This is a genomic window from Microbacterium sp. 4-7 (assembly GCF_014332665.1).
Classification (GTDB): domain Bacteria; phylum Actinomycetota; class Actinomycetes; order Actinomycetales; family Microbacteriaceae; genus Microbacterium.
The window spans coordinates 56,487-112,120 of record NZ_MCRH01000008.1; the positions used below are offsets into that span (position 1 = coordinate 56,487).

Annotated in this window: 55 protein-coding genes and 1 riboswitch (2 of these 56 cut by a window edge); of the genes, 34 read left to right on the forward strand and 21 right to left on the reverse strand. The window is 68.8% G+C overall.

Annotated features, from left to right (window positions below):
- The 11 genes from BEP68_RS16725 to BEP68_RS16775 all read left to right on the forward strand — a co-directional run.
- Nucleotides 1-181, forward strand: partial view of a metalloregulator ArsR/SmtB family transcription factor gene (locus BEP68_RS16725; RefSeq protein ID WP_053097999.1) — the 3' portion only. Its footprint begins 158 nt before the window's first position; the window shows 181 of its 339 coding nt (coding positions 159-339); its start codon lies off the left edge, out of view; the stop codon is at nt 179-181.
- A gap of 58 nt (nt 182-239) precedes the next feature.
- Nucleotides 240-1,802 carry a protoporphyrinogen/coproporphyrinogen oxidase gene (locus BEP68_RS16730; protein ID WP_187250634.1) on the forward strand — a complete coding sequence of 521 codons (1,563 nt, stop codon included), beginning with the start codon at nt 240-242 and terminating at the stop codon, nt 1,800-1,802.
- A 153-nt stretch (nt 1,803-1,955) separates the two neighbouring features.
- Nucleotides 1,956-2,378 (forward strand): hypothetical protein, encoded by a 423-nt coding sequence (locus BEP68_RS16735; protein WP_072592007.1) that lies wholly within the window; start codon nt 1,956-1,958, stop codon nt 2,376-2,378.
- Nucleotide 2,379: 1 nt separating this feature from the next.
- Nucleotides 2,380-2,787: a phage holin family protein gene (locus tag BEP68_RS16740; protein ID WP_053097996.1), complete on the forward strand. Its 408-nt coding sequence runs from the start codon at nt 2,380-2,382 to the stop codon at nt 2,785-2,787.
- Nucleotides 2,774-3,055 (forward strand): hypothetical protein, encoded by a 282-nt coding sequence (locus BEP68_RS16745; protein WP_072592006.1) that lies wholly within the window; start codon nt 2,774-2,776, stop codon nt 3,053-3,055. The genes BEP68_RS16740 and BEP68_RS16745 overlap by 14 nt, the downstream gene beginning before the upstream one ends.
- A 69-nt stretch (nt 3,056-3,124) precedes the next feature.
- On the forward strand, nt 3,125-3,802 hold the full coding sequence (gene hemQ / locus BEP68_RS16750; protein ID WP_053097994.1) for a hydrogen peroxide-dependent heme synthase: 678 nt from the start codon (nt 3,125-3,127) through the stop codon (nt 3,800-3,802).
- Between the two features lie 7 nt (nt 3,803-3,809).
- Complete coding sequence (gene hemC, locus BEP68_RS16755; protein WP_056280459.1) at nt 3,810-4,826, forward strand: hydroxymethylbilane synthase; 1,017 nt, start codon at nt 3,810-3,812, stop codon at nt 4,824-4,826.
- A complete protein-coding gene (locus BEP68_RS16760) occupies nt 4,823-5,614 on the forward strand; it encodes a uroporphyrinogen-III synthase (RefSeq protein ID WP_053097992.1) in 792 nt (263 codons plus the stop codon). The genes hemC and BEP68_RS16760 overlap by 4 nt, the downstream gene beginning before the upstream one ends.
- Nucleotides 5,611-6,588 carry a porphobilinogen synthase gene (gene hemB, locus BEP68_RS16765; RefSeq protein WP_187250635.1) on the forward strand — a complete coding sequence of 326 codons (978 nt, stop codon included), beginning with the start codon at nt 5,611-5,613 and terminating at the stop codon, nt 6,586-6,588. Before BEP68_RS16760 ends, hemB begins: the two co-directional genes overlap by 4 nt.
- 111 nt (nt 6,589-6,699) lie before the next feature.
- Nucleotides 6,700-8,028, forward strand: a complete 1,329-nt coding sequence (locus tag BEP68_RS16770; protein ID WP_187250636.1) for a glutamate-1-semialdehyde 2,1-aminomutase — start codon at nt 6,700-6,702, stop codon at nt 8,026-8,028.
- 376 nt (nt 8,029-8,404) lie between these two features.
- Nucleotides 8,405-8,854 carry a hypothetical protein gene (locus BEP68_RS16775; protein WP_053097989.1) on the forward strand — a complete coding sequence of 150 codons (450 nt, stop codon included), beginning with the start codon at nt 8,405-8,407 and terminating at the stop codon, nt 8,852-8,854.
- Between the two features lie 69 nt (nt 8,855-8,923).
- Here the strand turns inward: BEP68_RS16775 and BEP68_RS16780 are convergent, their stop codons facing one another.
- Nucleotides 8,924-10,672, reverse strand: a complete 1,749-nt coding sequence (locus BEP68_RS16780; RefSeq protein ID WP_187250637.1) for an ATP-binding cassette domain-containing protein — start codon at nt 10,670-10,672, stop codon at nt 8,924-8,926.
- A gap of 121 nt (nt 10,673-10,793) precedes the next feature.
- Between BEP68_RS16780 and BEP68_RS16785 the strand changes: the two genes are divergently transcribed.
- From BEP68_RS16785 to BEP68_RS16795, 3 genes are all read left to right on the forward strand, one after another.
- The gene (locus tag BEP68_RS16785; RefSeq protein ID WP_187250638.1) at nt 10,794-11,855 is read left to right on the forward strand and encodes an enoyl-CoA hydratase/isomerase family protein; all 1,062 of its coding nucleotides are present in this window, start codon (nt 10,794-10,796) and stop codon (nt 11,853-11,855) included.
- A 200-nt stretch (nt 11,856-12,055) separates the two neighbouring features.
- A complete protein-coding gene (locus tag BEP68_RS16790) occupies nt 12,056-13,783 on the forward strand; it encodes an ABC transporter ATP-binding protein (protein WP_056280467.1) in 1,728 nt (575 codons plus the stop codon).
- Complete coding sequence (locus BEP68_RS16795) at nt 13,780-16,026, forward strand: ABC transporter ATP-binding protein (RefSeq protein WP_187250639.1); 2,247 nt, start codon at nt 13,780-13,782, stop codon at nt 16,024-16,026. The genes BEP68_RS16790 and BEP68_RS16795 overlap by 4 nt, the downstream gene beginning before the upstream one ends.
- A 115-nt stretch (nt 16,027-16,141) precedes the next feature.
- Here the strand turns inward: BEP68_RS16795 and BEP68_RS16800 are convergent, their stop codons facing one another.
- Nucleotides 16,142-17,605: a D-alanyl-D-alanine carboxypeptidase family protein gene (locus BEP68_RS16800; RefSeq protein WP_187250640.1), complete on the reverse strand. Its 1,464-nt coding sequence runs from the start codon at nt 17,603-17,605 to the stop codon at nt 16,142-16,144.
- An 83-nt stretch (nt 17,606-17,688) separates the two neighbouring features.
- Nucleotides 17,689-17,798, forward strand: a riboswitch (TPP riboswitch).
- Between BEP68_RS16800 and BEP68_RS18310 the strand changes: the two genes are divergently transcribed.
- The 5 genes from BEP68_RS18310 (at nt 17,792) to BEP68_RS16825 (ending at nt 23,355) form a co-directional block, all read left to right on the forward strand.
- Nucleotides 17,792-18,448, forward strand: coding sequence for an ECF transporter S component (locus BEP68_RS18310; RefSeq protein WP_053097984.1), 657 nt, complete (start codon nt 17,792-17,794; stop codon nt 18,446-18,448). (Overlaps the previous riboswitch by 7 nt.)
- Entirely contained in the window at nt 18,445-19,905 is a 1,461-nt protein-coding gene (locus BEP68_RS16810; protein WP_315985325.1) for an ABC transporter ATP-binding protein, read from the forward strand. The genes BEP68_RS18310 and BEP68_RS16810 overlap by 4 nt, the downstream gene beginning before the upstream one ends.
- A complete protein-coding gene (locus tag BEP68_RS16815; RefSeq protein WP_187250641.1) occupies nt 19,902-20,699 on the forward strand; it encodes an energy-coupling factor transporter transmembrane component T family protein in 798 nt (265 codons plus the stop codon). The genes BEP68_RS16810 and BEP68_RS16815 overlap by 4 nt, the downstream gene beginning before the upstream one ends.
- Nucleotides 20,700-20,936: 237 nt before the next feature.
- Nucleotides 20,937-21,977 carry a TerC family protein gene (locus BEP68_RS16820; protein WP_187250642.1) on the forward strand — a complete coding sequence of 347 codons (1,041 nt, stop codon included), beginning with the start codon at nt 20,937-20,939 and terminating at the stop codon, nt 21,975-21,977.
- 94 nt (nt 21,978-22,071) lie between these two features.
- On the forward strand, nt 22,072-23,355 hold the full coding sequence (locus tag BEP68_RS16825) for a hemolysin family protein (protein ID WP_056280479.1): 1,284 nt from the start codon (nt 22,072-22,074) through the stop codon (nt 23,353-23,355).
- Between the two features lie 8 nt (nt 23,356-23,363).
- Here BEP68_RS16825 and BEP68_RS16830 read toward each other — a convergent pair whose 3' ends face one another.
- Nucleotides 23,364-24,089, reverse strand: a complete 726-nt coding sequence (locus BEP68_RS16830; RefSeq protein ID WP_187250643.1) for an aminoglycoside 3'-phosphotransferase — start codon at nt 24,087-24,089, stop codon at nt 23,364-23,366.
- A gap of 139 nt (nt 24,090-24,228) precedes the next feature.
- Here BEP68_RS16830 and BEP68_RS16835 point away from each other — a divergent pair, with 139 nt between their 5' ends.
- The 3 genes from BEP68_RS16835 (at nt 24,229) to BEP68_RS16845 (ending at nt 26,697) form a co-directional block, all read left to right on the forward strand.
- A complete protein-coding gene (locus tag BEP68_RS16835; RefSeq protein WP_315985326.1) occupies nt 24,229-24,891 on the forward strand; it encodes a hypothetical protein in 663 nt (220 codons plus the stop codon).
- A gap of 167 nt (nt 24,892-25,058) precedes the next feature.
- Nucleotides 25,059-25,820 (forward strand): SDR family NAD(P)-dependent oxidoreductase, encoded by a 762-nt coding sequence (locus BEP68_RS16840; RefSeq protein ID WP_187250644.1) that lies wholly within the window; start codon nt 25,059-25,061, stop codon nt 25,818-25,820.
- A 46-nt stretch (nt 25,821-25,866) separates the two neighbouring features.
- Nucleotides 25,867-26,697 carry an SDR family oxidoreductase gene (locus BEP68_RS16845; RefSeq protein ID WP_053097980.1) on the forward strand — a complete coding sequence of 277 codons (831 nt, stop codon included), beginning with the start codon at nt 25,867-25,869 and terminating at the stop codon, nt 26,695-26,697.
- 27 nt (nt 26,698-26,724) lie between these two features.
- Here BEP68_RS16845 and BEP68_RS16850 read toward each other — a convergent pair whose 3' ends face one another.
- Genes BEP68_RS16850 through BEP68_RS16860 form a run of 3 tightly spaced genes read right to left on the reverse strand, consistent with a single transcriptional unit; the run spans nt 26,725 to nt 28,740 of the window.
- Complete coding sequence (locus BEP68_RS16850) at nt 26,725-27,474, reverse strand: sulfite exporter TauE/SafE family protein (protein ID WP_187250645.1); 750 nt, start codon at nt 27,472-27,474, stop codon at nt 26,725-26,727.
- Between the two features lie 16 nt (nt 27,475-27,490).
- The gene (locus BEP68_RS16855) at nt 27,491-28,129 is read right to left on the reverse strand and encodes a bifunctional 4-hydroxy-2-oxoglutarate aldolase/2-dehydro-3-deoxy-phosphogluconate aldolase (protein ID WP_187250646.1); all 639 of its coding nucleotides are present in this window, start codon (nt 28,127-28,129) and stop codon (nt 27,491-27,493) included.
- A 56-nt stretch (nt 28,130-28,185) separates the two neighbouring features.
- Entirely contained in the window at nt 28,186-28,740 is a 555-nt protein-coding gene (locus BEP68_RS16860) for a ribosomal protein L7/L12 (protein ID WP_053097977.1), read from the reverse strand.
- Nucleotides 28,741-28,810: 70 nt separating this feature from the next.
- Between BEP68_RS16860 and rlmN the strand changes: the two genes are divergently transcribed.
- A complete protein-coding gene (rlmN, locus tag BEP68_RS16865; RefSeq protein WP_187250647.1) occupies nt 28,811-30,100 on the forward strand; it encodes a 23S rRNA (adenine(2503)-C(2))-methyltransferase RlmN in 1,290 nt (429 codons plus the stop codon).
- Here the strand turns inward: rlmN and BEP68_RS16870 are convergent.
- On the reverse strand, nt 30,049-30,681 hold the full coding sequence (locus tag BEP68_RS16870; protein WP_187250648.1) for an NAD(P)H-dependent oxidoreductase: 633 nt from the start codon (nt 30,679-30,681) through the stop codon (nt 30,049-30,051). The genes rlmN and BEP68_RS16870 overlap by 52 nt on opposite strands.
- A gap of 66 nt (nt 30,682-30,747) precedes the next feature.
- On the opposite strand from BEP68_RS16870, the gene BEP68_RS16875 reads away from it, so the two are divergent.
- The 3 genes from BEP68_RS16875 to BEP68_RS16885 all read left to right on the forward strand — a co-directional run bounded on the left by BEP68_RS16875 (nt 30,748) and on the right by BEP68_RS16885 (nt 34,073).
- A complete protein-coding gene (locus BEP68_RS16875; protein ID WP_187250649.1) occupies nt 30,748-31,314 on the forward strand; it encodes a TetR/AcrR family transcriptional regulator in 567 nt (188 codons plus the stop codon).
- A 77-nt stretch (nt 31,315-31,391) separates the two neighbouring features.
- Complete coding sequence (locus BEP68_RS16880) at nt 31,392-33,020, forward strand: DUF4407 domain-containing protein (protein WP_187250650.1); 1,629 nt, start codon at nt 31,392-31,394, stop codon at nt 33,018-33,020.
- Between the two features lie 39 nt (nt 33,021-33,059).
- Nucleotides 33,060-34,073: an aldo/keto reductase family protein gene (locus BEP68_RS16885; protein ID WP_053097972.1), complete on the forward strand. Its 1,014-nt coding sequence runs from the start codon at nt 33,060-33,062 to the stop codon at nt 34,071-34,073.
- A gap of 62 nt (nt 34,074-34,135) precedes the next feature.
- Here the strand turns inward: BEP68_RS16885 and BEP68_RS16890 are convergent, their stop codons facing one another.
- The 4 genes from BEP68_RS16890 to BEP68_RS16905 are packed head-to-tail and all read right to left on the reverse strand — an operon-like array spanning nt 34,136 to nt 38,601.
- Nucleotides 34,136-35,041 (reverse strand): carbohydrate ABC transporter permease, encoded by a 906-nt coding sequence (locus BEP68_RS16890; protein ID WP_222839501.1) that lies wholly within the window; start codon nt 35,039-35,041, stop codon nt 34,136-34,138.
- On the reverse strand, nt 35,038-35,988 hold the full coding sequence (locus BEP68_RS16895; RefSeq protein ID WP_053097971.1) for a carbohydrate ABC transporter permease: 951 nt from the start codon (nt 35,986-35,988) through the stop codon (nt 35,038-35,040). Before BEP68_RS16895 ends, BEP68_RS16890 begins: the two co-directional genes overlap by 4 nt.
- Before the next feature lie 3 nt (nt 35,989-35,991).
- Nucleotides 35,992-37,305: an ABC transporter substrate-binding protein gene (locus tag BEP68_RS16900; RefSeq protein WP_053097970.1), complete on the reverse strand. Its 1,314-nt coding sequence runs from the start codon at nt 37,303-37,305 to the stop codon at nt 35,992-35,994.
- A 60-nt stretch (nt 37,306-37,365) separates the two neighbouring features.
- Entirely contained in the window at nt 37,366-38,601 is a 1,236-nt protein-coding gene (locus BEP68_RS16905; RefSeq protein WP_053097969.1) for an aminotransferase class V-fold PLP-dependent enzyme, read from the reverse strand.
- Nucleotides 38,602-38,766: 165 nt separating this feature from the next.
- Between BEP68_RS16905 and BEP68_RS16910 the strand changes: the two genes are divergently transcribed.
- A complete protein-coding gene (locus BEP68_RS16910) occupies nt 38,767-39,480 on the forward strand; it encodes a FadR/GntR family transcriptional regulator (protein WP_187250651.1) in 714 nt (237 codons plus the stop codon).
- Nucleotides 39,481-39,604: 124 nt separating this feature from the next.
- Here BEP68_RS16910 and BEP68_RS16915 read toward each other — a convergent pair whose 3' ends face one another.
- From BEP68_RS16915 to BEP68_RS16940, 6 genes are all read right to left on the reverse strand, one after another.
- On the reverse strand, nt 39,605-40,120 hold the full coding sequence (locus tag BEP68_RS16915) for a glycine cleavage system protein R (RefSeq protein ID WP_053097968.1): 516 nt from the start codon (nt 40,118-40,120) through the stop codon (nt 39,605-39,607).
- A 134-nt stretch (nt 40,121-40,254) separates the two neighbouring features.
- Nucleotides 40,255-41,313 carry a PLP-dependent cysteine synthase family protein gene (locus BEP68_RS16920; protein ID WP_187250652.1) on the reverse strand — a complete coding sequence of 353 codons (1,059 nt, stop codon included), beginning with the start codon at nt 41,311-41,313 and terminating at the stop codon, nt 40,255-40,257.
- 20 nt (nt 41,314-41,333) lie between these two features.
- Nucleotides 41,334-42,152, reverse strand: coding sequence for a hypothetical protein (locus BEP68_RS16925; protein ID WP_187250653.1), 819 nt, complete (start codon nt 42,150-42,152; stop codon nt 41,334-41,336).
- 113 nt (nt 42,153-42,265) lie between these two features.
- Entirely contained in the window at nt 42,266-43,069 is an 804-nt protein-coding gene (locus BEP68_RS16930) for a GntR family transcriptional regulator (protein ID WP_053097965.1), read from the reverse strand.
- A gap of 1 nt (nt 43,070) precedes the next feature.
- Complete coding sequence (gene rbsD / locus BEP68_RS16935) at nt 43,071-43,475, reverse strand: D-ribose pyranase (RefSeq protein WP_053097964.1); 405 nt, start codon at nt 43,473-43,475, stop codon at nt 43,071-43,073.
- A gap of 18 nt (nt 43,476-43,493) precedes the next feature.
- The gene (locus tag BEP68_RS16940) at nt 43,494-44,444 is read right to left on the reverse strand and encodes a ribokinase (protein ID WP_187250654.1); all 951 of its coding nucleotides are present in this window, start codon (nt 44,442-44,444) and stop codon (nt 43,494-43,496) included.
- Nucleotides 44,445-44,551: 107 nt separating this feature from the next.
- Between BEP68_RS16940 and BEP68_RS16945 the strand changes: the two genes are divergently transcribed.
- The gene (locus tag BEP68_RS16945) at nt 44,552-45,214 is read left to right on the forward strand and encodes a transaldolase family protein (protein ID WP_187250655.1); all 663 of its coding nucleotides are present in this window, start codon (nt 44,552-44,554) and stop codon (nt 45,212-45,214) included.
- A gap of 170 nt (nt 45,215-45,384) precedes the next feature.
- On the opposite strand, the gene BEP68_RS16950 is transcribed toward BEP68_RS16945, so the two are convergent.
- The gene (locus tag BEP68_RS16950; RefSeq protein WP_053097960.1) at nt 45,385-46,062 is read right to left on the reverse strand and encodes a FadR/GntR family transcriptional regulator; all 678 of its coding nucleotides are present in this window, start codon (nt 46,060-46,062) and stop codon (nt 45,385-45,387) included.
- Nucleotides 46,063-46,108: 46 nt separating this feature from the next.
- On the opposite strand from BEP68_RS16950, the gene BEP68_RS16955 reads away from it, so the two are divergent.
- Nucleotides 46,109-47,089 (forward strand): amidohydrolase family protein, encoded by a 981-nt coding sequence (locus BEP68_RS16955; protein ID WP_187250656.1) that lies wholly within the window; start codon nt 46,109-46,111, stop codon nt 47,087-47,089.
- A gap of 46 nt (nt 47,090-47,135) precedes the next feature.
- Here the strand turns inward: BEP68_RS16955 and BEP68_RS16960 are convergent, their stop codons facing one another.
- Both BEP68_RS16960 and BEP68_RS16965 read right to left on the reverse strand, forming a co-directional pair.
- On the reverse strand, nt 47,136-47,894 hold the full coding sequence (locus tag BEP68_RS16960; protein ID WP_056280518.1) for an SDR family NAD(P)-dependent oxidoreductase: 759 nt from the start codon (nt 47,892-47,894) through the stop codon (nt 47,136-47,138).
- Nucleotides 47,891-48,751: a fumarylacetoacetate hydrolase family protein gene (locus tag BEP68_RS16965; RefSeq protein WP_187250657.1), complete on the reverse strand. Its 861-nt coding sequence runs from the start codon at nt 48,749-48,751 to the stop codon at nt 47,891-47,893. The genes BEP68_RS16960 and BEP68_RS16965 overlap by 4 nt, the downstream gene beginning before the upstream one ends.
- A 135-nt stretch (nt 48,752-48,886) precedes the next feature.
- Between BEP68_RS16965 and BEP68_RS16970 the strand changes: the two genes are divergently transcribed.
- Both BEP68_RS16970 and BEP68_RS16975 read left to right on the forward strand, forming a co-directional pair.
- The gene (locus BEP68_RS16970; RefSeq protein ID WP_187250658.1) at nt 48,887-50,182 is read left to right on the forward strand and encodes an L-fuconate dehydratase; all 1,296 of its coding nucleotides are present in this window, start codon (nt 48,887-48,889) and stop codon (nt 50,180-50,182) included.
- Complete coding sequence (locus BEP68_RS16975; protein WP_187250659.1) at nt 50,169-51,134, forward strand: aldo/keto reductase; 966 nt, start codon at nt 50,169-50,171, stop codon at nt 51,132-51,134. The genes BEP68_RS16970 and BEP68_RS16975 overlap by 14 nt, the downstream gene beginning before the upstream one ends.
- A 333-nt stretch (nt 51,135-51,467) precedes the next feature.
- Here the strand turns inward: BEP68_RS16975 and BEP68_RS16980 are convergent, their stop codons facing one another.
- The gene (locus tag BEP68_RS16980) at nt 51,468-52,469 is read right to left on the reverse strand and encodes a LacI family DNA-binding transcriptional regulator (protein WP_072591984.1); all 1,002 of its coding nucleotides are present in this window, start codon (nt 52,467-52,469) and stop codon (nt 51,468-51,470) included.
- A gap of 190 nt (nt 52,470-52,659) precedes the next feature.
- On the opposite strand from BEP68_RS16980, the gene BEP68_RS16985 reads away from it, so the two are divergent.
- From BEP68_RS16985 to BEP68_RS16995, 3 genes are all read left to right on the forward strand, one after another.
- Nucleotides 52,660-53,529, forward strand: coding sequence for a sugar phosphate isomerase/epimerase family protein (locus BEP68_RS16985; RefSeq protein ID WP_187250660.1), 870 nt, complete (start codon nt 52,660-52,662; stop codon nt 53,527-53,529).
- Nucleotides 53,530-53,716: 187 nt separating this feature from the next.
- Nucleotides 53,717-55,219, forward strand: a complete 1,503-nt coding sequence (locus BEP68_RS16990) for a sugar ABC transporter ATP-binding protein (protein WP_187250661.1) — start codon at nt 53,717-53,719, stop codon at nt 55,217-55,219.
- A protein-coding gene (locus BEP68_RS16995; protein WP_171821947.1) for an ABC transporter permease crosses the window boundary here: on the forward strand, nt 55,219-55,634 show its start. Its footprint extends 619 nt past the window's final position; 416 of the gene's 1,035 nt are visible here — the first part of the coding sequence; the start codon lies at nt 55,219-55,221; the stop codon falls past the right edge of the window. Before BEP68_RS16990 ends, BEP68_RS16995 begins: the two co-directional genes overlap by 1 nt.

The window sequence follows — 55,634 nt, forward strand, 5'->3', positions numbered from 1 at the left end:
TCAGGCCGGTCTCGTGAGCGAGCGTCGTGATGCCAACCGCATCCTGTACTCCCTCGTCGGCGAGCGGCTGGCCCTCTCCGTTGGTGACTTCCTGTCGACCGTGTGCCCCGAGCAGATCGTGCTCCGTGAGGTGCGCAAGCGCGGCACCGGGCGGGAATCCGCGGTGCAGACCGAGGCGTGACGGGTTTGTCCGGCCGAATGCTGGACGCCGTTTCCCCGGCGGATGGAAGGATTGACGCATGACGTCGAAGCCAGCGAACAGTGAGACGCCCCGCGCCGAACCGGCCGACCTCGCCGCGAGGGCGGCGGAGAGGCACATCGTCGTCATCGGCGGGGGCATCGGCGGCCTGATCGCTGCCCGGGAGTGCGTCAAGGTCGGCATGCGCGTCACCCTGCTCGAGGCGACGGATGCCATCGGCGGCGCCATTCGTCGCGCTGAGCTCGACGGAGTGGTGGTGGATGCCGGCGCGGAGAGCTACGCGACGAGGGGCGGCCGTGTGCGCGCTCTGATCGAGGAGCTCGGCCTCGCCGACCGCATCGTCGCGCCCGCGGCAGGAAGCGCCTGGCTCGCTGGCATCCCCGGCATCGGCGCGGCACCGCTGCCCGTCGGTGGGATCCTCGGAATCCCCGGCAATCCGTTCCAGGAGGACGTCCGCCGCATCATCGGGTGGTCGGGCGCATGGCGTGCGTACCTGGATCGCGTTCGCCCGCCGCTGACGATCGGCCACAGTCAGAGCCTTGGCAGACTGGTGTCGTCGCGCATGGGAGCCAGGGTGCGCGATCGTCTCGTCGCCCCGGTCACGACCGGTGTGTACTCAGCCTCGCCTGACGACGTCGACGTCGACATCGCGGCCCCCGGACTCAACGCCGCCCTCACCCGCGTCGGATCGCTCTCGGGGGCGGTGCAGACGATGCGGCAGGAAAGCGCGGACAGAGCTGCGAAGGCGCGCGGAGCCGCGATTCGCGAAGGTGCCGCGCTCGCGCCCGGCGCGGCCGTGGAAGGGCTCGACGGCGGTATGACGGTGCTGATCGAGGCGCTGGTCGCGGATATCGAGAAGCTGGGTGGCGTCGTGCACACCGGCGCGCGGGTGACGCAGCTGACGCGCACCGCCGAGGCGTGGATGGTGAAGGCTCACGCCGACGTCGCTCCCGAGGCAGACGCCGTTCTCGGCGACGCTCACGCGGAGGAGATCGAGTTCGCCGCAGATGGCGTGGTGGTCGCGACCTCCGAGGCCGCCGCGAGGCGACTTCTCGAGAAGAGCGTGCCCGCACTGGCGGAGACCGCGCCGGCGGATGCTCCGGAGATCGAGATCGTCACACTGCTGCTGGAGCCGTCGGCACTGGCGGGTGCTCCACGGGGCACCGGCGTGCTGACCGTCCCCGGCAGTCACACAGCGAAGGCGCTCACCCACTCCAGTGCGAAGTGGGACTGGGTGCGCGCCGCGGCCGGCCCCCGGCACGTCGTGCGGGTCTCGTTCGGAGCCCAGGGCGAACCCGCCGCCACCACCGCGCTCGACGACGACGCCGCGGCTCGACTGGCGCTGAGCGAAGCATCGGCTCTCCTCGGCGTGCCGCTCGCGGAGGGCGACCTCGTGGCGTCTCACCGCGCGAGGTACGTGCAGTCGCAGCCTGCATCGATCATCGGCTCCGGTGCGCGCCGAGAGGCCGCGAGGTCGGCTGTGCAGGGCGTGCACGGGCTCGCCGCCGTCGGCGCGTGGCTGGCCGGCACGGGTCTCGCCCAGGTGATCCCCGACGCGCGCGAAGAGGCGGACCGGCTTCGTCGGGCGCTGCTCTGGGACTGACGCCGTCGCACGAACCCGAAAGTCGCTCCGCTGTCAACCCTCTGCGTGACAGATGCCGAAATCGGCATACGGGGCTACGCTGGACACCTGCAGGCGGCTCCGAGTCGTCGGTTCGCCCCAGGCGTTCACACCGGAACAACGTGAGGAGACCCCATGAAGGGGAAGATCGGACTCGTCGTAGGAATCGGCGTGGGATACGTGCTCGGAACCCGCGCGGGCCGCGAGAGGTACGAGCAGATCAAGACGCAGTGGCTGAAGGTCTGGAACCTCGACCCGGTGCAGGAGCAGGTCGACAAGGTCAAGGGCTACGTCGGCGACAAGGCGGCGGCAGTGCCCGGTGCGATCTGGACCGGCGTGCAGAAGGTCGTGAAGTCCGCCGGCGGTGGCGACAAGACCGCTGGGCAGCGACTCGACTCCGCCGTGGCTGCGGGGCGCAAGGCCGCTGACGACATCGTCGACGCCACCGAGGACGCCGTCGAAGAGGTCAAGGACGCCGCGAAGAAGGACGACGCGAAGAAGCCCGCGGCCAAGAAGCCGGCAACGCCCGGCTCCACCGCCGCGAAGTCTGGCAGCTGACATGCCCCGCGGATACCGCGATCGCGCCGAGGACAGCCTGCTGTCCCTGATCGGCGATCTTCCCGAGCTCATCAGCAGCCTCGTCAAAGCCGAGATCAACGCGGCCAAGACCTGGATCTCGAAGACGGCGAAGGACGCGGGGATCGGCTCCGTCTGGTTCCTCGTCGCTCTCTTCTTCCTGTTCTGGGCCGTGCCGGTGATCCTGGTGTTCGCGATCGCCGGGCTGTCGTCGTGGTGGCCGGTCTGGCTGTCCGCCCTGGCGGTGCTCGGCATCCTGATCCTCGCCGTGCTGCTGTTCGCGCTGCTCGGCATCCTGAAGTTCCGCAAGGTGCTCGCTCGTAAGAACCCCGCGCAAGCGGTGGGCGAAGACATCAGACTCGTGAAGGAAGCCGGCAATGACGAACTCTGAGATCACGAGGCCTCTGCCCAAGACGGCGGTTCCGGCGGGCATCGTCGACCCGGTCCAGTCGGCTCGGGCGGAGCTGAAGGCCGCTCTCGCGGCGATCGAGGTCAAGGGCAACTTCCCCCGGCGCATCGACACGGCGTCCAAGCGCGCCGCGGCGAAGGCGCGGGTCTTCGCCGACCGCAACCCCGCTGCCGCGATCGCGGGAGCCGTGGGCGTCGCGGTGATCGTCGGCGGTGCCGTCTGGGCGATCGCCCGCGCGCTCTCACGCTGACCGCAGGCCGAATTCCTCGCATCCTGACTCGCGTTCGCGAGTGCTTCACAAAGGGGGCAGACTGGATCCATGTCCGATGCGCGCGAAGAGAACCCGTCCGGCTTCACCCTCTGGGCAGTCTGGCGACGAAACCCCGATGTGGCTGTCACCGAGTCCGACTCCACGGAGCTCGAGACGATCGTCTCGTACATCGAGGACTCCGGCGTCACGGTCCGCGGCTTCTACGACGTCTCGGGCCTGAAGGCGGACGCCGATCTGCTCGTGTGGCTGCACGGCGACACTGCCGAAGACCTGCAGAAGGCTCTCCGCCGCCTCCGCCGCACCGAGTTGCTGCGCACCCTGCTGCCGGTCTGGAACGTCATGGGCGTGCACCGCGATGCCGAGTTCAACCGGGCTCACGTCCCGGGATTCCTTCGCGGCGTGGAGCCGAAGGACTGGCTGTGCCTGTACCCGTTCGTCCGCACGCCGGAGTGGTATCTCGCGCCCGAAGAGGAGCGCCGGAAGATGCTCGCCGATCACGGACGCAAGGGAGCGGCGTTCACCGGTGTCATCGCGAACACGGTCGCCGCATTCGCCCTGGGCGACTACGAGTGGATCCTGCCGCTCGAAGCCGACGAGGTCACCGAGCTGGTCGATCTCATGCGCGACCTGCGCTACACCGACGCGCGCCTGTACGTGAAGGAGGAGGTCCCGTTCTACACGGGTCGACGTCTCCGGTTCGACGAGATCGCGGACGTGCTGCAGTAGGTCGACGATGAACACTCAGAGTCAGACCTCCTCCCCGATCCGATTGGGCACCCGACGCAGCGCGCTCGCCCAGGCGCAGTCGGGGCACGTCGCCGCCGCGCTCGAGAAGATCTCGGGGCGGCCCGTCGAGCTCGTGCCGATCACCAGCGAGGGCGACACGAATCGTGCGTCTCTGTCGGAGATCGGCGGTCAGGGGATCTTCGCCACGCGTCTGCGAGAGGCCCTGCTCGCCGGCGAGTGCGACTTCCTCGTGCATTCGCTCAAAGACCTTCCCACCGCGATCCCCGACGGTCTCGTCATCGCAGCGACCCCGGTGCGTGAGGACGCGCGCGACGTCGCGATCACTCGCGGCGGCACACCGCTGCACCAGCTCCGTTCCGGCAGCAAGGTCGGCACGGGATCCCCCCGGCGCATCGCGCAGGTGCACCGGAGGGCTCCGCACGCGGAGGTCGTGGACATCCGGGGCAACGTCGATTCTCGTCTGCAGCGGGTCGCCTCCGGCGAGTTGGATGCGGTGATCCTGGCTGCGGCCGGTCTGTCGCGCCTCGGCACGGACTCCCCGCTGCGCCGCGAAGAGCTGGGCCTCTCCGAATGGCCGACAGCGCCGGGGCAGGGATCGCTCGCCGTGGAGACGCGCACGGATGCCCCCGCAGAGCTGCTCGCCGCGCTCGCCGAGCTCGACGACTTCGACACGCGTCTGGCGGTGACCGTCGAACGTGCCGTTCTCGAGGGGCTGGATGCCGGATGCCAGGCGCCCATGGCCGCACATGCGGTCGTCGAGGGCGACGAGATCCGCATCAGGACAGTCGTCTACGCCACCGACGGTGGGCGCCGTATCGGCCTCGACGTCACCGAAGCCGTGAACGGGGAGTATATTCGTCGGAACGGCAGCGGCAATGGAGCGGATGCTGCCGGTGGTGCAGACCCGATGCACGCAGCACGCGAGATCGGGTTGTCTGTCGCCCATCGGCTGCTCGAGCAAGGGGCGGCCGACCTCGTCTCCCGAGAGCATTCCTCATCATGACCAATTCGAAGCAGGACCGACCGCTGGACGGCTGGCGCATCCTCGTACCCCGCGGAGGGCCGTGGGGCGATGGTGTCGCCGCCAGTCTGCGCTCCCGTGGCGCGGTGCCCGTCGTGGCACCGCTGATCAATTTCGCCGCCACCACCGACCAGGCAGCCCTGGACGTCGCTCTCACCCGGCTCGCGGACGGAGAGTACGACTGGCTGACGGTGACGAGTGCGACGACCGTCGACGTGATGTTCGCGCACCGCGCGATCGTCCCGCGCCGCACGAAGATCGCGGCCGTCGGCGAGACGACCGCCGCCGCCCTGCAGGCGGTCGGCTACGAAGTCGCGATGGTGCCGGACGAAGACAATTCGGCAGCGGGCATGGCCGAGCAGCTCATCGCCCTCGAGACCGAGCCTCGTCGCATCCTGGCGCTGCGCAGCGAGATCGCGAAGCCCGTGCTCAGCGTCCTCCTGCAGGAGGCCGGTCACGATGTCGACAGCGTTGTGGCATATCGCACGGTCGGCGTCCCGGTCACGGAGCGCATCAAGCGTGATGTCGAGAACGGACGGATCAACGCGATCCTGATCACGAGCGGTTCGGTCGCCGAACAGGTGCGCGAGCAGTTCCCGCTGATCCCGGACGACACGCTGCTGGCGGCCATCGGTCCGCGCACCGCGAAGGATGCCGATCGGGCAGGTCTGCCGATCACCGTCGTCGCCGACCGTCAGACTGTGGACGCGCTGATCGACGCGGTGTCGAGCTACACCCTCCCGCACGCGGCGGACGAGTTGGCACCGTGAGCTTCCCCGACGCACGACTGCGCCGCCTCCGCCAGTCTGCTGCAGTCCGTGGACTGGTGCGCGAGACCTCGATCGAGCCCCGTCAGCTGGTGCTTCCACTGTTCGTCCGCGAGGGACTCACCGAGGCCGCGCCCATCGGATCGATGCCGGGGGTCGCGCAGCATTCGCTCGACTCTCTGCGGGCCGCCGCGACCGAGGCTGCCGAGGCGGGTGTCGGCGGTGTGATGCTGTTCGGCGTGCCCGCCGTGCGCGACGCTCAGGGCTCGGGCGCCGACGACCCCCAGGGGATCCTCAACGTCGCGACCGAGGCGCTGGCCGCCGAGGTGGGCGATGCACTCGTGGTGCAGACGGATCTCTGCCTCGACGAGTTCACCGATCACGGTCACTGCGGCGTCCTCGCAGCTGACGGGTCGGTCGACAACGATGCGACCCTCGAGCGGTACGCCTCCATGGCGCTCTCGCAGGCGCGCGCCGGCTCGCAGCTGCTCGGTCTGTCGGGGATGATGGACGGCCAGGTCGCGGTCGTCCGCGAGGCGCTCGACTCGGACGGCTACACCGACGTGCTGCTGCTCGCGTATGCCGCCAAGTACGCGAGCGCGTTCTACGGCCCGTTCCGTGAAGCCGTCGACTCGCAGCTCACGGGCGACCGTCGTACCTATCAGCTCGACCCGGGCAATCGTCGCGAGGGTGTGCGCGAGGCCGTCGTCGACGAGGAGGAAGGCGCCGACATCGTCATGGTGAAGCCGGCGATGGCGTTCCTCGATGTGCTGCGGGAGGTGCGCGACACCGTCCACATTCCTGTGTGGGCATATCAGGTCTCCGGTGAGTACGCGATGATCGAGGCGGCCGCTGCGAACGGCTGGATCGATCGTCGTGCATCGGTCCTCGAGTCGCTGCTCTCGATCCGCCGTGCGGGTGCTGACGTCGTCCTGACCTACTGGGCGACCGAGGCCGCCCGCTGGCTGCGCGGCTGAGTCGCGCACACCCGCGCTGAGAGCCCCGTCGATCTGAGTCCCGCCCTCAGGTCGGCGCATTAGCCTGGATGGGATGCCGGGAGAGGTCCGCGCATCGTTGAGGAGTGTGCTGTGACCGACCGCAATGACGACCTGTTCTCCGCTGCCCGCACGGTGATCCCCGGAGGGGTGAACTCGCCGGTGCGCGCGTACGGCTCGGTCGGCGGCACGCCGCGCTTCCTCGCCTCGGCGAGCGGCGCGACGGTCACGGATGCCGCAGGCAACCGCTACGTCGACCTCGTGGCATCCTGGGGGCCGGCGTTGCTCGGCCACGCGCACCCGGAGGTCGTCGCCGCCGTGCAGGAAGCGGCCACCCGAGGCCTTTCGTTCGGCGCTCCCACGGAGGGCGAAGTCGAGCTCGCTCAGTTGATCGCCGACCGCGTGCGGTTCGGGGAGGTTCGGCCGGTGGAGCGGGTGCGGCTCGTGTCGACCGGAACCGAAGCGACGATGACGGCGATCCGGCTCGCCCGCGGCGCCACCGGACGCGACCTGCTGGTGAAGTTCGCCGGGCACTATCACGGGCACTCCGACGGTCTGCTCGCTGCGGCGGGCTCCGGTGTCGCGACGCTCGCGCTTCCGGGTTCCGCAGGTGTGCCTGCGCCTATCGCGGCTCAGACGCTGGTGATCGACTACAACGATCCCGACGCTCTCGCAGCTGTGTTCGCCGAGCACGGCCCGCGCATCGCAGCGGTGATCGTCGAGGCCGCAGCGGCGAACATGGGTGTCGTTCCGCCGCTGCCGGGGTTCAACCGCCTGCTCGCCGAGACCGCTCACGCGCATGGCGCCCTGCTGATCCTCGACGAGGTGCTGACGGGCTTCCGCGTGCACCCGGCGGGCTTCTGGGGGCTCCAGGCGGCCGCCGGCGAGGACTATCTGCCCGACATCATCACCTTCGGCAAGGTCGTCGGCGGAGGGATGCCGCTGGCTGCGCTCGGAGGCCGTGCGGAGATCATGGACCTTCTCGCTCCTCTGGGACCCGTCTACCAGGCGGGCACGCTGTCGGGTAACCCGCTGTCGGTCGCCGCGGGGCTCGCGACGCTGCGCCTCGCCACGCCGGAGGTGTACGCGACCGTCGACGCGGCCGCAGCGCGAGTCTCCCGCGCCCTGGATGAGGCGCTCACGGAGGCCGGTGCGACCCACGCCGTCGCCCATGCCGGCAACCTCTTCAGCGCCTCCTTCCGCGGATCTGCACCTCGCGACTACACCGAGGCTCAGGCGCAGCAGTCGTTCCTGTACGCCCCGTTCTTCCATGCGATGCGCGAGCAGGGCGTGGCGCTCCCTCCGAGCGTGTTCGAGGCGTGGTTCCTCACCGCCGCTCACGGTGAGGAAGAGCTGCAGCGCATCGAGGCAGTTCTGCCCGTGGCTGCGCGCGCCGCAGCTGATGCCGCCGCGACTGCCTGAGCGGAACTGACCCACCCCCAGCCGCCGTGACGGCTCCCTCGCGGAAGGCCTCCAGGACGCGCGGGTGGCCCCGCTCGAGGAATGCCGCACCGGTGAAGGCATACTCGATGCTGCCCTGAGCGATGCGACCGGCTGTTCGTCCTTCAGCCGGACAATCTGCCGCCGCTTCTCGACCCAGGAGTCGAGAAGCTCTGCACGCTGCTCGAGGCCGGGGTCGGTGGCGAATGTCATATTCCGAATCTAGTAGGTTTGTTCGAAAGTCGAGCGGAACACCGGAATGGAAAAGGGGTGGAATCGTGGGAACCGACAACGGATCGTTGCCTTCCTGTGAACAAGACACAGACATCTGGAAGGGTGCCGCTGGCAGACTGGACGCATGGTGACGTTGCTGCTGGACCAGACGCAACTCGAGATCGTGCTCTCGCCGATCGAGCGTGCGGCGAGCTTCCACCGGGACAACGTGCGGCTCGTGCGCGACACCATCACCAAGGTCCAGCTCATCGATGATGCGTGGACCTGGTTGCGTGGCGTGCCGAACCCGGGGACGCACATCCCCGGAGTGCTCGCCGCGGGTACGTGGAAGGCCGCAGGCAGCGTCGACTTCGTCCTCATCCGCAAACGTCGTCCCAGCGTGGTCATCGATCTCTCCGGGGACGCGCAGTACCGGCGACTGATCCTCACGACGAGGCACGGCCTCGCCCTGACCCAAGCGCTCCGACTCGATGTGTCGGATGAGCCGGCCGACGTCGAGGAGATCGTGGCGACCTCGCCCACGCCGGTCTCGAAGGGCAGCCGCCGCCCAGTGATCCGCCCGCGTCCCGCCTGACCGTCACGGAACGGGAAACGCCCTCCGCAGCCTTATGGCGCGGAGGGCGTTCGCAATGGGGGAGCGACCTCAGGAGCGGTCGTGCTCACCTTCGTGGTGCTCACCTTCGTGGTGCTCGTGGTGCTCGCCCTCGTGGTGCTCGCCTTCAGCATCCGTCGTCGCCTGCGCGTCGGCTGATGCGTCGGCGTCTCCGAGCGGATAGTCCTTCGGCTCGTCCTCGTAGTACGCGCGCGCTGCTGCAGCGAGCATCGAGGTGACGGCCGCGGATCGGGGGTCATCGTCAGACGGCGCGGCGACGTCATCAGACGACTCCGACGCGTCTTCGGAGTCGTGCGCCTCGCCGAAGAACTCGACGCCGGAGTGCTCCTCCGCGCCGCTCTCGGCCGCCGAGGGGACATCGGGATCGGTGGGAGCATCGACAGGGGTCGTGCCGAAGAGGATGTCGTCGAAGGAGGGCTGAGGCTGCTCCTCGGCCGGAGTCTCGTGCTCGGTCGATTCCCCCGTCGAGTCGTCGTCGCCGGAGACCTCGTCACCGCCCGCATGCGCGGCGTCGGAGGCCACATCAGCCGCATCCTCGGCGTCGTTCGCATCCGAGGCGTCCGCTGCGTAGCCGAGCTCCGCCGCGGCGTACTCGATGTCGCGAGCCGCATCCGCTGCATCCGCGGCGGCGTCAGCCTCGACGTCGGCCGCATCGGCCTCCGCGCGTTCGGGGTCGGAATCGGACGAGTCGGAATCGGACGAGTCGGCTTCGGACGAGTCGGCTTCGGACGCAGCGGCGTCGGACGCAGCAGAATCGGGGGCACTCGGACCGGACACGTCCTGAGCGTCGGGCGTCGCAGGGACCGCCGCGAGCGGCGCTGTCGCATCCGCGACCGGCGTCTCAGACTCGATGACCGGTGCAGCCGTGATGGCCTGCGGGGCGAGTCTCCCGCCGCGCACGAGCTCGATGAAGACGTCTTCGAGCGTCGGGCCGCGCTGCACCAGGGTCGCCAGAGCGATGCCGGCCGATGCGGCGATGGCGCCGACGGCGCCAGCATTGCTGCCGCGGACCGTGAGACCCGAGCGGAGCACCTCGACCTCGAGGCCGGCGGCCGAGAGCGCCGCCTTCAAGGCCGCGCGATCTTCGGCGTCGACGACCACGGATCCGGCGGACGGGTCGGCCAGCTTCTCGATGCCGCTCGAGAGGACCAGCTGGCCCTTCGAGAGCACGAGCACGTGGTCTGCGACCTGCTCGATCTCGCTCAGCACGTGTGAGGAGACGAGAACCGTGCGGCCCTCATCGGCGAGGCGGCGCAGGAGGAGGCGAATCCACCGGATGCCCTCGGGGTCGAGCCCGTTCGCCGGCTCGTCGAAGACGAGCGCGCCAGGGTCGCCCAGCAGCGCGTGCGCGACGCTCAGCCGCTGCCGCATCCCGAGCGAGAAGCTGCCGATGCGTCCTTCCGCTTCGTGCTCGAGCCCGACCAGAGAGAGGACCTCGTCGACACGCGAGAGCGGGATGCCGTTGGCCTTGGCCGCGATGGTCAGCTGGCGGGCTGCCGAACGCCGCGGGCGGTAGGCGGTCTCCTCGAGGACGGAGCCGATGGTGCGCAGCGGGTGACGCAGTTCAGGATGTGCGACTCCGCCGATCGTGGCGGTGCCGCTCGTGGCGCGCACCTGACCGAGGAGGATGCGCAGCGTGGTGGTCTTTCCGGCGCCGTTCGGGCCGAGGAAAGCGGTCACGACGCCGGGCTCGACCCGCGCGGAGAAGTCGGACACCGCCGTCACGTCGTTGAACCGCTTCGTGACGTGCGTGAACTCGAGCACCTGTCCGTCGGGCATCTGCGACCTCTCGTTGCAGTGGGCAGTTCTGTCTATCCTGCCGGAAAAGCCGCCGGATCGTGCATTTACCGTACAGACACGGCCGGATGCAAGGCTCAATCCACCGGGTAGCCTGGCAATCGTGACCGAATCCAGCGCCGCTTCCCGGGTCCTCGTCCGTACCGAGGGAGCCCTCGGCAGGCTGACCCTGAACCGACCGGAAGCGATCAACGCGCTCGACTTCGGCATGGTGCAGGAGATCACGCGCACGCTGGAGCGGTGGCGGTACGACACCGATGTGCAGATCGTGCTGATCGACGGCGAAGGCGACCGAGGCATGTGCGCCGGCGGCGATGTGCGGGGACTGCACGCGCAGATCGTGGAGGGCCGATCCGATGAGACGGCGGAGTTCTTCCGCGCAGAGTACGCGCTGAACGCGATGATCGCCGAGTACTCGAAGCCCGTGGTCACCGTCGCCGACGGCATCACGATGGGCGGAGGCGTCGGACTGTCGGGCCACGCGGCCATCCGCATCGTGACCGAGCGGTCGAAGCTCGCGATGCCGGAGACGCGGATCGGCTTCACTCCCGACGTGGGCGGCACGTGGCTGCTGTCACGCGCTCCTGGGCGGTTCGGCGAGTACTTCGGGCTCACGGGGGCGTCGATGAACGGAGCGGATGCCGTACTGCTCGGCTTCGCCGACCATTTCGTGCCCTCCGATCGCCTCGACGCGCTGCGCGAGGCGCTCGCGTATCGTGCCGATCCGACAGGTCCGGCCGAGATCGTGCTCCTGTTCGACGAGACTCCCGATCCGTCGACGCTTCCGGCCTCTCGGGGATGGATCGACCACGCGTTCTCCGCCGACACGGTCGCGGAGATCGTGTCGCGGCTGCGCGCGGACGAGGCCCCGGATGCCGCGGCGACCGCGGATCTGCTCGAGAGCCTGGCGCCCACCGGGCTGGCCGTCACGCTCGACGCCGTGCGGGAAGCGCGTGCGCTGCCGAACCTGCGTGCCGCCCTGGAGGGTGAGTACCGCCGCGTGATGTGGTTCGTCCTGCGGCATCCCGACCTCGTGGAGGGGATCCGGGCGCAGCTGATCGACAAGGACCGCAATCCGAAGTGGAACCCGGCGACGATCTCCGAACTGCCTGCAGACCCCGGCGCCGACGCTCGACACTTCACGCCCGAATACCGCCTCTTCTAGAGCATTTCGATATATCCGCGGTTGTTCGCCGCGGTGCATAAACCGCTGGCCGCGCCCGAAATGGTTCGCTGTGAGCGAAGGTCCACCCACAGGGGGATACGAATGTCCGGAGTTCGTGCCACCCTTGCATGTGCGCGATCGTCGGCCTGCGTCCGCCCGTCGGGAGATCCGCCGATTCATCCTTCCTAGAAAGTCCGCCTGTGCTGGGAAAAATCCTCCTCCGTTATCTCGCCCGCTATAAGTGGCTGCTCGTCGCCGTGCTGGTGTTCCAATTCGCCAGCGCTCTGGCCACCCTCTACCTCCCGCGCCTGAACGAAGACATCATCAACAAGGGCGTGGCCCAGTCCGACACCGCCTACATCTGGCGCACCGGGCTCTTCATGCTCGCCGTCTCGCTCGGCCAGATCATCGCGTCGGTCATCGCGACCTACTTCGCGGCTCGCGCGTCGATGGGTGCGGGGCGCGACATCCGTGCCGACGTCTTCGCCAAGGTCAGCGGATTCTCCGAGCGAGAGGTGTCGCAGTTCGGCGCCGGCTCGCTCATCACGCGCAACACGAACGACGTGCAGCAGGTGCAGATGCTCGCGATGATGGGCGCGACGATGCTCGTCACCGCGCCGCTGCTCGCGATCGGCGGCATCATCTTCGCCGTGCAGACGAACATCGGCCTGAGCTGGCTCATCGCCGTGTCCGTCCCGCTGCTGCTGATCGTCGCCGGTCTCGTCGTCAGCCGAATGGTTCCGCTGTTCCGCAGCTACCAGGGCAAGCTCGACACCGTGAACCGCGTGCTGCGCGAGCAGCTCACCGGCGTGCGCGTGGTCCGTGCCTTCGTCCGAGAGGGCATCGAAGAAGAGCGCTTCCGCGGTGCCAACACCGACATCATGGTCGTCGGCCGCAAGGTCGGCTCGCTGTTCGTCCTGCTGTTCCCGCTGTTCATGCTCATCCTCAACGTCACGATCGTGGCGGTCGTGTGGTTCGGCGGCATCGAGGTCAACAGCGGCACGGTGCAGGTCGGCACGATCTTCGCCTTCATGCAGTACATCGGCCAGATCATGGGCGGCGTCATCATGGCCAGCTTCATGGCGATCATGATCCCGCGCGCGGCAGTGTCGGCCGAGCGCATCGGCGAGGTCCTCGAGACGCAGTCGAGCATGGTGCGGCCGGCCGACGGCGTGACCGACTTCCCGACACCCGGTTCGGTCGCCTTCGACGGCGTCGAGTTCACCTACCCGGGCGCCGACTCTCCCGTTCTCAAGGGCATCAGCTTCGCGGCCGAGCCCGGCGAGACGGTGGCGATCGTCGGATCGACCGGTGCTGGCAAGACGACCCTCGTGTCGTTGATCCCACGACTCTTCGACGTCTCCGGCGGAGCCGTCTTCGTCGGCGGCGCCGATGTGCGCGATGCCGACGTCGAGTCGCTGTGGGCGACCATCGGCCTCGTTCCGCAGCGTCCGTTCCTCTTCACCGGAACGGTGGCCTCGAACCTCCGGTACGGCCGCGAGGACGCGACCGATGAAGAGCTCTGGCATGCGCTGGAGATCGCTCAGGGACGCGACTTCGTCGAGGAGATGCCCCAGGGGCTCGACTCGAGGATCACCCAGGGCGGCACCAACGTCTCGGGCGGTCAGCGTCAGCGCCTGGCGATCGCCCGCGCGATCGTCCGTCAGCCGCAGATCCTGGTCTTCGACGACTCGTTCTCCGCGCTCGACCTCACCACCGACGCCCGACTGAGGCAGGCGCTGTGGCGTGAACTGCCGCACGTGACCAAGATCGTGGTCGCACAGCGCGTCTCATCCATCACCGATGCGGACCGCATCGTCGTCCTCGAAGGGGGCACCATGGTCGGCGTCGGCACGCACGAGGAGCTTCTCGAGACCAGCACGACCTACCGAGAGATCGTCGAATCGCAGCTGGGGGTGGACGCATGAGCGAGCAGGACGCTCCCCGGACCCGCCGCGGTCGCGCGGCCAAGGCTGCGGACACGACCACTGCGGTCGAGCCGGAGCTGACAGACGAAGAGAAGTACGAGGCCGAGCTCGCCGAGAAGGCGCGCCAGGACGGCGGCGGCTGGGACAGCGTCGCTCCCGGAAAGGCCGACAACTTCGGCAAGAGCTTCAGCCGGATGATCGGGCTGCTCAAGCCGTCGGCCGTCTGGTTCATCCTGGTGTCGATCGCCGGCGCCGTCGGCGTCGTGCTCACGGTCGCGGCGCCGAAGGTGCTCGGTGAGGCCACGAACCTCATCTACAAGGGCTTCATCTCCGTGCAGCTCGCGCAGGCGAACGGGGACTTCCCCGGGTTCCCCGCCGGCACTCCGCAGGACGATGTCGTCGCGGCACTCCGCCAGGGAGGGCAGGACGACTTCGCCAACCAGGTCGAGGCCCTCGGCGCCTTCCGTGTCGGTGACGGTGTCGACTTCGACGCGCTGCGGTGGATCATCATCGCCGTGCTGGCGATCTATGTCACCGCCGCCTTCCTCAGCTGGATCCAGGGTTACGTCATCAACGTCATCATGGTCCGCACCATGTGGCGTCTGCGCGAGCAGGTCGAGGCGAAGATCAACCGTCTGCCGCTGTCGTACTTCGACAAGGTGCAGCGCGGTGATCTGATCTCGCGCGTGACGAACGACATCGACAACATCACCCAGACCATGCAGCAGTCGCTGTCCGGCGCGATCACGGCCGTACTCACGGTCGTGGGCGTGCTGGTCCTGATGTTCTCGATCTCCTGGCAGCTCGCTCTCGTCGCGCTCGTGGCGCTCCCGCTCATGGGTGTGATCTTCGGCGTCATCGGCCCTCGCTCGCAGAAGGCCTTCGGCACGCAGTGGCGCAAGGTCGGCCGTCTGAACGCTCGCGTCGAAGAGGCCTTCTCCGGTCACGCGCTGGTCAAGGTCTTCGGTCGCGAGCAGGACGCGCTGGAGAAGTTCCAGGGCGAGAACGAGGAGCTGTTCCAGGCCAGCTTCAAGGCGCAGTTCCTCTCCGGCATCATCATGCCGGCGATGACCTTCGTCGGCAGCCTCACCTACGTGGGCATCGCGGTGCTCGGCGGTCTCATGGTCGCCAACGGGCAGCTGCGTCTCGGAGACGTGCAGGCGTTCATCCAGTACTCGCAGCAGTTCACGCAGCCGCTGTCCGAGCTCGGTGGGATGGCGGCCGTCGTGCAGTCCGGCACGGCATCGGCCGAGCGGGTGTTCGAGCTCCTCGACACCGAAGAGCAGGAAGCGGACGACGCGGATGCTCCGAAGCTCGCCGACGGCAAGGGCGTCGTGGAGTTCGAGAACGTCGCGTTCTCGTACACTCCCGACCGTCCGCTGATCACCGACCTCTCGTTCCGGGTCGAGCCCGGTCAGACGGTCGCGATCGTCGGTCCGACGGGAGCGGGCAAGACCACTCTCGTCAACCTCATCATGCGGTTCTACGAACTGAACGGCGGGCGCATCCTGCTCGACGGTCAGGACATCTCCGAGGTCACGCGTGACCAGCTGCGCTCTCGCACCGGCATGGTCCTGCAGGACCCGTGGCTGTTCGCCGGGAGCATCCGCGAGAACATCCGGTACGGACGCTCGACCGCGACCGACGACGAGGTTCTCGAAGCGGCGAAGGCGACCTACGTGGATCGCTTCGTGCATGCCCTCCCCGAGGGCTACGACACCGTGCTCGACGAAGACGCGTCGAACGTCTCGGCGGGCGAGCGACAGCTGATCACGATCGCGCGAGCGTTCGTGGCCCAGCCGTCGATCCTGATCCTCGATGAGGCCACGTCGGCGGTCGACACCCGCACCGAGCTGTTGCTGCAGCACGCGATGGCGGCGCTTCGACAGGGACGAACCTCGTTCGTGATCGCGCACCGCCTGTCGACCATCCGCGATGCCGACCTCATCCTCGTGATGGAGCACGGAGACATCGTCGAGAAGGGCACGCACGACGAGCTCATCGCCGCGCAGGGCGCCTACTGGCGCCTCTACCAGTCGCAGTTCGAACAGGCGGCGACCGACATCGACGCAGAGGACGCGCTCACCGGCTCGACTCCGGTCGTCATGAGCGGCGACGCCGAAGACGCGGCTGCGTCGGCACAGGTCGGCGTCTCGGTGGGGGCGCAGACTCCCGCTGCCGAGGCAGCGGCCGCGCAGGCAGTGGTCGAACGGCCGGATGCCGGAGGCTCCTCACGCGCCTGAAGCGCCAGAGCGCCTGAAGCGACAGAGCCCCTGAAGTGACAGAACGCCTCGCCTCCCGAATCCCGGGAGGCGAGGCGTTCTGCGTCCGTCGGGCTTTCGCTGGAGGGACGACGCGTCAGCGCTGGTCGGCCGTGATGCCGAGGAGTTCGAGGGGGTGGGTCAGCCGCCACCACGGGCTCGGGGCATCGACATCGTCGGCGAGCGACAGCGACGTCGTCACCGTGTTCAACGGCCCGACGCTCGTCATCGTGCCGACCTCGTCGCCCGCTTCGCGGTTGTCGCCGAGTGAGAAGTCCGTCGAGGCCTCGGCGACGGCGCCGTTCCACAGGACCACATCGGCATCCGCATCCGTGACGACATCGGTGCTCGCGCCCCACGCCGTGGTGACGGTGCCGACGACCGTGCCCTCGGCGACGGCGGGAGTCTGCTGCTCCAGCGCCGTCTCGACCTGCGTGAACAGCGAACGGGTCTCCGTGAGGCGCTGCGAGTCGTCGGCCTGACCGAGAACCGACGCGTACAGATGCACAGTCGTGTCGTCGACGGTGACGACCTTCGCGGTCAACAGGTTCCAGCTGTCGCCGAGCGTGCCGGTCTTGACGCCGACGACGCCGGGGTCCGCCAGCATCCCGTTCGTGTTCACCACCGTGCCCGCACCCGGAAGATCGACCGACGGAGTTCCGACGATGCCGGCGAAGACGGGGTTCTGCATCGCGATCTCGGCCAACGCGACGAGCGACTCGGGTGTGGCCCGGTTGCGGTCGTCGAAGCCCGACGGAGTGATGATCGTGATGTCGTCGAGACCACGGTCGCGCAGCCACACAGCTGCTGCGGCGGTGAACGACGACGGGGAACCCCAGATCTCCGCGGAGAGCCGGTCGATGTAGTTGTTGGCCGATCCGAGCAGCGTTCCCTGGAGGAGCTGGAACTCGGTGAGAGTGCCGCCCACGGGCACGTCGAGCGCGGACTGGTCGGAGCGGCGGTAGTCCCAGTAGGCCAGGTTGTCGGCTCGCGTGAACGAGAACTCGGGGCCCTGCTCGCCCACGGCGAGGGGCATCCGCTCGAGCACCATCAAGCTCGAGACGACCTTGGTGACGCTTGCGATCGCGGCAGCGTCGAGCGACGATGACGTCGTGCCGATGCCGCCGATCCCCACGGCAGCGCTTCCCTGGGCAGGGAAGGTGATCGCGGCAGCGGGCGCTGCGACGGGGGCGAGCTCGACGGCCTGAACCGTCGGCGCGACCTCGTGCAACGGCCACAGCATGGCCGATCCGGCGTAGGTGCCGAGCAAGCCGACGAGAACGCCGAGCGGCACCAGCACGCCGGGCCGGGCGATCGCCGGGCGCAGGTGCGCTCCGGTCAGCAGCGCACCGCCGCTCTCAACGGCCGGCGCGTCATCGAGCGCGTCGGTCGCCGGGTGCTGGGCCACGTCGACCGGGTCGACCCACGTCAGGGGAGTGCCGCCGCTGTCTTCCTCCGCCCACTGCGCGGGGGGAGTCGCCTCAGGAGTGAAGATCGCAGAGACGTCGTCATCCGCAGGAACGGCGGAGGCGGTGGCCTCGGCGGAATCGGGAGCGGTCACCTCCTCACGGTACCGAACTCGTGCGGGGATCCGTGTCGCTGCAGCGGGAGAGGACGAGGGGTGTCGCCTCTGGGTAAGATCGTGGGTACAACCACGGGAGTCCGGCGAGCCGGGCTGAGAGGGAGCGAATCGCGCTTCGACCGTCGAACCTGATCTGGGTCATGCCAGCGCAGGGAGGAGTCACAGATGAGTACATCCACGTCCGGATCCACCACGGGATCGGCATCGGCCACGCAGTCGTCGACGGGCCTCGGTCGCCCGCAGCTCTGGCGCTGGCGGGTCGTCGACATCGTCGTGGCGAGTGTCATCGCCGTCGCATGCGCGATGATCTTCCTGCTCTGGAACGTCGGCTACGAGGTGCCGAGCAGCATCCTGACGCCGCTGCTCCCCGGTGTTCAGGGCCTGCTCGCCGGCCCCTGGCTGATCGCCGGAGTGCTCGGCGGTCTGATCATCCGCAAGCCCGGTGCCGCTCTGTACACCGAGCTGGTCGCCGCGATCATCTCAGCACTCGTCGGCAACGCGTGGGGCCCGCTCACGATCGTCTCGGGCCTCGTACAGGGTCTCGGCGCAGAGCTGGTGTTCCTGATCTTCCTGTACGGCGTCTGGCGGCTGCCTGTCGCGATGCTGGCTGGTGCCGGTGCGGGTCTCGCCTGCGGCATCAACGACCGCATCCTCTGGTACGCCGGCGCCGACACGCTCTTCACGAGCGTCTACATCGTCTCGACGACCATCTCGGGCGCGGTCATCGCCGGACTCGGGGCGTGGTTGATCGCACGAGGCCTCGCCGCCACGGGCGCCCTCAGCCGGTTCGCCGCCGGCCGCGAGGTCACCGCACGGGTGTGAGCTCGCTCACGACGCCCGCCACCCTCGAAGCCCGTGGCTGGGGGTGGCGGTACGCGACGCGACGGCGCTGGGCGGTGCGCGACGTCGACCTGCGCATCGAGCCGGGGGAGCGGGTGCTGCTGCTCGGCGCCTCCGGCTCGGGCAAGTCGACGCTGCTCCAGGGGTTCGGTGGGGTGCTCGGCGGTGCGGATGAGGGCGAGGCGCACGGTGCGCTGCTCGTCGACGGCGTGCCGCCCACCGACGCCCGGGGACGGGTCGGGATGGTCCTGCAGGACCCCGATACGCAGACGATCCTCGCGAGGGTCGGCGACGACGTCGCCTTCGGCTGCGAGAACCTCGGCGTACCCCGAGACGAGATCTGGCAGCGGGTGCGCGCGGCGCTGGACGCCGTAGAGCTCGACGTCGCCCTCGATCGATCCACGGCCGCGCTGTCGGGCGGTCAGAAGCAGCGCCTCGCCCTCGCCGGCGTGCTCGCGATGCGACCGGGTGCCATCCTGCTCGACGAACCGACGGCGAACCTCGACCCCGAGGGGGTGCGGGACGTACGGGATGCCGTGGCCGCCGCCCTCGATGCAACGAGTGCGACCCTCGTGGTCATCGAGCATCGCATCGACATCTGGCTGCCGCTCGTGACCCGGGTGATCGTGCTCGGCGCCGAGCCGGATGGAACGGTCGTGCTCGCCGACGGCAGCCCGGACGCGGTCCTCGGCGCTCGGGGCGCGGAGCTCGCGGCATCCGGTGTCTGGGTTCCCGGGCACCCGCCCGCCGTCCCGCCCGCACCGGCGCAGTGGCCGGGAGCGACGCTGCTGGAGGCCCGTGGTCTCACCGTGTCTCGCAGGCGCGGGCTCGCCGTCGCCGGTCCGTTCGACGTCGATGTGCGTGCCGGAGAGGTGCTCGGGGTCACCGGTGCGAACGGCGCAGGCAAATCGACGCTCGGGCTCACGCTCGCGGGATTGATCCCGGCCGAAGAGGGTCGGGTCGCCGCTCTGCCGCCCCTCGCCGCCGGAGAGAAGCCGGATCCCATCCACTGGTCGTCGCGCGCCCTGCTCACGCGCATCGCGTCGGTCATGCAGACGCCCGAGCACCAGCTGCTCGCCAAGACCGTGCGCGACGAGCTGTCGGTCGGGCCGCGGGCGCTGAAGCTGCCGGACGCCGAGATCGCCTCCCGAGTCGACGACCTGCTCGAAAGACTGCGGCTCACCTCGCTCGCCGCCGCCAATCCCTACACCCTGTCGGGCGGAGAGAAGCGGCGGCTCACGGTCGCCGCCGCCCTCGCCACGCGGCCCCGGATGCTGGTGCTCGACGAGCCCACCTTCGGGCAGGATGCGACGACCTGGGCCGAACTCGTCGGCCTGATCGCACGTCTGCGCGACGAGGGCACGGCGATCGTGGCGATCAGTCATGACGAGGCCGTGCTCGAGGCTCTGCACGCTCGGCGCATCGAGGTGGGACGATGATCGATCCGCTGACCGCCCGCGTCGAACGGTCCGGTCCGATCGCCCCGCGCTCGGCCCTCGCGAAACTCATCGCGGCGCTCCTCATCGCCCTGCCCCTCGTGCTGACGATCGACGTGGTGTCGGCATCCGTCGCCCTGCTGCTCGAGATCCCTCTGCTCGTGCTCGCAGGCCTGCGCGCGAAGGAGTTCTGGACCCGCACCGCGGTGCTGTGGATCGCGGCGCCGCTCAGTGCGGGCACGATCGCTCTCTACGGCGCGACCAGCGGCACCGTGCATGTCGAGTGGCTCGTCGTGCGCATCAGCGACGGGTCGCTCGCGCTCGCTGCGGCGACCGCCGTGCGCGTGCTCGCGATCGGACTCCCCGCGGTGGTGCTCTTCATCACGGTCGACCCCACCGACCTCGCCGACGACCTGGCGCAGCGGGTGAGGCTGCCTGCGCGATTCGTCGTCGGCGCGCTCGCGGGGATGCGGATGCTGGGCCTGCTCGTCGACGACTGGCGGGCGCTCTCTCTCGCGCGGCGTGCGCGCGGGGTGGCCGACGAGGGGCGGGTCCGTCGTGCGCTCGGCATGGCGTTCGCGCTGTTCGTGCTGGCGATCCGTCGTGGATCGTCGCTGGCGACGGCCATGGAGGCTCGCGGCTTCGGCGGTGCGGCACCGCGTTCGTGGGCGCGGGAGTCGAGGTGGGACCGACGCGACACGGCGCTGGTCGTCGTCGCGGCGGTGATCCCGGTGGTGGCGATCGCGGCGGCGGTGCTCACGGGTGCGTGGAACTTCATCCTCGGCCCGACCGCCTGACGAGCCCACGACCTGACATCGCCGCCCGAACCACCGGAACCGGAAGCATCCACTCAGCTTTCTCATAGCTGGAATGCCGATGTATTCGCTAGCATCGAGTGAACCCAAGGGGAGTACTCCACCACGGGCGGCTCGTCATTACGGATGTCCCTGCATCCCGGGTCCCCGGTCCTCGTTCTCGAGGATGGAGAAGACCTTGGCGTCGACCTCGTCACGCCTCGTCTTCTGGAGACCTCCTTGAATATCACCCCCCTCGTGTGGATCATCACGATCGCCGTCACGATCGCCTTCTTCGTGTACGAGTTCTTCGCGCACGTGCGAAAGCCCCATGAGCCCACCATCGGCGAGTCCGCCCGCTGGTCGGCGTTCTACATCGGTCTGGCACTGCTGTTCGGCGTCGGCATCGGCACCGTGTCGGGCTGGACGTACGGCGGTGAGTACTTCGCCGGGTACCTGACCGAGAAGGCGCTGTCGATCGACAACCTCTTCGTCTTCCTCATCGTGATGACCGGCTTCGCCGTGCCGCGCATCTATCAGCAGAAGGTGCTGATGATCGGCATCGTCATCGCGCTCATCATGCGCGGTGGATTCATCGCGCTCGGCGCCACGCTGATCGAGAACTTCTCCTGGATCTTCTACCTCTTCGGTGCGCTGCTGCTGTTCCTGGCCTACCGCCAGGCGTTCGCACAGGGCGACCACAACCCGGCCAACGGCCGATTCATGCGCTTCGTGCGCCGTATCCTGCCGGTGAGCGACGAGTACAACGGCGACCGTCTGACCGTGCAGCGCGACGGCAAGCGATTCTTCACGCCGATGTTCCTCGTGATCATCGCGATCGGCTTCGTCGACCTGATCTTCGCGGTCGACTCGATCCCCGCCATCTACGGTCTGACCGAAGAGGCCTACATCGTCTTCACGGCCAACGCCTTCGCCCTCATGGGCCTGCGCCAGCTGTACTTCCTCATCGGCGGCCTGCTGCAGCGCCTCGTGTACCTCGCGCAGGGCCTCGCGGTCATCCTCGCGTTCATCGGCGTCAAGCTCGTGCTGCACGCGATGCACGTCAACGAGCTTCCGTTCATCAACGGCGGAGAGCCGATGCTGTGGGCGCCTGAGATCCCGATCTGGTTCTCGCTCGTCTTCATCGGCGCGACGATCGCCGTCGCCACCGTCGCGAGCCTCATGAAGACGCGACGCGACGACAAGCGCGACGCGCTCGACACTCCTGATCCGTCCAGCTCTGTACCGCTCACCACCGACACCCAGAAGGAACACTCGTGAACCAGTCGCGCCGCTCCGACGCGTCCGCAGACCCCGACAGACCCGGCGCCCGAATGACCTCGGGCACCCCCGCACCTCGTGAGGTGGCCCGCTGATGGGCGACCTCGCGGTGAACATCGCTCTGGTGTTCGTGTTCGTCCTCGTCGGCGGCGTGTTCGCCGCGACGGAGATGGCCCTCGTCACGTTGCGTGAGAGTCAGATCAATGCGATCGCTGCTCGTGGCAGACGAGGCGAGAAGGTCGCGAGCCTCGCTCGCAACCCGAACACCTTCCTCTCGGCGGTGCAGATCGGCGTGACGGTCGCCGGCTTCGCCTCGGCCGCCTACGGTGCGACCTCGATCGCCCCGTCGGTCGCGCCTCTGCTCGAGAACCTCGGGGTCGCCGCTCCGCTGGCTCTCACCCTCTCGACCGTGCTGCTGACGCTCGTGATCGCCTACCTGTCGCTCGTGCTCGGCGAGCTCGTGCCCAAGCGGCTCGCCATCCAGCGCAACGCCCAGTTCGCGTATGCCGTCGCGCCGGTGCTCGACGGCTTCGCCGTGGTCATGAGGCCGGTCATCTGGCTGCTGTCGGTGTCGACGAATGCGGTCGTGCGTCTGCTGGGCGGCGACCCGCACAAGGCGGCGGACGAGCTCAGCGAGGAGGAGCTGCGCGACATCGTCGCGACGCATCAGAGCCTCCCCGACGACGAGCGACGCATCCTCGACGACGTGCTGTCGCTGCGCGGACGTCAGGTGAGCGAGGTCATGCGGCCCCGCCCCGAGGTCGTCGCGCTCGACGGCGCCGCGACGCTCGCCGAGGCCATCGCGGACGTGCGCGAGCTGCCGTTCTCGCGGTACCCGGTGATCGACGCCTCGCTCGACGACATCGTGGGCTTCGTGCACGTGCGCGACCTCTTCGAGGCCGCCGCCGACGACGCGACGCGCGCGGTGCTCGGACTCATGCGTCCCGTCGAGTACGTGCCCTCGACCGCGGGCGTGCTTCCCACCCTGACCCGCATGCGGGCGGCCGGTCACCAGATCGCCGTCGTGGTCGACGAGTACGGCGGCACCGACGGCATCGTGACGCTCGAGGACCTCGTCGAAGAGGTCGTGGGCGAGATCTTCGACGAGTACGACACGGAGGACCGGATGCCGGACGCCGGCGGCGCACTCGACGGCCGCCTCAATCTGCAGGACTTCGCCGAGATCACCGGGATCGCGCTGCCCCGTGGCGCATCGGACACGGTCGCGGGCTTCGTCACCGAGATGCTCGGCCGCCTCGCGGTGGTCGGTGATTCGGTCGAGGTGCCCGGTGCGACGATCCGCGTGACGGCCGTCGATCGTCGCCGGATCTCGGAGATCCGAGTGGCCGTGCACGAGGACGCCTCGCCGACCGACTGAGTCGAGTCTCAGGTCTCGTTCCAGAGTCGGCGGTAGTACTCGAGCCGATCCCGGTCGGGCGCGACGCCATACGCCTCGATGAGCGTGTCCTCCCACCCCGCACCGAAGTTCCACGTCGTGCTCATCGAGGCGACGGCGATGTCCGACCAGCGGTCGGCTGCGCCGAGCGCGGCGAGGTCGACGTGCGCGATCGGGCGGCCGTCGTCGTCGAGCAGCGTGTTCGGCATGCACGCGTCGCCGTGGCAGACCACCAGCTTCTCGACCGATGGCGGCTCGTTCAGGTCGGCCGGCACCGTGACGCCGCGCTCGACCGCGTTCGCGATCCTCCATGCGGGGCTCCAGGTCCAGGGGCACTGCTCGACGGGCAGCGAGTCGTGCATCGCGCGCAGTGCGGTTCCGACCGCGCGAACGGCGGTCTCGGGGTCGTCGATCCATCGGGGGTCCACAGCGCTGCGGCCCGGGAGTGCAGCCGTGACGAGCCACTCGTGCGTGGCGTCCTCACCCTGATCGATCACCTCGGGAACCGCGATCCAACGCCGTGCCCACCGCATCCGCTCCGCTTCGTCCCGCATGTTCGCCTCGGCGTCATGCGGGCCCCACTTGATGTAGCGCCCGTCGTCGGTGCGAAAGGTGAGCCCGCCGATGCCGTTCAGCCATACCGGCGTGAGCGTGGCGCCCGCGGCCAGTGACCGCACGATCGGCGGGATCTCCGTCGTCGTGGAGGGGATGCTCATGGGGCGCTCATCTCATGTTCGAACGTATATCGGTATGCGTGTATTTTTCCGGCTCCGGGTGGCGGGACGCGGTTAGTCTCAGTCGCGGTCGCCGTCGGCGGCCGCATCATCCATCCCACTCGACACATCAGAGGTCTTCGTGCGCGTTTCGTCCCGGTCACAGTGGTGGCGGCGGCAGGGCAGCGATGCCGATGCCTCCTCGTCCGCATCCGCGGCTCCCGAGGTCGCACCCGGTGCCGATTCCGGAGCCGATGCCGCTCACGCTACCGCGGTCGGGCTGCCGAAGGCTCCGGCGATCTCGTCGCAGGAATCCGGCGAACGGGATCTCGACCAGTTCGTCGAGTGGATCTGGAGCGGCGACGCCCCGGCATCCGCACAGGCACCTGACGCCGGCGTCGAGAGCACACGCATCACCATAGAGGAGCAGTACAACATGAGTTCACTTGACGACGCCCTGCAGCAGCTGCTGGCCATCGAGGGCGCCACCGGCGCCGCGATCGTCGACTACGGCAGCGGAATGGCACTCGCCCAGGGCGGCAACCCCTCATTCGACCTGGGGATCGCCGCCGCGGGCAACTCGAACGTCGTGCGCGCCAAGCTGGCGACGATGCGCGACCTCGGCATCACGGATGAGATCGACGACATCCTCATCACCCTGAGCTCGCAGTATCACCTGATCAACGTGCTCAACACGACCGGTGCGAGCGGGCTCTTCATCTACCTCGTGCTCAACAGTGCGTCGGCGAACCTCGCGCTCGCACGCCACAAGCTGAAGGGCATCGCCGCGCAGATCCAGGTCTGATCTCGCGAGTCATTCCGAAGGGGCGGGGCCGTCATGGCCCCGCCCCTTCGACGTGCGCGGCGTAGGCTCGGGGTCGACACCGTCGCGAGGCCTCTGGCGATGTGTCGCCTGAAACTCGGAATCAGCTAAACTGACACTGAGTCGCACACGTTTCGAAGGAGAACCGCATGCAGATCCAGGGCTCGAGTGCTCTCATCACCGGCGGTGCGTCCGGTCTGGGCCTCGCCACCGCGCGAACGCTCGCCGCCGCCGGCGCCGTCGTCACCATCCTCGACCTGCCCTCGTCGGCCGGTGCCGAGATCGCCGCAGACCTCGGCGGGGTGTTCTCGGGCGGAGACGTCACGAGCGCTGAGGATGCCGCTGCCGCCGTGGCCGCAGCGCAGGCCGCCGCTCCGCTGCGGATCGTCGTCAACTGCGCGGGCATCGCCCCGCCGGCGAAGGTGCTCGACCGCGAGGGCAACCCGGCCGTGCTCGCCGACTTCGAGCGCGTCGTCCGCATCAACCTCGTCGGCACCTTCAATGTCCTCTCCCAGGCCTCCGCCGTGATCGCGAAGAACGACGTGACCGACACCGGCGACCGTGGCGTCATCGTGAACACCGCGAGCGTGGCCGCTTTCGACGGGCAGATCGGCCAGCCGGCATACTCGGCCTCGAAGGGCGGCGTGCACGCCATGACGCTTCCCGTCGCTCGCGAGCTCGCTCGTTACGGCATCCGCGTCTGCACGATCGCTCCCGGCATCATGGAGACCCCGATGCTGATGGGCCTGCCGCAGGCGGCGCAGGACTCGCTGGGCCAGCAGGTGCCGTTCCCCTCGCGTCTCGGACGCCCCGACGAGTACGCCTCTCTCGTGCAGCAGATCGTCGAGAACGGCTACCTCAACGGCGAGACGATCCGCCTCGACGGCGCGATCCGCATGGCACCGAAGTAAGCCCGAACCCCGCAGTCCCGAAGCCCCGATGCTCCAAGGAGAATCCATGTCACTGGCAGGCAAGACCATCCTGATGTCCGGCGGCAGCCGCGGCATCGGACTCGCGATCGCGCTGCGTGCCGCGGCTGACGGCGCGAACATCGCGATGCTGGCGAAGACCGACACCCCGCATCCGAAGCTCGAGGGCACGGTGCACACGGCCGCCGACCAGATCAGGGCGGCGGGCGGCCAGGCGCTGCCGATCGTCGGGGACGTGCGAGACGACGACGACATCACCGAGGCCGTGCTCAAGACGCAGGGCGAGTTCGGCGGCATCGACATCGTCATCAACAACGCCAGCGTCATCGACCTCTCGCGTTCGCTCGACCTCGGCGCGAAGAAGTACGACCTGATGCAGGACGTGAACGTCCGCGGCACGTTCATGCTCTCGCGCGCGGCGGTGCCGATCCTCAAGGACGCCGAGAACCCCCACATCCTGTCGCTGTCGCCGCCCCTGAACCCCACGCCGAAGTGGCTCGGTGCGCACACCGGATACACGCTCGCGAAGTTCGGCATGACGATGGTCACGCTCGGCCTTGCCGCGGAGTTCGCCCGCGACGGCATCGCCGCCAACACCCTGTGGCCGCGCACCACCATCGCCACCGCCGCGGTGCAGAACCTGCTCGGCGGCGACAAGGTCATGGCGGCGAGCCGCACGCCCGACATCTACGCCGACGCCGCCTACGCGGTGCTGCTCAAGCCCGCGGCCGAGTACACCGGTCAGACCCTGATCGTCGAGGACGTGCTCGAGGCCGACGGCGTGACCGACTTCTCGCATTACGCCGCCGTCCCCGGCACTCCCGACGACCGGCTGTTCCCCGACATCTTCCTCGACTGAGGCGGTCTTGCCGCGGGGAGCAGACGGTCAGAACAGCAGGTAGACGGCGCCGGCGATCGTCAGCACGATCACGATGCGGTCGAACAGCACCTGGTTCATGCGCTTCGCGAGGCGGATGCCGCCCAGAGCGCCGAGCACCACGAGCGGCGCGAGCACGGCATCCATGAGCAGCACGTGGCCCTCGAAGAGGCCGAGGCCCGCGAGGAACGGGATCTTCACGAGGTTGATGATCGCGAAGAACCAGGCCGAGGTGCCGAGGAACACCTGCACGGGCGTGCGGGTGGCGAGGAAGTACATCGACATCACGGGTCCGCCCGCATTGGCGACCATGGTCGTGAAGCCCCCGAGAGTGCCGTAGACGCCCGAGAGCACGATGCCTCCCGGTGCGGGCGCCGCGGCATCCGCCCGGTCCTGCCGCCATCGCCGCCACAGGGTGACTGCGATCATCGCCAGCAGGATCACGCCGATCGCCCGACGCACGATGCCGTCGCCCGCGAGTGCGAGGAACGCGAAGCCGGCCAGCAGCCCTGCGAGCACGGCGGGCGCGAGGCGCAGCAGCGTCGGCCAGTGCGCGTGGCGGCGATAGGTGATCAACGCGAACACGTCGCCGACGATGAGCAGCAGGAGCATCGCGGCGGTCGACGTGCGCGCGGGCAGCACGGTCGCGAACAGTGCGATGGCCAGGATGCTGCCGCCGGGGAGCGCGGTCTTCGAGATGCCGATCGTGACGGCGGCGAGGCCGAGCGCCGCCCAGGCGAGGGGTGCGAGTTCGATCACCGGGTCATCGGACGACTCAGCGGCGGGTCGCAGCGAGCGCCGCGGCGAAGCGGGCCGAGCGCTGTTCGATGTCGGCCCAGTCGGATGCAGCGAGCGAGGCGCCGTTCGCGAGGTCGCCGCCCGCTCCGACCGCCACGGCTCCGGCGCGGAACCAGTCGGCGAGGTTGTCGGGGCTGACGCCTCCCGTCGGCATCAGCGGAGCATCCGGGAACGGTCCGCGCAGCGCGCCGAGGTACGAGGGCCCGCCGAGGGACGCGGGGAAGATCTTGACCACGTCGACGCCGAGCTCGAGCGCGCCCATGACCTCGGTCGGGGTCATGGCACCTGTCATGACGACGCGGCCGGTCTCGAGCATCGCTCGGGTCAGAGCGGGCAGGGTTCCGGGGCTGACGAGGAACTCCGCACCGGCATCGGCGGCGAGGACGGCCTGCTCGGCAGTCGTCACTGTGCCCGCGCCGATGTAGGCCGCGTCGCCGTGGCGCGCGATGAGTTCGCGGATCACCGCGGGGGCATCGGGGGTCGAGAAGGTGACCTCGATGCCGGTCACGCCACCGCGGATGATCGCCTCGGACGCCTCGAGTGCGAGCTCGGGCGAGGGTGCGCGCAAGACGGCGAGGACGCCGGCGGAACGGGCGCGGGAGAGGCGGTCGGGCATGGCGAAGACTCCTTCGATGGGGGATCGGCTCCATTCTCCCCGACCGCAGCCTGTAACTACAAGTGGCGCGGGTGTGGCCAGGCCTCGACGACGTCCTTCGCCTGCTTGAGGCCGAGCCCGGTGTGCTCCCTGACCAGCTTGATCGCCTGGATCTTCTGCTCGGCGGCGATGAGCCGGTCGACCTCGGAGGCGACGGATGCCGGCAGCGCGCCCCTCACCGACGACGGCGTCGCCGTGATCGACGAGTGGGCGGCCGAGGCGTTCGAGACGGCCGCGAGGTGCGGTGCCGTGGTGCTGACGGACCAGTGGTCGATCCGGTCCTTGGCCTCCTGCAGGCGCACGCCCGTGTGCTGCCGGTAGAGCTTGATCGCGTGAATCTTCTGCCCGGCCGCGACGAGACGATCGATCTCGGCGATCGCCGCAGGCGTCAGCTGCGATGCCGAGGCGGTCGACGTCGAAGCGGATGCCACGGATCGGGCCATCGTCGGCGACGGGGTGAACACGTGCGGCTCCGGTGCCTTCGGGCGCATCGATCGCAGGGCGGCGCCGATGATCACCACGCCCACGACGACAGCTGCGATGACCGCGCCGACAGCGATGATGATGTCCATGGGGTCAGTCTAGGGACGCCGGGGCCGGCGCCCCAGGCGCTTCCCACCCGGCACCGCGTACCCTGGAGGTATGACCGAGACTCCCCGCACGCGCGAGACGCGCCCCGCCACGGCACCCGCGTCGTCCCGTTCGGGGGCAGTCCGCTCGACCGGCACCCCGCAGGTGCGTCCTGCGACCGAGGGGTGGACGCAGCAGAAGGATGCCGAGGGGCGGCCGCTGCTGCAGTTCGCGAGCCCGAAGCGCGGCAAGCCGCCGGTGCATCTCGCCGACCTCACGCCCGCCGAGCGCGTCGAGAAGGTCAAGGAGCTCGGCCTGCCCGGCTTCCGTGCGAAGCAGCTCTCGACCCACTACTTCCGGCACTACACGTCGGATGCTGCGGAGATGACGGATCTTCCGGCCGACGCCCGGGAGCAGCTCGTCGCCGGCATGCTGCCGCCGCTGCTCACCGAGGTGCGCCGCCTGGAGACCGACCGCGGCGACACGATCAAGTTCCTCTGGCGTCTGCACGACGGCGCGCTGGTCGAGTCGGTGCTCATGCGCTACCCGGGCCGCATCACCCTGTGCGTCTCGTCGCAGGCCGGGTGCGGCATGAACTGCCCGTTCTGCGCCACCGGCCAGGCGGGCCTCACCCGCAACATGTCGACCGCCGAGATCATCGAGCAGATCGTCCGCGCCAACCGCCTGATCGCCGAGGGCGGTCTCGGCGGCAAGAAGGCCGACGACCACTCGATGGAGCGCGTGTCGAACATCGTCTTCATGGGCATGGGTGAGCCGCTCGCCAACTACAAGCGCGTGATGGACGCGGTGCGCTCGATGGTCGCGCCCCAGCCCGACGGCCTGGGCATGAGCGCGCGCGGCATCACGGTGTCGACGGTCGGACTCGTGCCGGCCATCAAGAAGCTCGCCGACGAGGGCATCCCCGTCACCTTCGCGCTGTCGCTGCACGCACCGGATGACCACCTGCGTGACGAGCTCATCCCGGTGAACTCCCGCTGGAAGGTCGACGAGGCGCTCGACGCCGCCTACGACTACTACGCCAAGACCGGCCGCCGTGTCTCGATCGAGTACGCGCTGATCAAGGACATGAACGACCACGCCTGGCGCGCCGACCTGCTCGCCGACAAGCTCAACGAGCGCGGCCGCGGCTGGGTGCACGTCAACCCGATCCCGCTGAACCCGACGCCCGGCTCGATCTGGACGTCGTCCGAGCCCTCGGTGCAGAACGAGTTCGTGCGCCGCCTCAACGACGCAGGCATCCCGACGACCCTCCGCGACACTCGCGGCAAGGAGATCGACGGTGCCTGCGGTCAGCTCGTCGCGACGACCGAAGACGAGGCTGCCTCCGCCGCCATGGCCTGAGGGCCGGTGCCGCGATCGCGAAGGCCGTCGCGGCGACCGAGAGTCTCGGCGCGCGACAGCCACGAATCGATGCGCGCGGGGCTCGCGTCCTTGACGCCCAGCATCCGCGTGGTGCGCACCGAGCGGATGCCGCAGAACCTCATCGTCCCGCGGGCGACGTGCGTCTGCGCCGGGAGCCCGGTGAAGGGCGTGAGGAACCACGGGGTGTCCGCCAGCAGGAACAGGCGTCCGTTCGCAGCCGTCAACAGGCCTTCGGGCATCCCGAGCTTCGAGTACCGGTACTCCTGCTGCGGCAGCAGCGCCCGATCGAAGAACCCCTTCAGCAGCGCGGGCACCGACCCCCACCAGAGCGGGGTGAACACCACGACCGTCCGCGCTTCGGCCAGTGCGCGCTTCGCGTCGATCAGGTCGGGCTCGAGCTGCATGCGCCGTCGGTAGCCGAAGCGCAGCGACGGATCGAAGTCGAGATCGCGCAGAGCGAGGACACGGGCGTCGCCATGCGCTGCGGCATAGCGTCGGGCCAGTTCTGCGGTGAGGGATCCGGCATCGGGGTGGCCGTCGATGATCAGTGCGGATGGCATGTGCGCTCCTATGTTGACAGTGTCAAGCAGTGGTGGACACTGTCAAGATAAGCAACAATGTTGCTTGTGTCAAGTTCCCGATCCGGCTATCACCACGGTGACCTCGCCCACGCCCTCGAGGCGGCGGCGATGCAGCTGCTCGCCGAGAAGCCCGCGGGGGAGATCAGCCTGCGCGAGGTCGCCCGCGCCGCCGACGTGAGCCATAACGCCCCGTACCACCACTTCTCCGACCGGCGCGGTCTGCTCAAGGTCCTCGCCGAGCGCAGCATGGCCGACCTGGTGGCCGCGGTGCGCGGCGGGATCGAGGAGGCGCCGGACTCCGCATCCGCCGTGATCGAAGGCGGTGCCGCGTACATCCGCTACGCGGTCGAGCATCCGCACGGCTTCGACGTGATCTACGACCCCACGGTGTGCATCCCCGGTGAGCCGAGCGAGACCATGGCCCCCCTGATCGATGAGCTCGAGCAGCTGCTGTCGGAGGCGTCAGTGGCCGCGGGCCTCGACGCACAGAGCGTCACCGGAGTGTGGGGCCTCGTGCACGGACTCGGAACGCTGTGCGCCGCCGGGCATTTCTCGCTCGACGACGCGCTCGCCGCGAGCGCCGATGCGCTCGTCCGCATGCTGCCGCGCTGACCCTGACGAGGCCCGCGGAGGCGGAAACACAGGGTTCGTGCACGTTTTCCACAGGCGACATTTCGTAGATTGTCGGAATGCCCTATTCCGCTCACCGCCCAGGACGGTTCGATTCGCAGGGTCGGATCATCCTCGACAGCGACCCGAACGCTGACACGGACGACCTCGACTTCCTGCGCGCGTACGAGCCCACGGGCGCCGATCTGCCGGAACCGCAGCAGGCACCCGAGGTGCCCGATGCACAGGAGCAGGAGCAGGATGCCACGGCATCCGCCCGTCCCGTGCGTGAGCCCAAGCCCCGGCGTCAGCCGCGCGAGCGCGCACCGCGCGTGCCGGGTTCGCGTCTGCGCAAGCTCGCCATCCTCGGCGGAGCCGAGGACGAGATCCTCGACCGCGTCCCCGGCGAGACCCCGCGCTTCGTGCAGATGTTCTTCGTGCTGGCCGGAACCGCACTGGTCTCGGCGATCTCCATGCTGTTCGCACTGACCACGGGCGTGCAGGCCGCGATCTGGCTGGCCGTGCCGCTGGCGGTCGTCTGGGCGCTCATCATCTTCAACCTCGATCGCTTCCTCACCTCGACCATGACGTCGACCCGCAACGTCTGGAAGCTCATCGGCCTCGCGATCCCACGTGTGATCATGGCCGCGATCATCGGCTTCGTCGTCGCCGAGCCGCTCGTGCTGCAGATCTTCCACAACGACATCGCGCGCGAGGTCGCCTCGACGAACATCACCCAGGCGCAGGCCGACCAGGATGCACTCGAGACCGGCCCCGAGAAGAAGGCGCTCGACGCCGCATCCGACCGCGTCGCCGAGCTCGAGAACCAGGCGGCGACCGGAATCGTCGCCGGCACCGACTCGTCGTCGGCGACCGAATCGGCCGCGCAGGCCACGGTCGACGACCTCACGGCCAAGATGACCGAGCAGCAGGCCGTGATCGACCAGGCCCGCGTCCTCTACCAGTGCGAGCTCACCGGCGAAGGTGCAGGCACGGTTCCCGGCTGCACCGGCGTGAACGGCGAGGGCGCGAGCTCGGATGCCGCCCAGGCCCAGCTCGCCGAGGCGCAGCAGACCTACGACGCGCTCGCCGCGCAGCTGCGCACCGCCAACGAAGAGCTGGCAGCCGCGGGCACCGCCGCGAAGGAGAACACCAGCACGTCGGAGTCGCAGAACCGTGAAGAGGCGCAGTCTCAGCTGCCCGCCGCGCGCGACAGCTATGACACCGCGCTCGCCGCGTACAACGCGCGCGCCGAATCGGTGGCGTCCGGCAACGCGGGCGCGATCGGTCTGCTCAGCCAGATCAGCGGTCTGAACAGGCTCAGCGAGAAGGAGCCGACGATCCTGTGGGCGCACATCCTCATCGCCGCACTGTTCTTCATGATCGAGCTGCTGCCCGTGCTCGTGAAGGTGCTCACCTCCTACGGCGACCCGTCGCTCTACGAGAAGGCCGTCGCGATCCGCAAGCAGGTCGCGCTCGACAAGGTGACCGCCGAGGGGTTCCGCGACCGCGCGGCGATCGTCACCGTGCAGTCGCAGGGGATCCAGGCGGATGCCGGATCAGGCGAGCCGCAGACCCGCGCCGAGCGCAAGGAGGCCGCCCAGGCCGCCGAAGCGCGTGACGCGGCGCAGGAGCGCGAGCTCGCCGAGAAGCGCGCCCAGGCGCAGACGCTCGCCGAGCAGGAGCAGCTGGTCGAACCGCGCGTCTGATCCGGGCCCGGCGTCTGCCACGGCCGGTAGCGTTATGGCATGGTCAACTATCGCTATCTCGGCAACAGCGGTCTCAAGGTCTCTGAGATCACCTACGGCAACTGGGTCACGCACGCTTCGCAGGTCGGCGACGACGCCGCCGTCAAGACGGTGCACGCGGCGCTCGACGCCGGCATCACCACATTCGACACCGCAGACACCTACGCGAACACCGCGGCAGAGGTCGTGCTCGGCAAGGCGCTCGAGGGTCAGCGCCGCGAGGGTCTCGAGATCTTCACGAAGGTCTACTTCCCGACCGGCCCCAAGGGTCCGAACGACACCGGGCTGAGCCGCAAGCACATCCTCGAATCGATCAACGGCTCGCTGACGCGACTCGGCACCGACTACGTCGACCTGTACCAGGCGCACCGCTTCGACTACGAGACCCCGCTGGAGGAGACGTTCCAGGCGTTCGCCGACGTCGTCCGCCAGGGCAAGGCCCTCTACATCGGCGTCTCGGAGTGGACGGCCGAGCAGCTGCGCGAGGGGCACGCCCTCGCGAAGCAGCTCGGCGTGCAGCTGATCTCGAACCAGCCGCAGTACTCGATGCTGCACCGTGTGATCGAGGGCAAGGTCGTGCCCGCATCAGAGGAGCTCGGCATCTCGCAGATCGTCTGGTCGCCGATGGCGCAGGGCGTGCTGTCGGGCAAGTACCTGCCGGGTCAGCCGGTTCCCGAGGGCTCCCGCGCGACGGATCCGCACAGCGGCTCCGACTTCATCAAGGGGTTCCTGCAGGACGACATCCTCACCGCCGTGCAGAAGCTCAAGCCGATCGCCGAGCAGGCCGGCCTGTCGATGCCGCAGCTCGCGATCGCCTGGGTGCTGCAGAACCCGAACGTCGCCGCAGCTCTCGTCGGAGCCTCGCGCCCCGAGCAGCTCGCCGAGACGGTCAAGGCCTCGGGCGTGACGCTCGACGCCGACACGCTCGCGGCGATCGACACCGCACTGGGCGACACGGTCAACCGCGATGCAGAGGCCACCTACTCGGTGTCGCCGAAGGCCCGCCTGGTCTGACGGATGCATGACGAAGGCCGCCGTCCCTGAGGGGCGGCGGCCTTCGTCATATCCGGACGCGCTTACTCCTTGACGGCGCCGGCGGTCAGGCCCTGCACGATCCAGCGGCTCGCGAGTGCGAACATCACCATGGTCGGCAGGATCGTCAGCACGGCTGCGGCGCTCATCGAGCCCCAGTCGATGTTGAACGTCGAGATGAACCCGTTCAGCGCCGACGGCACGGTGCGGTTCTCGTCGGTGTTCATCAGCACGACCGACAGGAACAGCTCGTTCCAGCAGTTGACGAAGTTGAAGATGAAGGCCGCGATGATGCCCGGGGTCATCACCGGCACGAGCACTCGGAACAGCGCGCCGAAGCGCGAGCATCCGTCGATCATCGCCGCCTCTTCGAGCGCGTCCGGCACGTTCTCGAAGAAACCGCGCAGCATGACCGTGGAGAACGGGATGCAGACCGCGATGTACACGAGGATCAGGCCGGGTTTGGTGTCGACGAGGCCCAGGTCGGTCATCATCGAGTACAGCGGGCCCAGCGCGATGAACGCGGGGATCATCTGCGTGAGCAGGAACGCCACCAGCACCGTCCCCTTGCCGCGGAACTCGAAGCGCGCGATCACATAGGCGCTGAGCAGAGCGATGAGCGTCGCGACCGCACCCGCGATCGTCGCCACCAGAGCCGAGTTGCCGAGGAAGACCCCGAACGAGCTCTGCTCGAACAGGCTCACGTAGTTGTCGAGCGACGGCTCGCTGGGCCAGTACTCGATCGGGAAGGAGTTGATCGTTCCCGGCGACTTGAACGACGTCAGCGCGATCCAGTACAGCGGGAAGAGCGTGATGACGAGCCAGAGGGCGAGACCGACGACGCGCACGACGCCGCCGACCGAGGCCTTGCGCTTCGGACGCGGTGCCTTCGCGATGTCGGGGACGGTGAGACGCCGGGTCTCGGTGACCGTGGTTCCGGTGATGGTCATCGCTGGACCCTCCGCATCGCCATGAGGTAGAACGCGCAGAACACGAACAGGAACGCGACGACGATGAGTCCGATGGCGCTCGCGATGCCGTAGTTGCCCTGCTGCGTGTAGTTGATCATCCACGTCGTGATGATGTGGGTCTGGTTCGCCGGCCCGCCGTTGGTCATCGCGTAGATGATGTCGGGGAAGTTGAAGATCCAGATGATGCGCAGCAGGATCGTCAGCAGCAACGTCATCGAGATGTACGGGATGATGATCGAGAACAGCTGACGCACCTTGCCTGCGCCGTCGAGGCTCGCGGCCTCGAGCATCTCGTCGGGCACGGACTGCAGAGCCGCGAGGATCATGATCGCGAAGAAGGTCACGCCGTACCAGATGTTGGCGACGATGACCGCGAACATCGCGAGCTTCGGATCCGCCAGCCAGGGCAGCGGGGCGTCGATCAGGCCGGCCTTCATGAGCAGGTCGTTCACGACGCCGAACTCGGCGTTGAACATCCAGCGGAACAGCATCCCGATCAGGAAGCCCGAGACGGCCCACGGGAAGAACACGAGCGCCTGGTAGAGCCCGCGGAAGCGGAAGCGCTTGCGCAGGGCGAGCGCGATCAGGAAGCCGATCACGAGCTGAGGCACAAGCGAGCCGACGACCCACAGGACGGAGTTCCAGGCGACGATCGGGAAGGCGGGGTCCTGGAAGACGGTGACGAAGTTGTCGAAACCCACCCACGGGGTGGAGGTGAGATCCCACAGGTTCCAGTCGTGGAAGGCCATGCGTGCGCCCTGCAGCATCGGCCAGTAGGTGAACCAGCACACGAACACGATCGCCGGGGCCATGAAGGCCAGCAGCGTCAGCGCGTGGCGGCCACGGAAGGGGCGGCGCCGGCGGGATGCCGGGGAGGCCCCGCCGGCGGTGCCGACGGAGCCCCCTTCGAGAGTGGTCCGGGTCACGGATCAGCCCTTTTCCGCAGCGTACTTCTCGGTCCAGAAGGTGTCCCACGACTCGAGCAGCTCGGTGGTCGACATGTTGCCGAGCAGCACGTTCTGCACGTCCTGGTCAGACTTCTGGATCCACTCGGTCCACCAGCTGACGCCGCGAGGCTGCTTGACGTTGACGTAGGTCTCGGGGTCCTCGGTCATCGTGACATAGCTCGTCCACGGGCCCGAGGAGTAGAACTCGTCATCGGCCGCCTCGGAGATGATCGGCACGAGGCTGTTGGCCTGCGCGAACTCGGTGGCCGGCTCGGCCGACGAGAGGAACTCGACGAGCTTGACCGCAGCATCCTGGTGCTCGCTGTTCTCCGCGACGCCCCAGCCGGCGACGGCCAGCGGCTGCGCGGCCTTGCCCGACGGCCCGACGAGCAGCGGGGCGGTGTCCCACTGATCCTCGGTCAGAGAGGAGTCCTGCACGGTCGCGATGACCTCGGGGTCCTGCAGCAGGAACGCCGTGGTGCCGTTGGTGAAACCGGCGACCATCTCGGGGTAGCCCCACGACACGGCGGACGGCGGCGACGCCTCCTTGAAGAGGTCGAAGTAGTCGTCGACGGCTTCCTGCGCCTCGGGAGCGGCGAAGATCGTCGACCCGTCCTCCATCAGGAAGGCGTCATCGACGTCGAGGCCGTCGATCGTGTAGGCCTCGATAGCCGCGACCACATTGCTGTTCGCGTTCTGGCCACCGCGGAACGCGTAGCCGTAGATGTTGTTCGCGGGGTCCTGGATGGCGCTGGCCTGCTCGAGCAGATCCTTCCAGCTGTGCGGCGGGCCGTCGAAGCCCGCCTCCTCGACGAGGTCGGTGCGATAGAAGAGCGACAGGCCGTAGAAGCCGTACGGCACGAAGTAGCTCTTGCCGTCTGCGGCCACGGACGCCGACTGCGCGTTGTCGGTGAGGGCATCCCAGCCGTCCCACTTCTCGAGGTCGGCCGAGATGTCGTGCAGCCAGCCGTTGTTCGCGAACGGTCCGACGGTGATGTCGCGGACCTCGAGGACGTCGACGCCCTTGCCCGACTGCAGCATCTGCTGGATCTTCGCGTCGGCCTGCTCGGTGGGCGGCGAGACGAGCTTGACCTTGATGTCGGGGTTCTCCTTCTCGAAGTCGTCGAGGAGTCCGCGCAGCAGGTCGGTGCGGGCAGGATTGGTCAGGCTCTCGACCATCTGCAGGGTGACGGTGCCGTCGGCGGACTCGCCGCCGCCTGCGGAACAGCCGGTGAGCGCGAGTGCGGCGACGGTGCCGATTCCCGCGGCGGTCGTCAAGATTCTGTTCTTCTTCACGAGGTGCCTCTCAGTTGGTGATGGTGGTGGGTCGGGTGGTGGGTGGAGGGGTGGGTCGGGTCAGGAGACGATGATGGAGTCGGCGGTGCGGATGCCGGCGCGGCGGAGGATCTGCGGGATGCAGCGCTCGACGAAGGCCTCGAAGTCGGACGCCTCTGTGTAAAGGTGCGCCGACAGGCGGAAGTAGCCGACGCCGCGGAAGCTGGTGAACGCGGTCTCGACGCCGGTCTCGTCGAGCAGGTCCATGCGCAGGGCATCGGCTTCTTCGCGCGTCGAGCCGAGTCCGAGCGGCAGTCGCACGAGTCGCATCGACGGCACGGGCGAGGGCAACGGAGTGAGGGGGTCTTCGTCGCCGTAGGGGCGCAGGCCCTCGGCGATGATCTCGGCCCCGGCATCCGCCATCTGCGCCATCGCCTGGCGGGCGTTGTGCCACCCGAACTCGGACTCGATGAACTCGATCGACGCCGGGGTGGCGAGATAGGTCGTCGCGTCGATCGTGCCCTGGGTGTCGAAGCGCTCGGGGTATGGCTCGTTCGCCGCCCACGAGTCGATGAGCGGCCACAGGTCGTCGCGGTCGGGGGCGTTCGTGACGAGCAGGGCGGAACCGCGCGGGGCGCAGGGCCACTTGTGCAGGTTGCCGAACCACCAGTCGCCGCCGGCGACCGCGGCGGCATCGGCGACGAGACCGGGAGCATGAGCGCCGTCGACGAGGGTGCGGATGCCCCGTTCCGCCGCGAGCTCGGCGATGCGCCGGGTCGGCAGCATCCGCGCGGTCGGCGAGGTGATCTGGTCGACCACGATCAGGCGGGTGGCCGGAGTGAGTGCGTCGGCGAAGCGCTGCACGACCTCGTCGTCGGAGGCGAGCAGCGGCAGCTCGACGGCGCGGACGGATGCTCCGAAGCGGCGGGCCAGGCGCTGCGCGCCCATGGTGATCGCTCCGTAGCCCTGGTCGGTGACGAGGATCTCGTCGCCGCGCTCGAGGTGCAGGGCGTTGTAGACGACGGTCGCGGCGGCGGAGGCGTTCGGGACGAAGACGCTGTCTTCGGCATGGGCGCCGAGGAACGGAGCCGTGCGCTCGCGAGCGTCGCGCACCCGTTCGGCGATGCGGGGGAACCACTCGACCGGGCTGAGGTCGGCACGACGTCGCAGGGCATCCTGCTGCTCGACGACGGCCGTGGGGACCGCGCCGAACGAGCCGTGGTTCAGGTGGATCACGTCGGGATCGAGCGGCCACGCATCACGGGCTCGGATGCCGGAGTTCAGCGTGAGCGGTGCGGGGAAGAGTGGTGCGGGCATCGGTCCTCGTCGGTGCAGTGGGGGAGTTGTTGCACAACTTTGCCACAGAGCTTTCGAAATGGCTACGAAAAGGCGAGGATGAAACATAGTTGTCATACGAATTTGACGAAGGGTCTGCGTCCGACAGACTCAGCAAGGGGATCGGGCGGTGTCAGGAGGATGACGATGAGCGCACTGGACACAGCGTTGCACGGGCTGCGCGCGCTGATCGCGGACGGCGAGCTGCGTCCCGGCGACCGTCTGCCGAGCGAGGGTGAGCTGTGCGAGACGCTCGGCGTCTCACGCGGATCGCTGCGCGAAGCCATCCGCATGCTGGCCGCCCTCGGTGTGCTCGAGACCCGGCACGGCTCGGGCAGCTACGTCAGCGAGCTGCGCGCCGCCGACCTGATCGGCAGCCTCTCTCTCACGGTCGGACTCCTGCCCATGGCCGGGGTGCTCGAACTGACGGAGCTTCGCCGGGTGCTCGAGCCCCACGCGGCTGCGCTCGCCGCGGCCCGCATCGACGCCGCCACGATCGAGACGCTCAGCGGCGTGCTCGATGAGATCGAGGCGAGCGACGACTTCGAGGACCACTCCCGCCTCGACCACGCCTTCCACATGACGATCTCGGAGGTCGCCGGCAACGACGCGCTCACGAGCCTGATCGACGTGCTGCGCTCTCGCTCGCGGGCCTATCGGATCCCGGATGCCGGCGACGCCGCCGAACTCAAGCTCCACTCGGATGCCGGGCACCGGGCGATCCTCCGCGGACTCGCTGCGGCGGACCCGGTCGCGGCGTCGGCTGCGGCATCCGCCCACGTGGCTCAGACCGAGTACTGGGTGCGCCGGTACACCGATACGGATATGCGCGCCGAAGGATCGTCCGTCGAGTCGCCCTGAGTGACCACGATCGCCCTCTCATTTCTCCCGTTCTGCACAGTTCGCCTCGGTCTGCACAGGCGTGCGGTCGCCCCGTGGGCCGTGCGGGACGCTGTGTGCGTATCGGGCGGAGGGGACGCCGCGGTCAGGCGAGGGTGATGTCGACCTGGATCTCCGTGGCGATGCGCTCGAGGTCGCGACGCAGGGCATCGATGTCGACCGACGACGGAACCCGCGCGATCACGGAGGCCTCGAACAGACGGCCGCCGGCCATCGCGGCATCCCGGGTCTCGGTCGCGAGCTCCTCGATGCTGAGTTCGTGCGCGTTCAGCACGTTCGAGACCTCGCGGACGATGCCGGATCGGTCGTTGCCCAGCACCCGGATCTCGAGTCGCTGCTCGTCCTCCGCGTCGTCATCAGGCGTTCCGGTGAGGACGGCGAGCGTCAGGAGCCCCTGTCCCTGAAGTCCGCGGAGCGCCGTCTGCAGCTCGTCGGAACGGTCGGCGGCGACCGAGACCTCGATCACTCCGGCGAAGGTGCCCGCGAGCTCGGCCAGCGAGCTGTTCTCCCAGTTTCCGCCGTGGGCATCGACGACATCGGCGACGGCTGCGACGAGTCCGGGGCGATCGGCACCCGCGACAGTGAGGATGAGAGTAGTCATGCGGCCAGCGTAGCCGGAGCGCCTCGGCCCGCGACGTGCCGTGACTCCGGAGAATGTGGCGGCTCGAACCCGAGGAAGCGTGTTCTCCCGGGTGACCTGCCCGGATCTCCGGAGTCATGGAAGCGGAACGAGGGTCAGTCGACCCAGACCCCGGTCTCGAGGAAGTGATCGAGGCGGGTGCGATGCGGGTCGAGGTCCCAGCCCTGCTCGGCGACCCACTCATCGTTGAAGTACGTGCCGGCATAGCGGATGCCGCTGTCGCAGATGAGCGTGACGATGCTGCCGGTCTCGCCCGCCGCGCGCATGCGCGCGATCAGCTGGAATGCGCCGTACAGGTTGGTGCCGGTCGAACCTCCGGCCCAGTGCAGGGTGCGCTCGCGCAGCATCCGGATCGCGGCGATCGACCCCGCGTCGGGAACGCGGATCATCTCGTCGATCACACTGGGCACGAACGAGGCCTCGACGCGCGGACGGCCGATGCCCTCGATGCGACTGGGGCGTCCGGCCGGCGCGGCGACGGTGCCCGCCCATCCGTCGTAGAACGCCGAACCCTCGGGGTCGACGACCGCGATCTGCGTCTCGTGGCGGCGGTACTTCACGTACCGGCCGAAGGTGGCGCTCGTGCCGCCGGTGCCTGCGCCCACGACGATCCAGCGGGGGATCGGGTGGCGTTCCTGCGACAGCTGGCTGAACACGCTCTCGGCGATGTTGTTGTTGCCGCGCCAGTCGGTCGCCCGCTCGGCGAACGTGAACTGGTCGAGGTAGTGGCCATGGCATTCGGAGGCCAGGCGCTGAGCCTCAGGAGACATGTCCTCGGCACGGTCGACGAAGTGACAGCGTCCGCCGTAGAACTCGATGAGGTCGATCTTCTCCTGGCTGGTCGAGCGCGGTACGACGGTGACGAAGGGCAGCCCCAGCATCCGCGCGAAGTACGCCTCGGAGACGGCCGTCGATCCGCTGGAGGACTCGACGAGAGTGGAGTCCTCGGTGATGCGTCCGTTGACGAGTCCGTACAGGATCAGCGAGCGCGCGAGACGGTGCTTGAGCGACCCGGTCGGATGCACCGACTCGTCTTTCAGGTACAGGTCGATGCCCCACTCGGGTGGCAGCGGGAAGAGGTGCAGATGGGTGTCGGCGCTGCGGTTGGCGTCGGCTTCCAGCAGGGCGATCGCGGTGCTGGTCCAGTCGCTCATGCTTCGAGCGTAACGCTCCTCTAGCGGGGCGTGTAGCCGCCCTCGCCCGTCTCGCCGTCGTACGTGAAGACCTCGTCCTCGAGGGTGATCTGGATGTCGTCGCCGAGGGGCTGCTCGGCGAGCAGACGCTCCTCGAGCATCGTCATGCGCTCCTCGTACTCCTGCGCCTGCGCATCGTCGACACCCCAGATGGTGGCGACCTTCATGTCGGTGAGGAAGTAGAGGAAGGCGGAGACGGCCGTGCGGTTGAACTCGGTGTCGGGGATGCTCTGCCAGAGCGCGCCGCTGTCGCGCAGGCGCTTGTACTCGTCGATCTTCGCCTGGAGCGCGTCGGCGATGGCGGAGGCGTCGGCGTCGGCGTCGCCCGAGCCGTCGGAGTCCGGGTCGCCCTGCGGTGCCTCGGAAGGCGCTGCGGGCTCTTCCGTGACGCTCGTGGCCGGAGGCGCGGTCGCCGGTTCGGTGCGCGAGCTCAGCAGCAGGCTCACGGCCACCGCGATGCCCACGACGACGATCAGCACGAACGCCGCGACCGCTGCGATGACGATGCCGACGGTCCGTCCTGAACGCGGAGGAGGAGGCGCGGACGGGGAAGCATATGCGGCGCCGTAGGGAGGCGACGGCTGCCCCGGGGGCGGCGGCGGGTACGCGGCCATCTGCGGATGCTGCCCCGGCTGGGGGGCAGAGGCGTACGGCGGCAGCGGCGGGGCGGGCGGCCCGGGCATCCCGCCCAGCGGCGGGGCCAGCGGGACGGAGGATCCGAGCTGTCCCGGCGCCGCGGCAGGCGGCGGAGGGATGACCGGGTCGGAGTCGGATGCCGGTGGATGCGCGTCGTCGACCATCGTGTCTTCCCCCCGATCGCATCGCCCCGTGCGATGCGTGCTCTCGTTCCAGGCTAGTCCGCGACCCGTGCTCGGCCGACCCACCTGTGAGTGGATGCCGCGTGCGGATGCGGCTAGCGGACGGTGCCGGCGCGCGAGGTGCTGCCGTCGCCGTCGACGTGCAGCAGCGACGCCTGCGACTGCTCCTGCTGCAGCTGGAACTCGAAGCGCGAGCGGTCGCCGCGGTGGTGCGCCACGAAGTACTCGATCGGCGTGCCGTCGGAGGAACGGCTCACGCTGCGCAGTCGCAGCAGGGCGGAGCCGGCGCTCACCCCCAGATGCTGCGCCTGCTCGTGGGTCGCGACGGTGGCCTCGGCCGAGCGGACGCCGCTGGTCGCCACGATGTCGTGATCGGCGAGCAGGCGGTACAGGGACCGCTCCGAGAGGTCGACGCCGAGCGTGACTCCGCCGACGGCATCCGGCATCCAGGTGGTCGAGAGCGACCAGGGTTCGCCGTCGACGTGACGCAGACGGTCGAGCACCACGACCGGTGCGCCAGGGTCGACCTCGAGTGCCGCCGCGATCTCGTCGTCGGCGAGAGTCTGCTCGTGGCGCAGGACGTCGCTGTGCACGTGCCCGCCGCGGCGCTCGACGTCGTCGTAGAGGCCGATCAGCGTGTGCACCAGGCTCTCGCTCGTGCGGGGACGCGACACGAACGTGCCCTTGCCCTTGACGCGTTCGACGAGCCCCTCGTGCTCGAGCTGGGCCAACGCCTGGCGCACCACGGTGCGCGAGATGCCGTACCGCTCGCAGAGGCGGTGCTCGCCGGGCAGCGGGTCGCCGGGCTGCAGGCCGTCTCGCGAGATGCCGTCGACGATCAGCTGACGCAGCTGGTCGTACATGGGCGCGGCGGAGTGGCGGTCGATCGTGTCGTTCATATCAGTACGCCACTCCCGCGTGCAGGATCACGTTCGCGTAGGGGGTGAACTCTCCCGAGCGCACGAACGCGCGCGCCGAGTGGGTCAGCTTCTTGAAGTCGACGTGCGGGATGAGCTCGATCTCGAAGTCCTGGTCGGCGAAGCGCTCGCGCAGCGCGGCCAGCACCTCGGGGCTCTTCTCGGCGACCTCGGCCGACACCGTCGCTCCCTCCACGACGAGCTCGGCCAGCACGGTGTCGAGCACGTCGAAGAAGGCCGGAGCGCCGGGACGATAGGCGAGGTCGATGCGCTCGGATCCGGGCGGGATGGGCAGGCCGGCATCGGTGACCACCAGCAGATCGGTGTGGCCGGTCTCGCTGATCACGCGCGAGAGTGCGGGGTTGATGGTCGTCGCTGTCTTGCGCATGATGTCTCCTCGGGGATGTCAGTGGGCTTCTCGGGCGGCCAGGAAGGCGTCGACCTCGGCCCGCAGCGGCAGGCTGGGCGAGGCGCCCTGCTCCGTGACGGCGAGGGCTCCGGCGGCGGTCGCCAGGCGTACGGCATCCGTCAGCCCCCAGCCGTTGGCGAGGGCGGCGCCGAGATACCCGGCGTAGGCGTCACCGGCCGCGGTGGTGTCGACGGCCTCGACAGGGAAGGGCGGGATGACGGATGCTCCCGCTGCGGTCACGACGCACGAGCCCTGACCCGCGAGCGTGATCACGGCGGCGCCGACGCCCCGGTCGAGGAACCAGCGTCCGGCGATCTCCGCCGACGCGGCATCCGTCACCTCGACGCCGCTGAGCACCGAGGCCTCGGTCTCGTTCGGGGTGACGATGTCGATGCTCGCCCACACGGCGTCATCCAGCGGAGCGGCGGGGGCGGGGTCGAGGATGACGGTCATGCCGTGCTCGCGTCCTCGTGACGTGATGTGCGCGGTGAGCGCCGAGGGCGTCTCGAGCTGGGTGAGCAGCACCGACGTGGTCGGCGCGAGGGCTTCGAGCGCCGCGTCGATCTGCTCGGTGCTGAGCGCGGCGTTGGCCAGAGGCACCATGACGATGTCGTTCTGCGCCGAGGCGTCGACGCGGATGTGCGCGATGCCCGTCGGCCCCGGCACCGTGCGGAGATGCGTGAGGTCGACTCCGGCCTCGCTCAGCCCGTCGACGACGAGGTCGTGGAAGAGGTCGTCTCCCACGCATCCGACGAAGCTCGTGCGGGCCCCCGATCGTCCCGCGGCGACCGCCTGATTCGCGCCCTTGCCGCCGAGCATCAGGGTGAACTCGTCGCCGAGGATGGTCTCTCCGCGGGCGGGGAGCCTGGTCGAGAAGGTCGTCACGTCTGCGGTCACGCTGCCGACGATGACGACGCCGGTGCGATCGGGCGAGGTGGCGGCTGTCATGGCACTCCTGATCGTCGTCGATGCGGGGTGCTTTGACATCCTCCGCGGCTGTCATTACATTAGCCGAATCCGAACCTGTAACGACAGGTTGTGCTCAAGGAGACCCGATGACCGCGCTGGCCCCCCGTCTCTATGTCGATAGCGCGGACGTCGATCGCGTCGCCTCCCTCCTCACCGCGGGCGTCGTGCACGGCGTGACGACCAACCCCACGATCCTCGAGCGTGGTGGCCGCACCGCCGCGGAGATCCCCGACCTCTACGCCCGCTGGTCGGACGAGGGCGCCCGCGAGATCTTCTTCCAGACGTGGGGCGGCGACACCGCATCCTTCCTCCGCAACGCCGAGGGCATCCGTGCGCTGGGCGATCGCGTGGCCGTGAAGGTGCCGGCGACCCGCGACGGCTTCGCGGCGGCATCCGCTCTGGTGAGCGACGGCGCGACCGTGCTCGTCACCGCCGTCTACTCGGTCGCACAGGCGTTGGCATGCGCCTCGATCGGGGCACAGTACATCGCCCCCTACCTCGGACGGATGCGGGATGCCGGCATTGACGGGGATGCGGTGATCGCCCGCATGCAGGAGGTGTGCGCGGGCAGCGACTCGAACGTGCTCGCGGCCAGCCTGCGATCACCCGACGACATCACCGGTCTGCGTCTCGCGGGGGTGCCGTACTTCACGGCGGCACCCGACGTGATCGAGCAGGTGCTGTTCCACGAGGTCAGCGACAGCTCTGCCGCCGAGTTCGACGCGGCGATGGGGCGGCTCGGGGCCTGAGTCGCGATTCGGCGAGTGGGCCAGCGTCGGCCAGACGCGCCAGATTCGGCCCGACGTCACGGATACGGCCGAGCGAAGCGCATCTGGCCGAACGTGCCGGTCTGGGCCCGGACGACGAAAGCGTGCAGGGAAGGCTTGAGGGACGCGTGGCCGAGAAAGGCGTCGCTGCGTCAGGCGGATGCCGCCTGGCGCAGCCACCGCTCGACGCCGGCGATGTGCGCCGTGGCGAGCGAGGTGGCGAGACCCGAATCGCGCCGGGCGATGGCGTCGGCGATCGCCCGGTGCTCCGAGAGGGTGCGCTCGACCGCTCCGCCCTCGGTGAGACCACGCCACACGCGGGCGCGCACGGTCTGACTGCTCAGGTGCTCGATGAGGCTGGCGAGATAGGCGTTGCCGGCCATGCCGACGATCTCACGGTGGAAGCGGATATCGTGCTCGACGAGCTCTTCGATGCTGACCGTCGGATCGATGGAGGCGACCTCGCTCTCGAGGCCGGCGATCGCGTCGTCGCTGCCGAGGGTGGCCGCGAGGCCGGTCGCCTGCGACTCCAGCATCCGTCGCACCGCGAAGATCTCGAGCATCGAGTCGTCGTCGTGCATGTCGACCACGAACGAGATCGCCTCGAGCAGCAGGTGGGGCTCCAGGCTCGTGACATAGGTGCCGTCACCGCGGCGCACGTCGAGCACCCGGATCACCTCGAGCGCCTTCACGGCCTCGCGCATCGAGTTGCGTGACAGGCCGAGCCGCTCGGACAGCTCCTTCTCGGGAGGGAGGCGATCGCCGGGTGCGAGTTCGCCCGACACGATCATCGCCTTGATCTTCTCGATCGCGTCGTCAGTCACTGCCATGGCGTCATCCTAGCCATTCATCGGATGTCTGCGGCAGGATGGGGGCATGCGCGTACTCGATTCGCACCTGCACCTCTGGGACCCCGAGCTTCTGCACTACACGTGGCTCGAGGGTCCGCTCGCCTGGCTGTTCGGTGCGACCGAGATCGAGCACGCCCGCATCGCCCGCGCGACGACCGAGCGCGCGGTGTTCGTGCAGGCCGAGACCGTCGAAGACGACTTCCTCGAAGAGGTGCGGTGGGTGGCCGGGCTCGCGTCGCGGGTCGGGGTGGTCGGCATCGTCGCGGGCGCGCGTCTGGATCGCGGCACCGACACCACGGCGCACCTCGAAGGACTCGCCGCCGAGCCGCTCGTGGTCGGCGTGCGGCACAACCTGCAGGGCGAACCCGACGGACTGGCGGTCTCGGCCGACTTCGTCACCGGGGCGCGCGAGGTCGCGGCGCGCGGCTGGGCCTTCGACGCCTGCGTGCGCGCCGCCCAGCTGCCCGAGGTGGCCCGACTCGCGGGGGCGGTGCCCGAGCTGCGGATGGTGCTCGATCACCTCGGCAAGCCCGAGGTCGGCACGGCGAAGGCCCCGGTGGCGCCGACCATGGAATGGGTGCGCGATCTCGACGACCTGGCACGGCATCCGAACGTGTGGTGCAAGCTCTCGGGGCTGCCCGGAGAGGCCGGAGGCGACTGGTCGGCAGAGCAGCTGCATCCGTTCCTCGACGCCGCGGCCGATGCGTTCGGCGTCGAGCGGCTGATGTGGGGCAGTGACTGGCCGGTCTCGGTCATCGGACCCCCGGAGAAGGGCGACCCGTACGCGAACGTCGACGGATCGCCCATGTACCAGCCGACGGCTCGGATCAGATGGGCGGATGCGGTGATCGCCTGGGCCGAGCGCCGCGGGCACGACGTCGACGCGATCATGTGGACGAACGCCGAGGAGTTCTACCGGATCGGCGAGCGGCCGACGCATGAGGACTCTCGGGAGGAGCGGCCGCGCCGCGGCATCCTGGGTTGGCTGCGCGGCGGTCGCTCGTAGCGCCCACTGTCCGGGGCCGGGACCAGGACAGTGGGCGACGCGGCGGTCAGCCCCCGACGGGACGTAGCCGCAGCTGAGCCATGCCGCCGTCGACCTCGATGAACGTGCCCGTGGTCGAGCCCGCGGCGGGGCTCACCAGGTAGGCGACCGCCGCGGCGACCTCGTCGGGTGAGACCAGGCGGCCATGCGGCTGGCGGGCCTCGAGGGCGGCGCGCTCGGCGGCCGGGTCGTCGGCCGAGTCGAGCAGCCGGCCGACCCACGGGGTGTCGGCGGTGCCGGGGTTGACGGCGTTGACGCGGATGCCCTCGCGCAGGTGATCGGCGGCCATGGCACGGGTCAGGGCCGAGACGGCGCCCTTCGACGCGCTGTAGAGCGCGCGCTGGGGAAGGCCGGTGGTCGAGGCGATGGATGCCGTGTTGCAGACCGCCGCGCTCGGCGACTCCTTGAGCCACGGCAACGCCGCCGACGTGACGCGGGCGATGCCCGTGACGTTGATCGAGAGCACACGCGCCCACTCGTCGTCGTCGTTGGCGCTGATGTCTCCCTGGGCGCCGACCCCGGCGTTGTTCACGACGATGTCGATGCGCCCGAACCTCTCGGCGACGGCGGCCACGGCGGCATCCACCGATGCACGGTCCGACACGTCGGCCGTGAAAGCGGCGAAGGCGGCATCCGCTCCTGAGGTGTCGCGGTCGAGCACCGCGATCTGCGCGCCGTCGGCGTGCAGGCGGGCGGCGATGGCCGCTCCGATCCCGGATGCTCCGCCGGTCACGATCGCGACGAGTCCGTCGAGTGCGCTGCTCATTTCTGTGCCTCCCATGCCACGAACTCCTGGCGCTGATGCCCGAGTCCTTCGATCTCGATCTCGACCACGTCGCCCGCCGTCAGATACGGGAACTTGCCCCCGAAGGCCACGCCCTGGGGAGTGCCCGTGAGGATCAGGTCGCCCGGCTCGAGCGTGACGTACTGCGACAGGTGGTGCACGATCACGCGCACGTCGAAGATCATGTCGTCGGTGTTCGAATCCTGACGCGCTTCGCCGTTCACCCAGCTGCGCAGCCGCAGGTCGTCGACGTCGACCTCGTCGGGTGTCACCAGCCAGGGGCCGGTCGGGTTGAAACCGGGGGCGATCTTGCCCTTCGACCACTGCCCGCCCGAGACCTCCATCTGGAAGGCGCGCTCCGAGACGTCGTTCGCCACCACGTAGCCGGCGATGTGGGCGTCGGCGTCGTCGGGCGAATCGAGGTAGGCGGCGCGGGCGCCGATCACGATGCCGAGCTCGACCTCCCAGTCGGTCTTCTCGCTGCCGCGGGGGATCGTGACCGCATCGTTCGGGCCGACCACCGTGTTCGGCGTCTTCAGGAACATGATCGGGACGGTCGGCGGCTCGGAGCCGGACTCGCGGGCGTGCGCCGCGTAGTTCTGGCCGATGCAGATGACGGCGCTCGGGCGCGCGATCGGCGCGCCGATGCGCATCGCCGCGGTATCCCCGAGAACCGGCAGTTCGTCGGCGGCGCGGGCCGCGGCGACGCGAGCCCGGAAATCACCGGCGAGGAAATCACCGTTCACATCGGATGTCACAGAGCGCAGATCGAGGTAGCGGTCGCCTTCGACGAGGACGGGGATCTCGGCGCCGGGGGTGCCTAGCCGTGCGAACTTCATGTCTCTCCTGCTCAGTGAGGTGTCCGTGGGTGACGAGGCGCGTCAGTGCGGCCCGTCTCGTTGACAGTATAGACATCCGATGTTTACACTCCAAGAGATCTGCACGGATATCCGTCCCGTGCACGAGAGGAACCCGTGAGCCGCATCGTCGCCCTCGACACGACCGACATCCGCTTCCCGACATCGCTGAGTCTGGACGGATCGGATGCCATGAATCCCGACCCCGACTACTCGGCGGCATACGTGATCGTGCGCACCGATGCCGAGGACGGCATCGACGGCCACGCGTTCGTCTTCACGATCGGGCGCGGCAACGATGTGCAGGTCGCCGCGATCGACGCGCTCGCCGGGCACCTCGTCGGTCGCGAGATCGAGCCGTTGCTCGACGACATGGGCACGACGTTCCGCGACATCATCGGCGACTCGCAGCTGCGCTGGCTCGGCCCCGAGAAGGGCGTCATGCACATGGCCATCGGCGCGGTCATCAACGCGCTGTGGGACATCAAGGCCAAGCGGGCCGGGCTGCCGCTGTGGCAGCTGCTCGCGCGGATGACGCCCGAGGAGCTCGTGGGCCTCGTCGACTTCCGCTACCTCACCAATGCGCTGACGCCCGAGGACGCCCTCGAGATCCTGCGCGCCGCCGAGCCGGGACGCCTCGAGCGCGAACGAGAACTGCTCGCCACCGGATACCCCGGCTACACGACCAGCCCCGGATGGCTCGGATACTCCGACGAGAAGCTCGAGCGGCTCGCCCGCGAGGCGATGGCCGACGGCTTCACCCAGATCAAGCTCAAGGTCGGCGCCGACCTCGACGACGACATCCGCCGTTTCCGCAAGGCCCGCGAGGTGTGCGGACCGGACTTCCCCATCGCGATCGACGCCAACCAGCGGTGGGAGGTGTCGGAGGCGATCGAATGGATAGGCGCGCTCGCTGAGTTCCACCCCGCCTGGATCGAAGAGCCCACGAGCCCCGACGACGTGCTCGGTCACGCCGAGATCGCCAGGGGGGTGGCACCCATCCGCGTCGCCACCGGCGAGCACGCGCAGAACCGCGTCATCTTCAAGCAGCTGCTGCAGGCCGAGGCGATCTCGGTCATGCAGATCGACGCCGTGCGCGTCGCGGGCGTCAACGAGAACATCGCCAACCTGCTGCTGGCCGCGAAGTTCGGTGTGCCGGTCTGCCCGCATGCCGGTGGCGTCGGGCTGTGCGAAGCCGTGCAGCACCTCTCGATGTTCGACTTCGTCGCCGTCACCGGCACCCGCGAAGGGCGGATGATCGAGTTCGTCGACCACCTGCACGAGCACTTCGAGATCCCCACCGACATCCAGGGCGGGTCGTACATGGCGCCCACGGCGCCCGGATCCGGCATGGAGATGAAGGCCGAGAGCATCGCCGCGTACACGTGGACGGGGCAGCATGTCGGAGTCTGATGCTCTGGCGGTTCCGCCCCTCGGATACGGGGCCGCGAACGTCGGCAACCTCTTCCGCGCGCTGAGCGATGACGAGGCGTGGGCGGTGCTCGATGCGGCGTGGGACAGCGGCATCCGCTACTTCGACACCGCTCCGCATTACGGGCTCGGGCTCTCGGAGCGTCGTCTCGGGGCGTTCCTCCAGACCAAACCGCGCGACGAGTACGTGCTGTCGACCAAGGTCGGGCGCCTGCTGCGACCGAACCCCGACCACGACGGCGGCCTCGACACAGCGAACGACTTCCATGTTCCCGACGATCTGCAGCGTGTGTGGGACTTCTCGGCTGAGGGGATGCGCACCAGCCTCGATGAGTCCCGCGAACGTCTCGGGATCGAGCGCATCGACCTGCTCTACCTGCACGACCCCGAGCGGCATGACCTGGATCTCGCGCTCGCCGAGGCGCTCCCGGCACTCGAGCAGCTGCGTCGCGACGGCGAGGTGACTGCCGTCGGCATCGGCTCGATGGTGTCGGATGCGCTCGCCGCCTCCGTGCGGTCGGCCGACCTCGACCTGGTCATGGTCGCGGGCAGATACACGCTGCTCGAACAGCCGGCGGCGGCCGAGGTGCTGCCGGCGTGCCGAGAGACCGAGACAGGCATCGTCGCGGCATCCGTCTTCAACTCCGGGCTGCTGGCATCGAACGAACCTCGCCGCGACGGGCGATACGAGTACGGGCAGCTTCCCGACGAGCTGTGGGAACGGCTGCTGCGCATCGCACGGGTGTGCGCCGAGCACGACGTGCCGCTGCCCGCCGCCGCGATCCAGTTCCCGCTGCAGTCAGACGTGGTGCGCTCGGTGGTGGTCGGAGGAAGCCGGCCAGGGCAGCTGACGCAGAATGCCGAGTATGCGGCGCTCGAGATTCCTGGCGCGCTGTGGAACGAGCTCGCCGCAGAGGGGCTGATCCCGGGCTGAGCCGGACGGCGCGCGTTCACAATTCAGCACAGGTCTGCGCTGGTGGGCGGTCTGGGGCTTCGGTGGCGGCATCAGTGCGGGTTCGTGCTGAATTGTGAACCGGGCCCGCGCCATAACTCTGGATAGTCGGGGCGGAATGGCGGGCTGAGACGCCCTGGCGTGAGTTCGACGTGCGCTTCTCCGGAGTTGTGGAAGCCGGACGGCGCGCGTTCACAATTCAGCACAGGTCTGCGCTTGTGGGCGGTCTGGGGCTTCGGCGGCGGCATCAGTGCGGGTTCGTGCTGAATTGTGAACCGGGCCTGCGCCATAACTCCGCGACGGCGGAGACGAGGCTCAGCGCCCGACGGTGGACTCGCGGACGATCAGCTCGGCGGCGAAGGGCGTCGGCGCGGGGAGGTCGGCCGTGGGGTCGGTGAGTTGGCGGATGAGTGCCGCGCCCGCCGCCCGGCCGATCTCGTACCCGGGCTGCCGCACGCTCGTCAGCGGCACGACGCTCTGGTGGGCCTGCGCGACGTCGTCGAAGCCGACCAATGCGATCTCCTCGGGCACGCGGATGCCCCGGCGCAGCAACTGGGTGAGCACGCCGATCGCCACCATGTCGTTGGCGGCGAAGATCGCGTCGGGGCGTTCGGTGGCAGGCATCTCGGCGATCCGCGCGCCGACGTCGAGGCCGTCCTCGGTCGTCAGGTGCGGCACGTCGATCACATCGGCCGTCGCCCCGGCCGCAGTGACGGCGTCACGCAGCCCGAGGAGGCGGTCGTTCGACTGGCTGACGCTCGGCGCCCCCAGGAAGAGGATGCGGCGTCGGCCGAGCGACAGCAGGTGCTCGCCCGCCAGCCGTCCGCCGCCGCGGTCGTCGAACAGCACCGAACCGACGGTCGGCGAATCGGGGATGGGGCCGACGACGACCGAGCGGATGCCGCGGTCGGCGAGCTGCTCGAGCCGGGGCACCACGTCTTCGAGCGGGTAGATGACGATGCCCTGCACGCGGTGCGCCTCGAACATGTCGATGTTCCCGCGTTCGGTGTCGGCGTCGCGGTTGCTGTTGCTGAAGAACAGCGACCAGCCGCCCTCGCGGGCCACGTCTTCGACCCCGCGCGAGAGCTCGTGGAAGTACGGCAGCCAGGCGTCGAGAAGAATCAGCGCCAGCGCCTTGCTGGAGCCGGCTCGCAGTTGACGGGCGGATTCGTTGGGCACGTAGCCGAGCTGGGCGATCGCCTCCCTCACCTTCGCCGCGCTCGATTCGCCGAGTACATGCGGGTGGTTGAGGTAGTTCGAGACGGTCGAGGAGGACACCCCGGCGAGAGCGGCGACGTCTTTGACGCTGGCGGGCATGGAGCTCCTTTCGACTGCGCGTCGACGCAGGACGGTCGGCGGCGAGTCCAGAGTAGCTCAGCGATTGCAACGTGCCAAGAAAGTTCTTGACACCGCATCCCCGACCCGCGTACGGTGACCTGAACGCAGAGTTGCAACGTGCCAATCCTGCCGAGGCGAAGGTGCCGCACACCCGTCTCCGAGAGGTCTCATGAACATCGGATGCCACGGGCTCGTCTGGACCGGACACTTCGATGCCGACGGCATCCGTCTCTCCGTCGAGAAGACGAAGGCGGCCGGATTCGACCTGATCGAGTTCCCGCTGATGGACCCGTTCTCGTTCGACGTCGCCGCGGCGAAGGACGCGCTCGAAGAGCACGATCTCGCCGTCAGCGCCTCACTCGGACTCTCGGGCGCGACCGACGTGACGAGCTCCGACCCGGCCGTCGTGGCCGCGGGAGAGGCGCTGCTGCTCAGGGCGGTCGACGTGCTCGCCGACCTCGGCGGCCAGCACTTCTGCGGCGTGATCTACAGCGCGATGCAGAAGTACATGGACCCGGTGACGGCCGAGGGGCTGGAGAGCAGTCGGCGCACGATCGCCCGCGTCGCCGACCATGCCGCAGAGCGCGGCATCTCGGTCTCGCTCGAGGTCGTGAACCGCTACGAGACGAACGTGCTGAACACCGCACGGCAGGCGCTCGCCTACCTCGCCGAGGTCGATCGGCCGAACCTCGGCATCCACCTCGACACGTACCACATGAACATCGAGGAGTCGGATATGTTCGCGCCGGTCCTCGACGCGGCTCCGGCCCTGCGCTACGTGCACATCGGGGAGAGCCACCGCGGCTATCTCGGCACCGGCACCGTCGACTTCGACACCTTTTTCAAGGCGCTGGGCCGCATCGGCTACGACGGTCCGATCGTGTTCGAGTCGTTCTCGTCAGCCGTCGTCGCCCCCGATCTCAGCCGCATGCTCGGCATCTGGCGCAACCTGTGGACCGACAACGTCGAGCTCGGAGCGCACGCCAACGCCTACATCCGCGACAAGCTCGTCGCGGTCGACTCGATCCGGCTGCACTGAGCCGGGCCGTCGCCTCGATCCGCCGACCTGTTGCCAACTTGTTATTACAGGTCTTCCCATCCGAAGAAGTCTTAGTTACATTTAGATACAACTTGCGCAGGGTGGGGCGTAAGACGCAGAATTGATCCGATGTTTCCGGACCCGACCGGAATATCGCATCACGACCTTCAAGGAAGCAGGTGAGCACATGAGTGACCCCATTCTCAGAGTCGACGGGATCAGCAAGGGATTCCCCGGTGTGCAGGCTCTCAAGGATGTGCACCTCGAGGTGCGAGCCGGCGAGGTGCTGGTGCTCGTGGGCGAGAACGGCGCCGGCAAGTCGACCCTGATGAAGATCCTCTCGGGGATCTACACCAAGGACGAGGGCACCATCACGTTCGAGGGCCAGGAGGTCGAACTCACCAGCCCGCTGCAGGCGCAGCAGCTCGGCATCACGATCATCCACCAGGAACTCAACCTGATGCCCGATCTCACCGTGGCGCAGAACATCTTCGTGGGTCGCGAGCCCACCACCGGCCCCTTCCTGTCGGAGCGCAAGCTCAACGCGCAGACGGCCGAACTGCTGCAGCGCCTCAGCATCAGGGTCAACCCCCGACAGCTCGTCGGCGAGCTGACCGTGGCCGAGCAGCAGATGGTCGAGATCGCCAAGGCGCTCTCGTTCAACGCCAAGGTGCTCATCATGGACGAGCCCACCTCGGCGCTCACCGACTCCGAGACCGAGACCCTGTTCCTGCTGATCGAGCAGCTGCGCGCCTCGGGGACCGGCATCGTCTACATCTCGCACCGCATGGACGAGCTGCGGCGTCTCGCCGACCGGGTCACGGTGCTCCGTGACGGCACATACATCGGATCACTGGAGAAGTCAGAGGTCAGCGTCCCGAAGATCATCGAGATGATGGTCGGCCGCGTGATCGACGAGGGAACCCGTCCGCAGGCCCGCGATCACATCAACGACCCGATCGTGCTCGACGTGCAGGGACTCTCGACCAAGAACCTCCTCAAGGACGTCTCGTTCCAGTTGCACAAGGGCGAGATCCTGGGCTTCGCCGGGCTCATGGGCGCCGGGCGCACCGAGACCGCGCGGGCCATCATCGGTGCCGACCACCGCGACGGCGGCACGATCGCGATCGGCGGCGACCCGGTGCGCATCGGACAGCCGGCGGATGCGGTCAAGCACGGCCTCGGCTACCTCTCGGAGGACCGCAAGCTGCTGGGCCTGATGCTCGAGCAGGACGTGACCTTCAACACCGTTCTCGCCTCGCTCGGGTCGTACGCCAACGGCATCGGCTGGATGGGCGACGCGAAGGCGAAGAACCGCACCAAGGAGTATGTGCAGCAGCTGCGGGTCAAGACGCCCTCGGTGAACCAGGTCGTGAAGCTGCTCTCGGGAGGGAACCAGCAGAAGGTCGTCATCGCCCGGTGGCTGATGCGCGACTGCGACATCCTCATCTTCGACGAGCCGACCCGAGGGATCGACGTCGGCGCGAAGGAGGAGATCTACCGCCTGATGCAGCAGCTCGCTGACCAGGGCAAATCCATCATCGTCATCTCATCGGAGCTCCCCGAGATCCTCCGCGTCGCGAACCGCATCGCGGTGTTCGCGAACGGTCGGATCACCGGGACGCTCCGCAACGAGGAAGCCAGCCAGGAGAAGATCATGCAACTCGCAGCCCACGGGGAGGAAGACTGATGAGCACCCCACAGCAGTCCGGATCGTCGACGACGACGATCATCCAGACGGCGGTCGATGAGAACACCGACAAGCGCGACTTCGGCGGGTTCCTCCGCCGCCAGCTGCAGCAGTCGCTCGCCTTCGGCACGCTGATCGTCCTGGTGATCTTCTTCTCGATCGCCAGCCCGAACTTCTTCACCTTCAGCAACATCGCCACGGTGCTGCTGTCGACGGCGGTCATCGGCATCCTCGCCCTCGGCACGACCTTCGTCATCATCACCGGCGGCATCGATCTCTCGATCGGCACCGGTATGGCGCTGTGCGCCGTGATGACGGGTGTCTTCGTGACCAACATGGGACTCCCCGTCTGGGTCGGCGTGATCGGCGGTGTGCTCACGGGTGTCCTCATGGGACTCGTGAACGGCATCAACAT

What these genes read in the sequence shown, in the direction of transcription:
- BEP68_RS16730 (WP_187250634.1), top strand. Translation starts at nt 240, where the DNA reads ATGACGTCGAAGCCAGCGAACAGTGAGACGCCCCGCGCCGAACCGGCC.
- BEP68_RS16735 (WP_072592007.1), top strand. Translation starts at nt 1,956, where the DNA reads ATGAAGGGGAAGATCGGACTCGTCGTAGGAATCGGCGTGGGATACGTG.
- BEP68_RS16740 (WP_053097996.1), top strand. Translation starts at nt 2,380, where the DNA reads ATGCCCCGCGGATACCGCGATCGCGCCGAGGACAGCCTGCTGTCCCTG.
- BEP68_RS16745 (WP_072592006.1), top strand. Translation starts at nt 2,774, where the DNA reads ATGACGAACTCTGAGATCACGAGGCCTCTGCCCAAGACGGCGGTTCCG.
- hemQ (WP_053097994.1), top strand. Translation starts at nt 3,125, where the DNA reads ATGTCCGATGCGCGCGAAGAGAACCCGTCCGGCTTCACCCTCTGGGCA.
- hemC (WP_056280459.1), top strand. Translation starts at nt 3,810, where the DNA reads ATGAACACTCAGAGTCAGACCTCCTCCCCGATCCGATTGGGCACCCGA.
- BEP68_RS16760 (WP_053097992.1), top strand. Translation starts at nt 4,823, where the DNA reads ATGACCAATTCGAAGCAGGACCGACCGCTGGACGGCTGGCGCATCCTC.
- BEP68_RS16775 (WP_053097989.1), top strand. Translation starts at nt 8,405, where the DNA reads ATGGTGACGTTGCTGCTGGACCAGACGCAACTCGAGATCGTGCTCTCG.
- BEP68_RS16780 (WP_187250637.1), bottom strand. Translation starts at nt 10,672, where the DNA reads ATGCCCGACGGACAGGTGCTCGAGTTCACGCACGTCACGAAGCGGTTC.
- BEP68_RS16795 (WP_187250639.1), top strand. Translation starts at nt 13,780, where the DNA reads ATGAGCGAGCAGGACGCTCCCCGGACCCGCCGCGGTCGCGCGGCCAAG.
- BEP68_RS18310 (WP_053097984.1), top strand. Translation starts at nt 17,792, where the DNA reads ATGAGTACATCCACGTCCGGATCCACCACGGGATCGGCATCGGCCACG.
- BEP68_RS16815 (WP_187250641.1), top strand. Translation starts at nt 19,902, where the DNA reads ATGATCGATCCGCTGACCGCCCGCGTCGAACGGTCCGGTCCGATCGCC.
- BEP68_RS16825 (WP_056280479.1), top strand. Translation starts at nt 22,072, where the DNA reads ATGGGCGACCTCGCGGTGAACATCGCTCTGGTGTTCGTGTTCGTCCTC.
- BEP68_RS16830 (WP_187250643.1), bottom strand. Translation starts at nt 24,089, where the DNA reads ATGAGCATCCCCTCCACGACGACGGAGATCCCGCCGATCGTGCGGTCA.
- BEP68_RS16840 (WP_187250644.1), top strand. Translation starts at nt 25,059, where the DNA reads ATGCAGATCCAGGGCTCGAGTGCTCTCATCACCGGCGGTGCGTCCGGT.
- BEP68_RS16845 (WP_053097980.1), top strand. Translation starts at nt 25,867, where the DNA reads ATGTCACTGGCAGGCAAGACCATCCTGATGTCCGGCGGCAGCCGCGGC.
- BEP68_RS16855 (WP_187250646.1), bottom strand. Translation starts at nt 28,129, where the DNA reads ATGCCCGACCGCCTCTCCCGCGCCCGTTCCGCCGGCGTCCTCGCCGTC.
- BEP68_RS16860 (WP_053097977.1), bottom strand. Translation starts at nt 28,740, where the DNA reads ATGGACATCATCATCGCTGTCGGCGCGGTCATCGCAGCTGTCGTCGTG.
- rlmN (WP_187250647.1), top strand. Translation starts at nt 28,811, where the DNA reads ATGACCGAGACTCCCCGCACGCGCGAGACGCGCCCCGCCACGGCACCC.
- BEP68_RS16870 (WP_187250648.1), bottom strand. Translation starts at nt 30,681, where the DNA reads ATGCCATCCGCACTGATCATCGACGGCCACCCCGATGCCGGATCCCTC.
- BEP68_RS16880 (WP_187250650.1), top strand. Translation starts at nt 31,392, where the DNA reads ATGCCCTATTCCGCTCACCGCCCAGGACGGTTCGATTCGCAGGGTCGG.
- BEP68_RS16885 (WP_053097972.1), top strand. Translation starts at nt 33,060, where the DNA reads ATGGTCAACTATCGCTATCTCGGCAACAGCGGTCTCAAGGTCTCTGAG.
- BEP68_RS16890 (WP_222839501.1), bottom strand. Translation starts at nt 35,041, where the DNA reads ATGACCATCACCGGAACCACGGTCACCGAGACCCGGCGTCTCACCGTC.
- BEP68_RS16905 (WP_053097969.1), bottom strand. Translation starts at nt 38,601, where the DNA reads ATGCCCGCACCACTCTTCCCCGCACCGCTCACGCTGAACTCCGGCATC.
- BEP68_RS16910 (WP_187250651.1), top strand. Translation starts at nt 38,767, where the DNA reads ATGAGCGCACTGGACACAGCGTTGCACGGGCTGCGCGCGCTGATCGCG.
- BEP68_RS16915 (WP_053097968.1), bottom strand. Translation starts at nt 40,120, where the DNA reads ATGACTACTCTCATCCTCACTGTCGCGGGTGCCGATCGCCCCGGACTC.
- BEP68_RS16920 (WP_187250652.1), bottom strand. Translation starts at nt 41,313, where the DNA reads ATGAGCGACTGGACCAGCACCGCGATCGCCCTGCTGGAAGCCGACGCC.
- BEP68_RS16925 (WP_187250653.1), bottom strand. Translation starts at nt 42,152, where the DNA reads ATGGTCGACGACGCGCATCCACCGGCATCCGACTCCGACCCGGTCATC.
- BEP68_RS16930 (WP_053097965.1), bottom strand. Translation starts at nt 43,069, where the DNA reads ATGAACGACACGATCGACCGCCACTCCGCCGCGCCCATGTACGACCAG.
- rbsD (WP_053097964.1), bottom strand. Translation starts at nt 43,475, where the DNA reads ATGCGCAAGACAGCGACGACCATCAACCCCGCACTCTCGCGCGTGATC.
- BEP68_RS16940 (WP_187250654.1), bottom strand. Translation starts at nt 44,444, where the DNA reads ATGACAGCCGCCACCTCGCCCGATCGCACCGGCGTCGTCATCGTCGGC.
- BEP68_RS16945 (WP_187250655.1), top strand. Translation starts at nt 44,552, where the DNA reads ATGACCGCGCTGGCCCCCCGTCTCTATGTCGATAGCGCGGACGTCGAT.
- BEP68_RS16950 (WP_053097960.1), bottom strand. Translation starts at nt 46,062, where the DNA reads ATGGCAGTGACTGACGACGCGATCGAGAAGATCAAGGCGATGATCGTG.
- BEP68_RS16955 (WP_187250656.1), top strand. Translation starts at nt 46,109, where the DNA reads ATGCGCGTACTCGATTCGCACCTGCACCTCTGGGACCCCGAGCTTCTG.
- BEP68_RS16960 (WP_056280518.1), bottom strand. Translation starts at nt 47,894, where the DNA reads ATGAGCAGCGCACTCGACGGACTCGTCGCGATCGTGACCGGCGGAGCA.
- BEP68_RS16965 (WP_187250657.1), bottom strand. Translation starts at nt 48,751, where the DNA reads ATGAAGTTCGCACGGCTAGGCACCCCCGGCGCCGAGATCCCCGTCCTC.
- BEP68_RS16975 (WP_187250659.1), top strand. Translation starts at nt 50,169, where the DNA reads ATGTCGGAGTCTGATGCTCTGGCGGTTCCGCCCCTCGGATACGGGGCC.
- BEP68_RS16980 (WP_072591984.1), bottom strand. Translation starts at nt 52,469, where the DNA reads ATGCCCGCCAGCGTCAAAGACGTCGCCGCTCTCGCCGGGGTGTCCTCC.
- BEP68_RS16985 (WP_187250660.1), top strand. Translation starts at nt 52,660, where the DNA reads ATGAACATCGGATGCCACGGGCTCGTCTGGACCGGACACTTCGATGCC.
- BEP68_RS16990 (WP_187250661.1), top strand. Translation starts at nt 53,717, where the DNA reads ATGAGTGACCCCATTCTCAGAGTCGACGGGATCAGCAAGGGATTCCCC.